Annotated in this window: 43 protein-coding genes, 1 other RNA gene and 5 pseudogenes (2 of these 49 cut by a window edge); 27 read left to right on the forward strand and 22 right to left on the reverse strand. The window is 71.1% G+C overall.

Annotated features, from left to right (window positions below):
- The 5 genes and pseudogenes from gmd to M2266_RS10315 form a co-directional block, all read left to right on the forward strand.
- Positions 1-110: pseudogene (gmd, locus tag M2266_RS10295) on the forward strand (GDP-mannose 4,6-dehydratase); it begins 905 nt to the left of the window's first position.
- Between the two features lie 108 nt (positions 111-218).
- Positions 219-2,429: a LamG-like jellyroll fold domain-containing protein gene (locus M2266_RS10300; RefSeq protein ID WP_277437910.1), complete on the forward strand. Its 2,211-nt coding sequence runs from the start codon at positions 219-221 to the stop codon at positions 2,427-2,429.
- Positions 2,426-3,121, forward strand: coding sequence for a hypothetical protein (locus tag M2266_RS10305; protein WP_277437911.1), 696 nt, complete (start codon positions 2,426-2,428; stop codon positions 3,119-3,121). Before M2266_RS10300 ends, M2266_RS10305 begins: the two co-directional genes overlap by 4 nt.
- Positions 3,122-3,128: 7 nt before the next feature.
- On the forward strand, positions 3,129-4,289 hold the full coding sequence (locus tag M2266_RS10310; protein ID WP_277437912.1) for a glycosyltransferase: 1,161 nt from the start codon (positions 3,129-3,131) through the stop codon (positions 4,287-4,289).
- A gap of 48 nt (positions 4,290-4,337) precedes the next feature.
- Positions 4,338-5,807 carry an O-antigen polymerase gene (locus M2266_RS10315; RefSeq protein ID WP_277441142.1) on the forward strand — a complete coding sequence of 490 codons (1,470 nt, stop codon included), beginning with the start codon at positions 4,338-4,340 and terminating at the stop codon, positions 5,805-5,807.
- Here the strand turns inward: M2266_RS10315 and M2266_RS10320 are convergent.
- The 3 genes from M2266_RS10320 to M2266_RS10330 all read right to left on the reverse strand — a co-directional run bounded on the left by M2266_RS10320 (position 5,712) and on the right by M2266_RS10330 (position 10,055).
- Complete coding sequence (locus M2266_RS10320) at positions 5,712-7,016, reverse strand: hypothetical protein (RefSeq protein ID WP_277437913.1); 1,305 nt, start codon at positions 7,014-7,016, stop codon at positions 5,712-5,714. The genes M2266_RS10315 and M2266_RS10320 overlap by 96 nt on opposite strands.
- Positions 7,017-7,049: 33 nt before the next feature.
- Positions 7,050-8,717: a lipopolysaccharide biosynthesis protein gene (locus M2266_RS10325; protein WP_277437914.1), complete on the reverse strand. Its 1,668-nt coding sequence runs from the start codon at positions 8,715-8,717 to the stop codon at positions 7,050-7,052.
- 66 nt (positions 8,718-8,783) lie between these two features.
- Positions 8,784-10,055 (reverse strand): glycosyltransferase family 4 protein, encoded by a 1,272-nt coding sequence (locus tag M2266_RS10330; protein WP_277437915.1) that lies wholly within the window; start codon positions 10,053-10,055, stop codon positions 8,784-8,786.
- A gap of 230 nt (positions 10,056-10,285) precedes the next feature.
- Between M2266_RS10330 and M2266_RS10335 the strand changes: the two genes are divergently transcribed.
- On the forward strand, positions 10,286-10,741 hold the full coding sequence (locus M2266_RS10335; protein ID WP_277437916.1) for an adenylyltransferase/cytidyltransferase family protein: 456 nt from the start codon (positions 10,286-10,288) through the stop codon (positions 10,739-10,741).
- A gap of 105 nt (positions 10,742-10,846) precedes the next feature.
- Here M2266_RS10335 and M2266_RS10340 read toward each other — a convergent pair whose 3' ends face one another.
- The gene (locus M2266_RS10340; protein WP_277441143.1) at positions 10,847-11,536 is read right to left on the reverse strand and encodes a CDP-alcohol phosphatidyltransferase family protein; all 690 of its coding nucleotides are present in this window, start codon (positions 11,534-11,536) and stop codon (positions 10,847-10,849) included.
- 198 nt (positions 11,537-11,734) lie between these two features.
- Here M2266_RS10340 and M2266_RS10345 point away from each other — a divergent pair, with 198 nt between their 5' ends.
- Both M2266_RS10345 and M2266_RS10350 read left to right on the forward strand, forming a co-directional pair.
- The gene (locus tag M2266_RS10345) at positions 11,735-12,520 is read left to right on the forward strand and encodes a polysaccharide deacetylase family protein (protein ID WP_277437917.1); all 786 of its coding nucleotides are present in this window, start codon (positions 11,735-11,737) and stop codon (positions 12,518-12,520) included.
- Positions 12,520-13,713 carry a YncE family protein gene (locus M2266_RS10350; protein ID WP_277437918.1) on the forward strand — a complete coding sequence of 398 codons (1,194 nt, stop codon included), beginning with the start codon at positions 12,520-12,522 and terminating at the stop codon, positions 13,711-13,713. Before M2266_RS10345 ends, M2266_RS10350 begins: the two co-directional genes overlap by 1 nt.
- 234 nt (positions 13,714-13,947) lie before the next feature.
- On the opposite strand, the pseudogene M2266_RS10355 reads toward M2266_RS10350, so the two are convergent.
- The 3 genes and pseudogenes from M2266_RS10355 to M2266_RS10365 all read right to left on the reverse strand — a co-directional run.
- A pseudogene (locus M2266_RS10355) lies at positions 13,948-15,018 on the reverse strand (serine hydrolase domain-containing protein); the annotation flags it as partial.
- Positions 14,984-15,181, reverse strand: a complete 198-nt coding sequence (locus tag M2266_RS10360; protein WP_277437919.1) for a hypothetical protein — start codon at positions 15,179-15,181, stop codon at positions 14,984-14,986. The pseudogene M2266_RS10355 and the gene M2266_RS10360, both read right to left, overlap by 35 nt.
- Positions 15,182-15,197: 16 nt before the next feature.
- Positions 15,198-16,466 carry a multidrug effflux MFS transporter gene (locus tag M2266_RS10365; protein ID WP_277437920.1) on the reverse strand — a complete coding sequence of 423 codons (1,269 nt, stop codon included), beginning with the start codon at positions 16,464-16,466 and terminating at the stop codon, positions 15,198-15,200.
- Between the two features lie 52 nt (positions 16,467-16,518).
- Here M2266_RS10365 and M2266_RS10370 point away from each other — a divergent pair, with 52 nt between their 5' ends.
- Both M2266_RS10370 and M2266_RS10375 read left to right on the forward strand, forming a co-directional pair.
- Positions 16,519-17,625: a Gfo/Idh/MocA family oxidoreductase gene (locus M2266_RS10370; protein WP_277437921.1), complete on the forward strand. Its 1,107-nt coding sequence runs from the start codon at positions 16,519-16,521 to the stop codon at positions 17,623-17,625.
- A 154-nt stretch (positions 17,626-17,779) separates the two neighbouring features.
- On the forward strand, positions 17,780-18,703 hold the full coding sequence (locus M2266_RS10375) for a DUF4429 domain-containing protein (protein WP_277437922.1): 924 nt from the start codon (positions 17,780-17,782) through the stop codon (positions 18,701-18,703).
- A 9-nt stretch (positions 18,704-18,712) separates the two neighbouring features.
- Here M2266_RS10375 and M2266_RS10380 read toward each other — a convergent pair whose 3' ends face one another.
- Positions 18,713-19,024 carry a 4a-hydroxytetrahydrobiopterin dehydratase gene (locus M2266_RS10380; RefSeq protein ID WP_277437923.1) on the reverse strand — a complete coding sequence of 104 codons (312 nt, stop codon included), beginning with the start codon at positions 19,022-19,024 and terminating at the stop codon, positions 18,713-18,715.
- 95 nt (positions 19,025-19,119) lie between these two features.
- On the opposite strand from M2266_RS10380, the gene M2266_RS10385 reads away from it, so the two are divergent.
- Both M2266_RS10385 and M2266_RS10390 read left to right on the forward strand, forming a co-directional pair.
- Positions 19,120-19,869: an SDR family oxidoreductase gene (locus M2266_RS10385; protein WP_277437924.1), complete on the forward strand. Its 750-nt coding sequence runs from the start codon at positions 19,120-19,122 to the stop codon at positions 19,867-19,869.
- Between the two features lie 33 nt (positions 19,870-19,902).
- A complete protein-coding gene (locus M2266_RS10390; protein WP_277437925.1) occupies positions 19,903-20,793 on the forward strand; it encodes a PhzF family phenazine biosynthesis isomerase in 891 nt (296 codons plus the stop codon).
- A 2-nt stretch (positions 20,794-20,795) separates the two neighbouring features.
- Here the strand turns inward: M2266_RS10390 and M2266_RS10395 are convergent, their stop codons facing one another.
- The 3 genes from M2266_RS10395 to M2266_RS10405 all read right to left on the reverse strand — a co-directional run bounded on the left by M2266_RS10395 (position 20,796) and on the right by M2266_RS10405 (position 29,537).
- The gene (locus M2266_RS10395; RefSeq protein WP_277437926.1) at positions 20,796-21,899 is read right to left on the reverse strand and encodes a hypothetical protein; all 1,104 of its coding nucleotides are present in this window, start codon (positions 21,897-21,899) and stop codon (positions 20,796-20,798) included.
- Between the two features lie 998 nt (positions 21,900-22,897).
- Complete coding sequence (locus tag M2266_RS10400) at positions 22,898-25,462, reverse strand: RHS repeat-associated core domain-containing protein (RefSeq protein WP_277441144.1); 2,565 nt, start codon at positions 25,460-25,462, stop codon at positions 22,898-22,900.
- Entirely contained in the window at positions 25,392-29,537 is a 4,146-nt protein-coding gene (locus M2266_RS10405) for a hypothetical protein (protein WP_277437927.1), read from the reverse strand. The genes M2266_RS10400 and M2266_RS10405 overlap by 71 nt, the downstream gene beginning before the upstream one ends.
- 254 nt (positions 29,538-29,791) lie before the next feature.
- On the opposite strand from M2266_RS10405, the gene M2266_RS10410 reads away from it, so the two are divergent.
- From M2266_RS10410 to M2266_RS10420, 3 genes and pseudogenes are all read left to right on the forward strand, one after another.
- On the forward strand, positions 29,792-33,712 hold the full coding sequence (locus M2266_RS10410; protein WP_277437928.1) for a LamG domain-containing protein: 3,921 nt from the start codon (positions 29,792-29,794) through the stop codon (positions 33,710-33,712).
- A 57-nt stretch (positions 33,713-33,769) separates the two neighbouring features.
- Positions 33,770-34,146: pseudogene (locus M2266_RS10415) on the forward strand (transposase family protein); the annotation flags it as partial.
- A 198-nt stretch (positions 34,147-34,344) separates the two neighbouring features.
- Positions 34,345-34,584, forward strand: a pseudogene (locus M2266_RS10420) (transposase family protein); the annotation flags it as partial.
- 152 nt (positions 34,585-34,736) lie between these two features.
- Here the strand turns inward: M2266_RS10420 and rnpB are convergent.
- Both rnpB and M2266_RS10430 read right to left on the reverse strand, forming a co-directional pair.
- An RNA gene (gene rnpB, locus M2266_RS10425) (RNase P RNA component class A) lies at positions 34,737-35,142 on the reverse strand.
- A gap of 30 nt (positions 35,143-35,172) precedes the next feature.
- Positions 35,173-36,631: pseudogene (locus M2266_RS10430) on the reverse strand (RNB domain-containing ribonuclease).
- 67 nt (positions 36,632-36,698) lie between these two features.
- Between M2266_RS10430 and yaaA the strand changes: the two are divergent.
- Positions 36,699-37,487 (forward strand): peroxide stress protein YaaA, encoded by a 789-nt coding sequence (yaaA, locus tag M2266_RS10435; RefSeq protein ID WP_277437929.1) that lies wholly within the window; start codon positions 36,699-36,701, stop codon positions 37,485-37,487.
- 70 nt (positions 37,488-37,557) lie between these two features.
- On the forward strand, positions 37,558-38,184 hold the full coding sequence (eda, locus tag M2266_RS10440) for a bifunctional 4-hydroxy-2-oxoglutarate aldolase/2-dehydro-3-deoxy-phosphogluconate aldolase (RefSeq protein WP_277437930.1): 627 nt from the start codon (positions 37,558-37,560) through the stop codon (positions 38,182-38,184).
- A 19-nt stretch (positions 38,185-38,203) separates the two neighbouring features.
- Here eda and M2266_RS10445 read toward each other — a convergent pair whose 3' ends face one another.
- From M2266_RS10445 to M2266_RS10455, 3 genes are read right to left on the reverse strand one after another with little or no spacing between them, the layout of a single operon-like run.
- Complete coding sequence (locus tag M2266_RS10445) at positions 38,204-39,409, reverse strand: bifunctional RNase H/acid phosphatase (protein ID WP_277437931.1); 1,206 nt, start codon at positions 39,407-39,409, stop codon at positions 38,204-38,206.
- Positions 39,409-40,152 carry a C4-type zinc ribbon domain-containing protein gene (locus M2266_RS10450; RefSeq protein WP_277441145.1) on the reverse strand — a complete coding sequence of 248 codons (744 nt, stop codon included), beginning with the start codon at positions 40,150-40,152 and terminating at the stop codon, positions 39,409-39,411. Before M2266_RS10450 ends, M2266_RS10445 begins: the two co-directional genes overlap by 1 nt.
- Positions 40,149-41,096: a Nif3-like dinuclear metal center hexameric protein gene (locus tag M2266_RS10455; RefSeq protein ID WP_277437932.1), complete on the reverse strand. Its 948-nt coding sequence runs from the start codon at positions 41,094-41,096 to the stop codon at positions 40,149-40,151. Before M2266_RS10455 ends, M2266_RS10450 begins: the two co-directional genes overlap by 4 nt.
- 256 nt (positions 41,097-41,352) lie before the next feature.
- Here M2266_RS10455 and M2266_RS10460 point away from each other — a divergent pair, with 256 nt between their 5' ends.
- On the forward strand, positions 41,353-42,510 hold the full coding sequence (locus M2266_RS10460; protein ID WP_277437933.1) for a hypothetical protein: 1,158 nt from the start codon (positions 41,353-41,355) through the stop codon (positions 42,508-42,510).
- 164 nt (positions 42,511-42,674) lie between these two features.
- Positions 42,675-42,809, forward strand: a complete 135-nt coding sequence (locus tag M2266_RS10465; RefSeq protein WP_277437934.1) for a hypothetical protein — start codon at positions 42,675-42,677, stop codon at positions 42,807-42,809.
- 100 nt (positions 42,810-42,909) lie between these two features.
- Here the strand turns inward: M2266_RS10465 and M2266_RS10470 are convergent, their stop codons facing one another.
- The 3 genes from M2266_RS10470 to M2266_RS10480 form a co-directional block, all read right to left on the reverse strand.
- Positions 42,910-43,857: a 3-oxoacyl-ACP reductase gene (locus M2266_RS10470; RefSeq protein ID WP_277437935.1), complete on the reverse strand. Its 948-nt coding sequence runs from the start codon at positions 43,855-43,857 to the stop codon at positions 42,910-42,912.
- Positions 43,858-43,944: 87 nt separating this feature from the next.
- Positions 43,945-45,021, reverse strand: coding sequence for a Zn-dependent alcohol dehydrogenase (locus M2266_RS10475; RefSeq protein ID WP_277437936.1), 1,077 nt, complete (start codon positions 45,019-45,021; stop codon positions 43,945-43,947).
- A gap of 98 nt (positions 45,022-45,119) precedes the next feature.
- A complete protein-coding gene (locus M2266_RS10480) occupies positions 45,120-45,974 on the reverse strand; it encodes a MaoC/PaaZ C-terminal domain-containing protein (protein WP_277437937.1) in 855 nt (284 codons plus the stop codon).
- Between the two features lie 314 nt (positions 45,975-46,288).
- Between M2266_RS10480 and M2266_RS10485 the strand changes: the two genes are divergently transcribed.
- From M2266_RS10485 to M2266_RS10500, 4 genes are all read left to right on the forward strand, one after another.
- Positions 46,289-47,269, forward strand: a complete 981-nt coding sequence (locus M2266_RS10485; protein WP_277441146.1) for an ABC transporter ATP-binding protein — start codon at positions 46,289-46,291, stop codon at positions 47,267-47,269.
- Between the two features lie 8 nt (positions 47,270-47,277).
- The gene (locus M2266_RS10490) at positions 47,278-48,003 is read left to right on the forward strand and encodes an ABC transporter permease (protein WP_277441147.1); all 726 of its coding nucleotides are present in this window, start codon (positions 47,278-47,280) and stop codon (positions 48,001-48,003) included.
- A 137-nt stretch (positions 48,004-48,140) separates the two neighbouring features.
- Positions 48,141-49,256 (forward strand): sensor histidine kinase, encoded by a 1,116-nt coding sequence (locus M2266_RS10495; RefSeq protein WP_277441148.1) that lies wholly within the window; start codon positions 48,141-48,143, stop codon positions 49,254-49,256.
- Positions 49,253-49,867, forward strand: coding sequence for a response regulator transcription factor (locus M2266_RS10500; protein ID WP_277437938.1), 615 nt, complete (start codon positions 49,253-49,255; stop codon positions 49,865-49,867). Before M2266_RS10495 ends, M2266_RS10500 begins: the two co-directional genes overlap by 4 nt.
- Positions 49,868-49,919: 52 nt before the next feature.
- Here M2266_RS10500 and M2266_RS10505 read toward each other — a convergent pair whose 3' ends face one another.
- From M2266_RS10505 to M2266_RS10515, 3 genes are all read right to left on the reverse strand, one after another.
- On the reverse strand, positions 49,920-50,867 hold the full coding sequence (locus M2266_RS10505; protein ID WP_277437939.1) for a hydrolase: 948 nt from the start codon (positions 50,865-50,867) through the stop codon (positions 49,920-49,922).
- Positions 50,868-51,103: 236 nt separating this feature from the next.
- Positions 51,104-52,306 carry a lipid-transfer protein gene (locus M2266_RS10510; RefSeq protein ID WP_277437940.1) on the reverse strand — a complete coding sequence of 401 codons (1,203 nt, stop codon included), beginning with the start codon at positions 52,304-52,306 and terminating at the stop codon, positions 51,104-51,106.
- A gap of 58 nt (positions 52,307-52,364) precedes the next feature.
- Complete coding sequence (locus tag M2266_RS10515) at positions 52,365-54,491, reverse strand: acyl-CoA dehydrogenase (protein ID WP_277437941.1); 2,127 nt, start codon at positions 54,489-54,491, stop codon at positions 52,365-52,367.
- 161 nt (positions 54,492-54,652) lie between these two features.
- On the opposite strand from M2266_RS10515, the gene M2266_RS10520 reads away from it, so the two are divergent.
- The 4 genes from M2266_RS10520 to M2266_RS10535 all read left to right on the forward strand — a co-directional run.
- On the forward strand, positions 54,653-55,300 hold the full coding sequence (locus M2266_RS10520; RefSeq protein ID WP_277437942.1) for a class I SAM-dependent methyltransferase: 648 nt from the start codon (positions 54,653-54,655) through the stop codon (positions 55,298-55,300).
- Between the two features lie 56 nt (positions 55,301-55,356).
- Entirely contained in the window at positions 55,357-56,340 is a 984-nt protein-coding gene (locus M2266_RS10525) for an N-acetylmuramoyl-L-alanine amidase (RefSeq protein ID WP_277441149.1), read from the forward strand.
- A 174-nt stretch (positions 56,341-56,514) separates the two neighbouring features.
- Positions 56,515-57,423 carry a hypothetical protein gene (locus tag M2266_RS10530; protein WP_277437943.1) on the forward strand — a complete coding sequence of 303 codons (909 nt, stop codon included), beginning with the start codon at positions 56,515-56,517 and terminating at the stop codon, positions 57,421-57,423.
- Between the two features lie 136 nt (positions 57,424-57,559).
- Positions 57,560-57,671 carry the 5' end (the start) of an LLM class F420-dependent oxidoreductase gene (locus tag M2266_RS10535; RefSeq protein WP_277437944.1) on the forward strand. 899 nt of this gene lie beyond the right edge of the window, so only the first 112 of its 1,011 coding nucleotides appear in the window; the start codon lies at positions 57,560-57,562; its stop codon lies off the right edge, out of view.

A 57,671-nucleotide genomic window follows, 5' to 3' on the forward strand; every position in this document is an offset into this window, starting at 1 on the left:
GCTGGGAAGCATCGGTCAAGGTGGAAGAACTGGCTCGAATCATGGTGGATGCCGACATTCAGCACGTTTCCGATCAGTTGGCAGGCGCAACTGTGCGCATAGATCGATAAATCTCGTCCAAAAATGCAGACTGGGGCCCTCCGGGCGCCCTACTCTGCCCTGCACCGGTGACTCGTTCGAGCCATAGGTGAACAGCAAGGGCCTTGGGGGGCTACAACATGCGTAAATTGGGGGTGTTCTCGGTTGCCACCGCGTTGGCGGCCGCGACACTGGGAGTGCTGACGACGCACTCCGCGACGGCGCTGACGCCGCCGGTCGCCATCACGGCGGACGACCTCTCGACCTGGCAGACCAACGGAATCGTCTGGGCCTTCGCCCAGGCGGACGGAGTGGTCTTCGCCGGGGGTACGTTCTCGGCCATCCGGCCACCCGGCTCAGCCGCCGGGGTGAACGAGCAGCCCGCGGTGAACTTCGCCGCGTTCGACACCACGACGGGCGCGCCCACCGGGTGCAACCTGTCCTTCACCGGCGGCACGGAGACGGTCCGCGCGCTGACCGTCTCGCCGGACCACAAGACGCTGTACGCGGGCGGTTCGTTCGGATCCGTCAACGGCGTCGGGGTGAGCAACCTGGCGGCGATCGACATCGCCACCTGCACCCCGCGCAACGACTTCCACGTCAACGTGCCCGCCACCGTGCGCGCGCTGACGGCGACCGCGGACACCGTCTACCTCGGCGGGGACTTCCAGTCCGTCGAGGGCCAGACCCGCGGCCACCTGGCCGCGGTCACCACCGCGGGCGCCCTGAAGCCGTGGACGGCCGACACCGACGAGACGGCGCGCGCCGTCGAGGTGGCTGCCGACGGCACCCACGTGATCGTCGGCGGTGACTTCTACACCGTGAACGGCGCGAACTCGCACGCGCTCGCGGTGGTCGACGCGACCACCGGGGCCGTCACCAAGAACTACCCGAACGGCTTCTTCGACAACACGTCGGTCGTCAAGGACATCGTCACCGACGCCACCGGCTTCTACGTCGCCAACGAGGGCACCGGCGGCGGGGTCTTCGACGGCCGTACCGCCTTCAACTACAGCGACTGGAACCAGCGCTGGCGGGACACCTGCCTGGGCGCCACCCAGAACCTGGCGCTCTACCAGTCGGTCCTGTACAGCGGCTCGCACGCGCACGACTGCTCGACCATGGGCGAATACCCGGACGGCACCCGCAAGCACCTGCTGGCGGAGTCGGTCGACAGCCCGAAGCTGCTGCCCTGGTTCCCCGACACCAACGACGGTCTCGGCGAGCTGGTCGGCCCGCGCGTCCTGATCGTCGCCTCCGGCGGCGGTAAGGACTACCTCTGGGCCGGCGGCGGTTTCACCACCACCAACCTCAAGGGCCAGCAGGGCCTGACGCGCTTCTCGAACGGACCCGACACCGGGGCGCCCAGCATCCCGCAGGTCGTGGCGTCGAGCGTGGAGCCCGGCAAGGTCCAGGTCCGCTGGCAGACCAGCCTCGACCTGGACGACGGTGACCTGACCTACAACGTGTACCGGAACAACGGTGCCACCCCGGTCTACACCGTCAGCGCCTCCTCCCTCCCGTGGGTGCGGCCGCAGCTCACCTTCACCGACACCAACGTGGTGGCGGGCACGTCGTACACCTACCGGGTGTCGGCGAGCGACGGCACCAACGTCAGCGCCAAGTCGGCCAACGCGACGACCGTCGCCGCGGCCACCGCCGAGTCGTACCCCGCGAAGGTCATCGCCGACGGCGCGAGCCTGTACTGGCGCTACGACGAGACGGCCGGCTACCTCGCGGACGCCTCGGGCAACCAGGCCGCCGGTGACAACGTCGGCTACTCGACCCGCCGGGTCGTCCCCGCCGCGGTCCAGGGCAGCAGCACGGCCGTCACGTACAACGGCACCAGCCAGTACTCGTACAGCGACCGCTCCTACTCGCGCCCGGACTCGTACAGCGTCGAGACCTGGTTCAAGACCACCTCCACGCAGGGCGGGAAGCTCGTCGGCTTCGGCAGCAACACCAACGGCCGGCTCAGCTCCAACTACGACAAGCACATCTACATGACCAACAACGGTCAGCTGATCTTCGGCGCCTACGTCAACGGCACCCGCACCATCGCCAGCGGCACCGGCCTGAACGACGGCCAGTGGCACCACGTGGTCGGCACCCAGGGCTCCAACGGCATGCGGCTGTACGTCGACGGGAACCTGGTCTCCTCCAACATCTTCAACACCACCAGCCAGGACTACACCGGCTACTGGCACGTCGGCGGCGACCAGCTCAACGGCTGGCCGAGCCAGCCCACGAGCAACTACTTCGCGGGCTCCATCGACGAGACCGCGATCTACCCGAGCGTTCTGACCCCCGCGCAGATCGCCCAGCACCACACCCTGGGGCTCACCGGATGATCCACCCGATCCGGGTCACCGCCGCCGCCGTCATCTCGACGGCGGCGGCGGTGGTGCTCCTGACCGGCTGCTCGAGCAGCGGCCACGACGACACCAAGGCCGCCCCGCCCGCGGCGACCGGCCCGACCGCCTCGGCCCCCGCCTCCGGGGGTCTCGACCAGAACCCCACCGCCACGGCCGCTCCGACGACTCCGGGACCCACCGTCCCGGCGGCGGAGCTGAAACCGAAGACGGGCTCCTTCACCAGGCAGCAGAAGCAGTACCTGACCGGCCGGGTGCCCAAGGGATCAGACCCCGCGGCCGTGCTCGAGGTCGGCCAGGAGTCCTGCGACAAGATCACGTTCATCGCCAAGCGGGACCCCGACGCGGCGGCGAGCGGCATCCTGCTCGGCCAGATCACGGGCGCGCACGACGCCGTCCCCGCGCTGTGCCCCGAGCAGAAGCCGGTCCTCGCGGCGGCGGAGCACGGCTTCGTCGACGGCACGTTCACCGTCGGGAGCAAGCCGAAGGCCGGCAGCGTCATCATCGCCGGCACCTATCACGCGCCGACCCCGACCAAGACCTGCTCCTGGAAGCTCACCGGCGCCGACGGCAAGGCCGTCTCCGGCGGCAAGGCCCAGGTCACCGTCCCGGCGGGCGCGCGCGGCTTCTCCAGCACGGGTTGCGCCGTGTGGCTCCCGAAGGGGAAGTGATCGGCGGATGCGGGTCCTGCACGTCGTCACCCTCCACACGCCCAGCCACGCCTTCGGCGGACCGACACGGGTGGCGCTCAGCCTCTCGCGCGGGCTGCGCGAGCGCGGGGTGGACGCCCGGCTGGTCACCCTCGGCGACGAGTTCGACGGGCCCCTGCCGGACGAGGTCGAAGGGGTGCCGGCCCACCTGTTCCAGGCCCGGCACCTCATCCGGCGGTTCGGCGTCGCGGGGATCACCTCCCCGTCGCTGCTGGCAGGGGCCCGCCGGCTGGTGAAGTCGGCGGACGTCGTGCACGTGCACCTCATGCGGGACCTCGTCACCCTGCCGATCGCCCTCGCCGCCCTGCAGTGCGGCCGGCCGCTGGTCCTGCAGACGCACGGGATGATCGACCCGACCGAGCGGCTCCCCGCCAAGATCTCCGACGCGTTCGGCGTCCGGCGGGTGCTGCGGCGGGCCCAGGCGGTGCTCTGCCTGACCGAGACCGAGCGCCGCAACGTCAACGCCGTGGTGGAACCGGTCGAGCTGACCAACACCGTCCGGCTGCCCAACGGGGTGCAGCCGCAGGGCGAGTACCTGCCGGAACTGCGGGCCTCCGCGCACGGCGGCCCGCCCACTGTGCTGTACCTGGCCCGGGTGCACCCCGCCAAGCGGCCCGAGGACTTCGTCGAGGCCGTCCCCGGCGTCCTCGCCAGGTTTCCGCAGGCGCGCTTCGTGCTCGCGGGACCCGACACGGGTGGCCTCGAGGCGACCCTGGCCCGAGCCCGCGCGCTGGGGGTCGAGGGGTCCGTGGAGTACGTCGGCGCCCTCGACAGGACCGAGGTGTACGCGCACCTGCGGCGGGCGGACGTCTACGTCATCCCGTCCATCCAGGAGTCGTTCTCGCTGTCCGCGGCCGAGGCGATGTCGGTCGGCACGCCCGTGGTCGTCACCAGGACCTGCGGACTGGCCCCCGACATCGAGGCGGCCGGCGCGGGCCGGCTCGTCGACAGCCGCGAGGAGACCGGGCCGGAGAACGGCGCCCGGATCGCCGGTGCGATCCTGGAACTGCTCGACCCGGCGGTGCACGCGGCGGCCTCCGTCGCCGCCCGGCGGCTGATCCAGGAGTCCTTCACCATCGACGCGATCGTGGACCACCTGCAAAAGGTGTACGCGGACGTGCGACGCTGAACGGGTCGCGGGGAATGGGGGGCTGCAGCCATGGCGGTTGACGTACGGATGGCCGGGACGCGCACGGGGCGGCGGCCCGAGGTGCCCGCGGTGTCGCCGCGCGCCGTGCTGTCCCGCGCGCTGGCCGTGCCGCTGGTGCTCGGCCTGGTCGTGTTCCTGCCCGCCACCGTGGCCCTCCAGCCGGGCGCGGGCGTCCGCGACGAGGCGTACTGGCTGCAGATCGCGCTGACCTGCTACGCCGGGGCGCGGCTCGCGTCGATGATCCTCACCACCCGCCGCCGGCGGCTCATCCAGGGCTCGTTCTGGCTCTTCGTCTACGCGGCGATGGGCGTCGCCTCGCTCGCCCAGCTCGTCCTGGGGCGCGTCCCGACCCCGCTGGTCGGCCCGCGCAGCGATCTGTCCGCGGCCCTGGCGCTGACTCTCGTCGGCTGCGTGGCCTTCGACGTCGGCGTCCTGCTGGCCCGGCACCGCCCGGTGCGCACCGGCCGCAAGGAGCGTCCGGCGGCCTCGGTGAGCCCGCGCCGGCTGTACCTGCTGGTGGCGCTGGCGTTCGTGGCCAGCGGCTACTACGTCATGAAACTCGGCGGCCCCGCGGTGCTGTTCAGCAGCCGCCAGGAGATCAGCGACACCCTGGCCGAGACCGGGGTGGCCACCGCCGGTTCGCACGCGGGCTCCGCCACGCTGCGCGGCTTCGGGACGGTGCCCGCGCTGCTGGCTCTGCTCTTCCTCACCCGCTGGCTGGTGACCTCGCGCATCGCGCGCCGGCGGCCGCTGCCGATCCTGCTGTGGATCGCCACCGCCGGGCTGAACCTCGTCGTCAACAACCCGATCTCCAACGCCCGGTTCTGGTTCCTGACGGTGCTGTTCTCCATCCTGTTCACCGCCTTCCCGCGCAGCCCCGTGATGTACCGCTCCGCGCTGGCGCTGGGCGTCGTGGCGGCCCTGCTGGTCTTCCCGTTCATGGACCGGTTCCGCTACGACGCCGCCGACTACAAGCCCATGGAGACCAACTCGGTCCTCGAACCCCTGGCGCGCAAGGACTACGACCAGACGGTGATGTTCGCCAACGCGATCACCGAGGTGCACTCCGGGGCCGGCCACACCTACGGCCACCAGCTCGCCGGCGCGGTCTTCTTCTACGTGCCCCGCTCCGCGTGGCCCGACAAGGCGCTGGACACCGGCATCATGCTCGGCGAGTGGATGGGCAACAAGAACACCAACCTGTCCTCACCGCTGTGGTCCGAACTGTGGCTGGACTTCGGGCCGCTCGGCATGACCGGCGGCTTCCTGGGGATCGGCTACCTGGCGGCGCGCGGTGACCGGCGGTACGCGCTGCGCACCGCGGACGGCGGGCGGCCGGGCGACATGACGGCCATCATCGTGCCGCTGATCGCCGGCTACTCCTTCATCCTGCTGCGCGGTTCACTTCTCCAGGCCTCCGGCCGGATCGGGATCGCCGTGCTGTGCCTGGCGCTGGTCACGTCCTTCCGCACCGACCCGCGCAAGCTGCTGCGCTGACGCCGCCGAGGCGCTGACGGAGCCGATCCGCAGCCAGGTGGCGACCGCCTTCGCGACGGAGCCGAGGCACAGGCCCCAGGCCGCGCCGAGGACGCCGCCGCCCAGCGCGTAGCCGGCGAGCATGAACACCACCGCCGCCAGGGAGAAGACCACCTGGATCGGCAGGGTGGTGCGCGGGCGCAGCACCCGCAGGGTCAGCAGGCCGCAGGTGCCGACCGCCATCGCGGTGTACTGGCTGCCGCTGGCCGGCAGCAGGTGGGCCGCGTTCGGCCAGGTCTCCCCGAGGAGTTGTCTGCCGATCCGGTCCGGCAGCAGATAGAGGACGGTGGCCCAGCTCGCGGCGACGGTGGCCAGCACGGCGGCGAGCACGGCGGTGGCGCGGACCTGGCCGCGGACGCTCTCCGTCCGGTGCAGCAGCGGCGGCCCGAAGGCCGAGGAGGCGTTGAACAGCACGTTCAGCGGTCCGAAAAGGGTGGTCGCGCCGCGCAGCGCGCCGACTGCCAGCGGGGTGGCGAACAGCCCGAGGCCGAGGATGGCCAGCTGGCTGGATCCGTTGCCGACGCCGAACTCGACGACGAAGCGCTGCCCGAGGTGGCCGCGGCGCACGTACGTGCGCAGGTCGGTGGGGAGGCCGCGCAGCAGCGGGGCGAGCAGGGCGATGGCGGTGAGCAGCGCGGGCAGTGCCGACAGGCCCCAGACGGCCACCAGCCGGGCCGGGCCCGCCCCGTGCGGCTGCACGGCCAGCGCGGGCAGTGCGAAGGCGAGCCGGACGAGGTCGGCGGTGAGCGCGTAGTGCGGCAGCCGCAGCGCCGAGAAGCAGTACCGGATGCCGTCCTGGGTCAGCGCGATGGGCAGGATGAGCCCGAGCACGGCGAGCGCGGCGGCGGTGTCGCCGGGCACGAAGGCCAGCACGGCCGCGGCGGTGAACCCGATGGCGGTGGACGCGACGGCGGTGAAGACCGCGGCGGACCGGCAGGCGGCACGGATCACCCGGTCCTCACCGCGCACCAGCACCAGGGCCTGGCCGACGTAGCTGACGCCGACGCCGAGCAGGATGGTGAAGACCATGTAGACCATGGAGAAGACGGCGAATCCGGCGGCGCTGGACAACCGTGCGGCGACCACCAGCACCAGGATGTTGGTGAGCGCCGAGACCCCCTGGTCGGCGACGGAACAGGCTATGGCGGCTTTCGCCCCCGGGACTCGCACCCGTTCACTCCCCCGGTCCCGCTGCGGCGGTGCTCATGAGACGGTCGACCGTTCGGGCTCCGGGACGATGGCTTCCAGCAGCTCCGCTCCGGCGCCGCGCGCGGGGGCGGCCTCGGCGTCTACGACCGAGAGCGGTGCCGTACGGTCCTCCGCGCGTCGCCACGGCAGCGTGAGACCGCTCTTGACCGTCGTGTGCAGGACCGCGCCGAGCACGGTGCCGCCGGCGCCGCTGATGAGTTCGCGGACCCGCTCCAGGTCGGCCCGGTGCACCTCACGCGGGTCGCAGACCACCAGGACGCCGTCCACCCGGTCGACGAGTGCCAGGGCGTCGGCGTAGGCCAGCACGGCGGGCGCGTGGACGATGACCGCGGATTTCGGGGCGTCGGCCTCGGAGATGAGCCGGGTGGCCGGGACCGAGGTCAGGGCGCGGGCGACGTTGCGGACCCGGCGGCCCGGGACCAGGTCGAAGGAGCCCGACTCACCGGCGTCGACGGTGATCTGGTGGCCGGCCGGCCAGCCGCCCTCGCCCACCGCGGGCGTGCGCGCCCAGGCGGGACGGGAGCCGTCGCCGGAGCGCAGCCGCTCGGCCAGCGTCGGGGTGCGCAGGTCGGCCTCGATGAGCAGCACCTCCATGCCGGTCTCGGCGAAGGAGGCGGCCAGGTTGACCGAGACGGCGGTGGCGGTCTCACTGGAGCCGCGCGGCGCGACCACCAGCAGCCGTCGGCGGTCGGCGAACCGCTGGTCGTAGGCGAGCCGGAAGGCCACCGAGCGGTACGCCTCGGCGATCCGGCTCTCGGTGTTGCCCAGGACGAGCAGCGGACCCGGCTCCCGGCCGTCGCGGACCCGCGGCAGCGTCCCCAGGACGGGGGCGCGCAGGGCGCGCACCACGTCGCTGTCGGAGCGCGCCGCCGGGTCGAAGACCAGCCGCACCCAGGCGGCGAGCAGGCCGATGGCGATACCGACGGCCAGGCCGAGGCCGAGGGCCAGCGGCAGGCCGAGCCCGGCGGGCGAGGTCGGCGGGACGGCCGTGCGGATCACGTTGCCCGAGGTCGTGTCGAGGGCCTTCAGCTCGCTGACCTTGCCATTGAGCTCGGAGATCCGGCTCAGCAGGTTGGTCTGCGCGTTGGTGTTGGTGGCGACGCTGGACGCGTCCTTCTGCCGCTCGATCAGTTTGCGCAGGTTCTCCGACTGCTTCACCAGCGGTTCCAGCTGGGTCTTGTAGCCGTTGACCATGATCTCGATGCTGGACGCGGTCTGCTGCTGCCGGTTGTCCAGGTAGGCCTGGGTCAGGGCGTTGGCCCGCGCCGCCGCTTCCCGCGGGCTGCGGCCGGTGTAGGCGAAGTCCAGGGCCGTGGTCTGCGGGGGGTTGGTCACCTGCAGGTTGGCCAGCAGCTCGGTGGCCGCCTCCGGCTGCCCGAGCGCCTTGGCCGCGCGTTCCGCGACGACGCCGCTGGCCGCGGTCTGCCGCTCCGAGCCCATGTTCAGGACCTTGTCGGGGGTGGCACCGGTGGCGAACGGGTTCACGGACGCGGCCCGGACGGTGATCTCACTCGTCGCGACGTACTTGTCCGCTCCGGACAGCGCCAGGGCGGCGCCGCCGAGCAGCCCGATCAGCACACCGACCACGATCAGGGTCCGGTAGCGGATCAGCTGGCGGAACTGGTCACGCAACAGGTCCGGTTCGTCATGCTGCTCGATCACGTGCGTGAAACCCCCTCAGGCGCGCGCTCCCCATGCGCTCGCTCATTATGCGCGTTCGTCATCTGATCAGGTGTCCGAATGCGCGGGCTCCGCGACCGGCGCCGTTTCGGCGAATCGTACTGGTGGCGCCGACGGGGCCGGCGAGGAGGTGTCGAGTACCTCGGCGACGAGGGCGTCGATGCGGTTCAGGCCGGCGGCGCGGCTGAGGTGCGCGTCGGCGTAGCGCGGTCCGTTGGACCCCAGCTCGTCCGCCGACTCCGGGTCCTCGGCGAGTGCCAGCACCGCCTTCAGCAGCGCGTGCGGGTCCTCGGGCGCCACCAGGACGCCCGCGCCGGAGCGCAGCACCTCCTCGGCCGTGCCGCCCTCGGCGGCCACCGAGGCGACCACGGGCCGCCCGGTGGCGAAGTACGAGGTGAGCTTCGAGGGGATGCTCATGTCCAGGACGGACGCCCGCTGGGTGACGGCGAGGACGTCGGCTGCGGCGAGGACGTCGGGGAAGTCCGCGTCGTCGACCGGCGCCATGAACTCCAGGTTGGGCATCCCGCCGGCCAGCGCGCGCAGCTGCTCGCGCTGGTTGCCGTCCCCCATCAGGACGACGCGGACGGCCGGGTCCAGCCTGGCGGTCTCGACCAGCACCTCCAGGCCCTGCTTGAGCCCCATGTTGCCGGAGTGCAGGACCACGGTCTGGCCCTCCCGCCAGCCCAGCCGGGCGCGCATCTCGGTCCGGGCCCGGGAGGGCCGCGCCACGTGCGACCAGTTGGGAACCACGCGGATGCGTTCCGGCGGTACGCCGAGCGCGGCCACCTTGTCGGTGAAGCTCTCGTGGATGACGCCGACCAGCGTGGCGCGCTTGAGCACGTACGCCTCGACGGCGCTCGCGGCGGCCGCCGCCCGGTCCCCGCCGCTGATGCCGCTCTGCTGGGCGGCGGCGCCCATCAGGTCCTGCACGATGGGGATGAAGGGGACGCCGTACCGCCGGGCGGTACGCGCCCCGATGACGCCGCCGGCCAGGCTGGGAAGCTGCGCGACGACCACGTCGGGCCGGACGCGCGGGGGTGCGAGCAGGCCGTGGGCGAGCACCGACGCCTCGAACAGGGCGCGGCGCACGGCGGTCTGCCGGGGTGGCACGGTGTGCCGGCGACGGTGCACCGCCACCCCGCCGCGCTCCTCCTCGGTGCGCCAGACCCCCCGGTACGCGGGGTCGGTCTCCCAGGCGGGGTAATGCGGCATGCCGGCGAGCACCGCCACTTCGGCTCCGCCCGCAGCCCAGTGTTCGGCGATCTGCGTGGCGTACGGTCCGATACCGGTGTGTTCTGGCGCGTAATTGGTTGAAACCAAGAACAGCCGTTTGTGGCGAAAGGTGTCAAGAGCTGACACAACACGCCCCCTTCCCCCCAGAAGTAGCCAAGCGTCCACCCTAACTGTTCACCGCTACTACATGTTGACGATTCCAGCCGGTCTTTGTTTCGCAAATCGTCGCTTAGTATCTGCGACGTCCGACTATCGTCGGAGACTCACTACCGCCGGGGGCAGCACCGGGCGGGGCAGTACGGCTGGGGGGTCGTTTCGTGGCACACCGTGTCGGCTACGCGCCAGGGGTCTACGACCTCTTCCACGTGGGGCATCTCAACATCCTCAGGCACGCCCGAAGCCAGTGCGACTACCTCGTCGCGGGGGTCGTCTCCGACGAGATGGCCGAACTGGCCAAGGGCCGCAGGCCCATGGTCCCGCTGATCGAACGGCTGGAGATCGTCCGAAGTGTGCGCTTCGTGGACGCCGCCTTCGTCGAGACCGTCCCCGACAAGGTGGAGACCTGGCAGCAGGTGCGCTTCGACGTCATCTTCAAGGGCGACGACTGGCGCGGCACCGAGAAGGGCGCCCGCCTGGAGCGCGACTTCGCCGCGGTCGGCGTCGAGGTCGTGTACTTCCCGTACACCGTGCACACGTCCAGCACCCAGCTGCGCCGGGCACTGGACGTGCTGACCGAACCCGCCGCGCCGGAGGGCGTCGAGCTGCGCGGCTAGGCCGTGTCTGACACATCCCGCCTGGCCCGGGACGCCTGGCGCCCCGGGCCCCGCCCTCCGGGCGGACGCCGGTATGTGCCAGACACGGCCTAATGCTCTCGCCGGTCAGGCCGGCGCGCCCACGGCCTTCAGCTCGCGGAACCACTTCACCAGGAACGCGACCAGGAACAGCGCGTACACCGCGCCCAGGGCGGCGTAGGCGTACAGGAAAGCGCGCCCGCCGCCCAGCACCAGGAAGACCACGCAGAAGACCCCGTAGTCGACGGGCAGCAGGCCGACGGCCCGGATCCGCGACGGGGCGGCGGGCACGGATCCGGGCGCGGCCTTCGGCTTGAGTTTCTCGGTCAGCAGCCCGCCGACATAGATGAGCACCGCGGCGAACTGGAAGCCGAGCGGCAGCAGCAGCCAGCGCTCACTGGGCAGGTCGAAGAAACGGTAGAAGGAGATCAGCACCGCGACGTGTACGCCGGTGATCTTCCCGCAGTCCACCACGTGGTCCAGCCACTCCCCCGCCGGGCTGCCGCGGCGCAGCAGCCGCGCCAGCTGGCCGTCGGCCGAGTCGAAGGCGAAGCCGATCACCAGCGCGAGGTAGACCGCGACCGACAGCGTCCAGGACGGGCGCACCAGCGCCACCGCCGCGATGGCACCGTAGGTGAAGGCCGCGCTGACCAGTGTCACCTGATTGGGTGTCAATCCGACCCGGTAGGCCGCCGCCGCGAGCACCCGCCCGAAGGGCCGGTTGACGTAGCGCGAGTACAGCGACACCCCCTTCGCCGACTTCTGCGCGGTGCGCAGTTCTCGCAGCGCGGCGCCGAAACCGGCCTCCCGCACTGCCGTCGTGTCCAGCACGTAGCCCCCCACGTCGTTCATCCCCATGACATGTCTCTGTCGCCCGCGGACCGCGGGACCACATCATGTCAGCCGAGTCCAGCACGCGCCGCGCCGCCCCAATAACATCAAAAGATCGGGCATTGCACCCTAAAGTGGTCCTCAATGTCCATGACCCGCCGTACCGTGCTGCAGGTCGCCGCCACCGGAGCCCTGCTCACCGGATGCGCGGACGGCCGGCCCCCCACCGCCGGGGCCTCTCCCGGCCCCGCGGCCAGCAAGGCGCCGCCCGCGCACCCGCCCGTCTCCACCCGTCCCGTGCCGCCGGCACTGCCGCCGCTACCCCCCGGGCTGCCCGCGCAGATCGAGCACGGGCCCAGAGACCGTCCCCAGGTCGCCCTCACCTTCCACGGCCGGGGCGAACCGGCCATCGCCACCGCCCTGCTGACCGAGGCGGAGCGGGCCGGGGCGCGGCTGACGGTGCTGGCCGTCGGCGGGTGGCTGGACGAGTACCCGCACATCGCCCGCCGGGTGCTCGACGGCGGCCACGAGCTGGGCAACCACACCCAGACGCACGGCGACATCTGCGCGATGGGCGCCGCCGCCGCGACCGCCGAGATCACCGGCTGCGCGGACCGGCTGCGCAAGCTGACCGGCTCGCCCGGCCGCTGGTTCCGGCCCTCCCAGGCCCGGCTCGCCACCCCGCTCGTCGAACGCCTCGCCCGGCAGGCGGGATACGAGCACGTCCTCGCGTACGACGTCGACTCCCTCGACTTCACCCAACCCGGAACCGGGGCCGTCCGGGCCAAGGTGGCCAAGGACGTCGGCCCCGGATCCGTGGTGAGCCTGCACTTCGGGTACGCCGGCACGATCGCCGCACTGCCCGGGATCCTCGACGACCTGAAACGGCGCGGGCTGCGCGCCGTGACCACGACGGAGCTACTGACCTGATGCGTCCTGTGTACCGCGCGCGCCGCGCCGCCCTGTTCGCCGCCGCCATCGCCCTGGTGACCGCCATCGCCGGCTGCGGGGAGGGCGGCACCGAACAGCACGCGCCCTCCCCCGCGGCCAGCAAGGCCGCCGCCGGCACGGTGCCGTCCAAGGTCGTGCCCCAGAGCCTGCCGGGCATGCCACCGGTGCTCGACCCGAAGGACGTCTACGCGGCGGACCGCCCCAACGCGCTCTCGCCCGTCGTGCGGAACTTCCCGTCCCGGGTGTACGTGCCGAACAGCAACGACAACACGGTGTCGGTGATCGACCCGAAGACGTACAAGGTCATCAGGACGTTCCCGGTCGACGAGCAGCCGCAGCACGTCGTCCCGTCCTGGGACCTCAAGACGCTGTGGGTCAACAACAACCGGGGCCACACGCTCACCCCGATCAACCCGGCCAACGGCCAGGTCGGCAAGACGGTCGACGTGCACGACCCCTACAACCTGTACTTCACCCCGGACGGCAAGTACGCGGTGGTGATGGCCTCGCTCGACCGCGAGCTGGTCTTCCGCGACGCGCACACCATGGCCGTCAGGAAGACCGTCCCGGTCTCCTGCTACGGCGTCAACCACGCGGACTTCTCGCCCGACGGCCGGTACTTCATCGTCTCCTGCGAGTTCTCCGGCGAGCTGCTCAAGGTCGACACGGAGAAGATGGAGGTGATCGGCCAGCAGAAGCTGCCGTTCGAGGGCGCGATGCCGCAGGACGTGAAGATGTCCCCCGACGGCAGCGCCTGGTACGTCGCCGACATGATGGCCGACGGCATGTGGGTGCTGAACGGCGACACGTTCTCCAAGCCGCGGCTGATGCCCACCGGCAAGGGCACCCACGGCCTCTACGTCAGCCGCGACTCGAAGTCGATGTACATCTCCAACCGCGGCGAGGGCTCGGTGTCGGTGCTGGACTTCGCCACCGGCAAACTCGCCCGCAAGTGGCAGATCCCGGGCGGCGGCAGCCCTGACATGGGCGGCGTCTCGGCGGACGGCAAGGTGTTGTGGCTGTCGGGGCGCTACAACTCCGAGGTCTACGCGATCGACACCACCGACGGCCACACGATCGCCAAGATCCCGGTCGGCTCGGGCCCCCACGGCCTGGCCGTCTACCCGCAGCCGGGCCGCTACTCCCTGGGCCACACCGGCATCTTCCGCTAGGCCGTGTCTGACACATCCCGCCTGGCCCGGGACGCCTGGCACGCGCGCTCTCCCCCAGCTACCGCTGGGAGGAGCCCCCAGTTGTCGGGCCCGCCCCAGTACGTCCAGTACAGGGCCGACCCTCCGCCGTGCGATCGCACGCACCAGACGCCCCGGGCCCCGCCCTCCGGGCGGACGCCGGTATGTGTCAGACACGGCCTAGGCCTCGGGTCAGGCCTTGGGCCCTTCCGGAAGCACGCTCCGGGCCAGGCGCGTCGCCGCCGCGGCCCGGGGCGCGCCGCCCTCCCGCCAGGTCCGGCTGGGGTGCACCGAGTTGGAAAGCAGCACCAGGAACGTGTCGGTGGCGGGGTCGATCACCAGGCTCGTACCGGTGAAACCGCCGTGCCCGACGGCGCCGTGGCCGGCCAGCTCGCCCATCAGGCCCGGCTGGTCGGTCTCGAACCCGGGGTAGGGGCCGCCGGCGTCGAGCAGCGCCCGGCAGAACAGGGCCAGGTCCCACGCGGTGGAGAAGAGGCCCGCGTGCCCACTGACACCGCCGGCCGCGTAGGCGTTCTCGTCATGGACGGCGCCGTGCACCATGCCGCGGTCCAGCTTGCCCCAGGGCCGCCGCTGGTCCTCGGTCGCGGCGATCCGGGGCAGCAGGGCGGCGGGCGGACCGTACCCCGTGTCGGTCATGTCGAGCGGCCCGGTGATCCCGTCCGCGACCAGGACGTCCAGCGGCTGTCCCGTGGCCCGCTCCAATACCTGCTGGACGGTGATCAGATTCAGGTCGGAGTAGACCCGGACGGTGCCCGGCGGGTGCAGCGGCTCCTCGTCCCACAGCCGCCGCAGCCGGGCCGGCGCGGTGGGAAGGTCGTAGAACGGCAGTTCGGGCCGGAAGCCGGAGGTGTGGTCGAGCAGCTGCCGCACGGTGATGTCCGCCTTGCCCGCGGCGGCGAACTCCGGCACGTACGAGGCCGCCGGCCGATCAAGGTCCAGGAGCCGGGCGGCGAGGACGGCCGTGAAGAGCTTGCTGACGGACGCCAGGTCGAAGATCGTGTCGGGCCGCGTCGGCACCCACCGCTCCCGGGGCAGCTCCACACCCCGGTCGGCGGCCGCGTCGTAGGCCGCGTACCGCACCGCCCAGCCGATCGCCTCGTGCAGCGCGACGACCCGGCCCCGCCCGGCGAGCACGACCGCGCCCGCGCACCACGGGTGGACGGGCGATGGTTCCAGGGCCGTTCTCAGACCGGGGACGATCCGCCGCAGTTCTCGGGCGTCGAGGCCCGCCTCAGGGCAGGTACCTTTCGACAGCGGCGGCGCCATGCTCCTCCAGGTCCTTGCGGGCCCTCTCGATCCGGGCGGGAGTGGGTTCGCGGCCGGAGAGCATCACCAGGTCCTCGGGATCGACCATTCTCTCGGAGCCCGTGTGCAGCATGCTGTCAGCGGTCTTGTACGCCCAGCGGTTCTCATCGATCGGCTCGGACATCCCTGCCTCCTGACGATTACGGTGCATCCACCCTACGACTCCACGGGCGGCACAGCCCGGCGAAGCATCCGACGGCGATCAGCGCACAGGCCAGCTGCACCACCGCCATCGGCACGGCCGTGTGCTCCCCCGCGATCCCGACCAGCGGCGATACGACCGCGCCGATGAGGAACGAGACCGTACCGAGGAGGGCGGACGCGGAGCCGGCCGCGTGCTTGGTGCGCATCAGGGCCAGCGCGTTCGTGTTGGGCAGCGCCAGGCCCATCGCCGACATCAGGACGAACAGGCCCGCCGCCATCGGAAGGAGCCCCACCCGGCCGAACACCCCGGACGCCATGACCAGCAGCGCGACGGCCGCCAGGGTGATCACCGCGAGGCCCGTGCCGAGCGCCTTGTCGAGGCTGAAGCGGCCGATCAGCACCTTCCCGTTGAGCTGGCCGACCGCGACCAGCCCGACCGAGTTCACGCCGAAGAGCAGGCTGAAGGTCTGCGGGGACGCGCCGTAGATGTCCTGCACGACGAAGGCCGAGGCGGAGATGTACGCGAAGAGCGCCGCGAAGGCGAAGCCACCCGCGAGCATGTAGCCGGCGAAGACCCGGTCCGCGAGCAGCCCGCGCATCGTGGAGAGCGTCTGGCGCAGGCCGCCGCTGTGCCGGTCCTCCGGCGCCAGCGTCTCGTCCAGCTGCCGCCAGACCAGCAGGGTGAGCAGCGATCCGATCACGGTCAGGACGCCGAAAACGCCGCGCCAGTCGGTGAGCCGCAGCACCTGGCCGCCGATGACGGGCGCGATGACCGGGGCGACGCCTGAGACCAGCATGAGGGTGGAGAAGAACCGGGCCATCTCGACGCCGTCGTACAGGTCGCGGACGACCGCACGGGCGATGACGATGCCCGCGGCGCCCGCCAGGCCCTGGAACAGCCGGAAGGCGATCAGCAGCTCGGCGCTGGGCGCGAAGGCGCAGACGGCGGTGGCGATGACGTAGACGACCATGCCGGCCAGGAGCGGCCGGCGGCGTCCCCACTTGTCGCTCATCGGCCCGACGACCAGCTGCCCGAGCGCCATGCCCGCCAGGCAGGCGGTGAGGGTGAGCTGGATGGTCGCGGCGGGGCTGTGGAGTGCGTCGGTGACCTTCGGCAGGGCCGGCAGGTACATGTCCATGGAGAGCGGGGCCAGCGCGGTCAGGCCGCCCAGCACCAGTGTGACGAGCCACCCGGTACGGCGCTGGGCGGTGAGCTGTCGCGCGTCGGATATGCGCGCGTCGGCGGTCGGGCCGGCTTCCTGCATGGGGTCCCCCCGGTAATCGTCGAACCGTTGCCTATCCTTTCAGGATTCGAACGTGGTCGAGACCTGGTGGGGCGGACGCATGGTGCATGGCGGACACGACGAGCATGGCGCAGACGGCGGGCACGGCATAGCGGGCGCTTCCGGCTCGGAGGGCGTGGACCGGGAGCGGCCGATCCGGTGGGGGATCCTGGCGACCGGCGGCATCGCCGCCACCTTCACCGAGGCACTGCTGACCCTGCCGGACGCCGAGGTCGCCGCGGTCGGCTCCCGCAGCATCGGCTCGGCCAAGACGTTCGCCGACCGCTACGGCATCGAGCGCGCCTACGGCAGCTGGGCCGAGTTGGCACAGGACGACAGCCTCGACGTCGTCTACGTCGCCACCCCGCACTCCGCGCACCGCGCCGCCGCCGGGCTCTGCCTGGAGGCGGGCCGCGCCGTGCTCTGCGAGAAGGCGTTCACGATCAACGCCCGCGAGGCCGCGGAGCTCACCACGCTGGCCGCCGAGCGCGGCAGCTTCCTCATGGAAGCGATGTGGATGTACTGCAACCCGTTGATCCTGCGCATGCGCGAGCTCGTACGGGACGGCGTCATCGGCGAGATCCGCTCCATCCAGGCGGACTTCGGGATCGCCGGGCCGTTCGGCGCCGACCACCGGCTCCGCGACCCCGCCCAGGCCGGCGGCGCGCTGCTCGACCTCGGTGTCTACCCCGTCTCCTTCGCGCAGCTGCTGCTCGGCGAGCCCGACACCATCCTGGCCACCGCCCACCTCACCCCCGAGGGCGTCGACGACAACACCGGCATCATCCTGGGCTGGGACAGCGGCGCCCTCGCGCTCCTCAGCTGCTCGATCACCGCCGACACCCCGGTCACGGCCTCGGTGACCGGCACCACTGGACGCATCGAGATCCCGCACGGCTACTTCCACCCCGAGAGCTTCACCCTGCACCGCGACGGCCACGAGCCCCGCGAGTACCTGCTCTCCGAGGTCACCGACGTGCCGCGGCGCGACGGCATGCGCCACGAGGCCGCCGAGGTCATGCGGTGCCTGCGGGCCGGCGAGACCCAGTCGGCGCTCGTGCCGCTGTCGGGCACGCTCGCCATCATGCGCACCCTGGACACCGTCCGTGAGCAGATCGGGGTGCGGTACCCGGGCGAGTGACGCTCTCAGCCGGGCTCCCCGGCTCCCCGTGCTCCTCGCGGAACTCGCGGAACTCGCGGACCTCGCGGACCTCGCGGACCTCGCGGACCTCGCGGACCTCGCGGTCTTTCGGAGACCACCGGGAGCCCGGCACCCGGCGAATTAGGATCGTCCCATGGCTGAACTGCTGACGCACGACGGGACCTGGACGTTCGACGACGAGGTGATCCGTATCGTCCCGGGCCGTGACCGGGGGGTGCACAAGCTCCGGCAGACGCTGGGCGAGGTCGCCGTGCCGCTCGAAGCGGTGGCCGGCATCGCCTACGAGCCGGGCCGCAAGGGCGGCCGGCTGCGCCTGCGGCTGCGGGAGGGCGCGGACCCGCTCCTGTACGCCACGGGCGGCGGCCTTCCGGACGCGGCCGACCCGTACCAGGTGAGCGTCGACGCGGACCGCACGGGCGTCGCCGAGTACTTCGCCGACGAGGTGCGCCACGCGCTGTTGCTGAACCAGGTGCCGACCGGCCCGACCGGCTCCTACCTCCTCCCCGGCCCCAAGGTGCCGCTGTCGGCGGGCGGCGGCGACGGCGCCCTGACCTTCGACGGGGAGCGGGTGACCATCAGCTGGAACTGGACGGCGGAGGAGGGCAAGAAGTCGGCGGGCGCCCGGGAGCTGGCCCTCCGCGACCTGGCCGCAGTGGAGTGGCGCCCCAACGTCGGCCTGGAGAACGGGCACCTGCGCTTTCGCGTCAAGGGCGCCCAGTTCACCGCCCAGCCGCCCAAGCACGACCCCAACTGCGTCGTCCTGTGGGGCATGAAGAAGGAGCTCGGGCACACCGCCCTCCTCGCCGCGGCCGTCGCCGCACGGCTGCCGCACCCTTCGGACCCCGCTCAGGGCCATCAGGGCGAACGGCGTCCCGAACTGCTCGCCAAGCAGTCGGAGCCGCAGGACGGGCTCCCCCAGCGGGTGGCCGACCACGCCGAGGACCCGGACGCACTGCTGCGGCGGTTGCGCGAGCTGGGCGAACTCAAGCGCGACGGGATCCTCACCGACGAGGAGTTCACCACCGCCAAGTCCGCGCTGCTGCGCCGCTTCGGCTGAGCCTTCCGTCTACTCGGCTCCGTGAGCCGGCGCGATGGCGGCGATCCGACCGGCCAGGCCGAAGTCCTTCTCCGTCAGCCGGCTGCCGGCCGAATGCGTGGTGATCGACACGCCGAGCGTGTCATAGCCGAGGGTGAGATCCGAGTGGTGGTCCAGCTCGGCCTGCACCTGCGCGATGTGCACCGCGAGGATCGCGGCGGGCAGGTGCGCCAGCCGGTACGTGCGGACGAGAGCGGTCCCGTCCGCCGCGAGTTCCCAGCCCGGCAGTTCCGCGAGGCGGTCGGCGATCTCCTTGTCGGACAGCGGGTCGACGACGGGCATATGGCCTCCTGCGGGACGGTCGTCACTTCGGGGCGGCGCCGGATCCTTCGGGGTGGCGCTGATCCTCATCATCCCACCGCATACCCTGCGGTGCCATGAGCGAGATCCAGAAGGTGGCAGTGGTGACGGGCGCCGGATCCGGCGTGGGACGCGCGGTGGCGCTGGCGCTGACCGGGGCCGACTGGTCGGTGGCCCTCGCGGGCCGCAGGACGGAGGCGCTGGAGGAGACGGCCCGGCTGGCGGGCGGCGGCACCCTCGTCGTACCGGCGGACGTGACCCGGCCGGAGGACGTCGACCGGCTGTTCACGGCGGTGCGGACGGAGTTCGGCCCCCTCGGCCTGCTGTTCAACAACGCCGGGATGTTCGGGCCGCCGGTGCCGCTGGAGGACCTCACGTACGAGCAGTGGCGCTCGGTCGTCGACGTCAACCTCACCGGCGCGTTCCTGTGCGCGCAGGCGGCGTTCCGGGCGATGAAGGCGCAGGACCCCCAGGGCGGCCGGATCATCAACAACGGCTCGATCTCGGCGCACGTGCCGCGTCCGAACAGCGTCGCTTACACGTCCACCAAGCACGCGATGACCGGCCTGACGAAGTCCCTGTCCCTGGACGGCCGCGGGTACCGGATCGCCTGCGGCCAGATCGACATCGGCAACGCGGCGACCGAGATGACCGCCCGGATGACGACCGGAATCCAGCAGGCCAACGGTACGACGGCGGTGGAACCGGTGATGGACGTGGCCGACGTGGCGCGCACGGTGCTGCACATGGCCGAGCTGCCGCTGGAGGCGAACGTGCAGTTCGCGACCGTGATGGCGACGACCATGCCGTACATCGGACGCGGCTGACGGCGGGGAACACCGGGGCGCCGGCCGTCGTTGATGCAGCTCATGACGACCATTCACGGCACCGAGGTGCTCCGCTACACCGCCTTCTCCGACGACCCGGCCGGTGGCAACCCGGCCGGCGTCGTGCTGGACGCCTCCGGTCTCGCCGAGACGGAGATGCTCGCGGTCGCCGCCGAGGTCGGCTACTCGGAAACCGCCTTCATCACCGCCACGGAAGGGCGCTCCCTCACCGTCCGCTACTTCAGTCCGAAGGCCGAAGTACCGTTCTGCGGGCACGCCACGGTCGCCACGGCGGTCGCACTCGCCGAACGCATCGGCTCCGGTGACCTGCTCTTCTCGACGGCCGCGGGCGAGATCCCGGTCTCGGTCGCCGCGGAGGCCTCCGGCGCGCTGCGCGCCACCCTCACCAGTGTCGAGCCGCGGATCGAGGAGATCCCGGACGCGGTGGTCACCGAGGCGCTCGAAGCCCTCGGCTGGCCCGCCGCCGACCTCGATCCGGCCTTCGCACCCCGGATCGCCTACGCCGGCGCCCGCCACCTGGTGCTCGGCGCGGCCACCCGCGAGCGGCTGGCCGCGCTCGACTACGACTTCGACCGGCTGGCCGCCTTCATGCTCAGCCTCGACCTGACCACGATCCAACTGGTCTGGCGCGCCTCGGACACCGTCTTCCACGTCCGCGACCCGTTCCCGGTCGGCGGCGTCGTCGAGGACCCGGCCACCGGCGCGGCCGCCCTCGCGCTGGGCGCGTACCTCCGCGACCAGCACCTGGTCACCGCGCCCGCCACCCTCACCCTCCACCAGGGCGACGACCTCGGCCGCCCCGGCGTCCTCACCGTCGAACTGCGCGAGAACGACCCCCGCGTCCGCGTCAGCGGAACAGGGGCCGTTATCCCGGACGGCACACCGCTTCCGCTGCCGCGCTGAGCTCAGCGGTCGTCCGACCCCCCGCGCCGGGATCGACAGGCCCACCGGGGCCGCCGGTCCCGGCGCAGACCGGCCGGGTGCGTGCCGCGTAGGAGCGGGCGGCCACGATCAGGCCGAAGCCGAGCCCGCTGAAGGCCAGACCACCGAACAGCACCATCCAGGTGATGCCGGCCCCGGGAGGTGAACGGCGCACTGGGCTCGACGGGCGGTGCGATACCCAGCGCGCTCAGCGGCGCGTAGCCGACCAGCACGGAGCCGTAGAGCGACAGGCCCGCCGCGATCACCCAGGCGGGCAGCAGCGGCAGCATGCGCGGCACCCGCCGCCCGGCCAGGGGCAGCGCCCAGCGCGGGAAGATCTGGCCCCACGGGTACAGCAGGCCGAGCAGCAGGAAGATCCCGAACGCCGCGGCGAGCACGGTGACGTCGATACCCACCGAGGACAGCGCGCGAGCCACGGCGGAGTCGCCCGTGTTCACCTTCCGCCAGCCCTCGGCGGTGACGCCCAGCGCGCCGCCGCCGAGTGTCCAGATCGTCTTGACGCCGGCCCAGGGCAGGAGGCCGCACATCAGGAGGTACACCGTCGTACGCGCGCGGCGGGAGGCGACGGTGGCGTCCGGGTGGACCAGCGGGCCGAACCGGTCCCCCGCGTGCCGCTGGCCGCACCGGGGGCACCGGCCGGCCAGCCGCCGCCGGTGGGACAGGGCGACCATCACCAGCAGGCCGGTACCCGCGGCGTTGAGCAGCACCCAGGTCAGCCCGGTGACGCTCTCCACTCCCGACAGGGACGCCAGCGTGACGAAGTACTCCGGCACACTGGCCATCCCCACGACGAACACCGGAACCACCGCGATGAGCGTCACGGCGACGGCCCGCCGTCCTGAGCGGGAGAGCGTACGGGTGGTGGCCAGCCCGGCCGTGCCGCCCAGCACGGCGAGCGCGCCGAACAGCAGCAGCACCGGCGTGCCGATCGCCTCGTGCGGTTTCCAGGGCACGGTGGTGCCGGTCGCCGACCAGACGACCTCGACCAGGGCGTACACCCCGCTCCACACACCGGCCGCGAACGGAGCCCACAGCGGCCACCGCCGCGTCCAACTCGGCGTATTCACGTCTCTCAGCCTTCCGGAGCACCACCCTCCCGACATCAGACCAACGGATCAACTCGTATACGCCGCAAGGCGGATGGCAACGCCCGGTGGCTGATGTCCGCCCGCACGGCACCGGCCGGATCCTCCGGAGCCCGACGTCGTAGGATCGACCTCATCACGACTGATCGTTTCGGGACGCCGTTGCCCCGCTGACGTGGGCACAGCCATGCGGAGGCCCGCGACGCACACGTGAACGCCGTGCATCCCGAAGGAACGGTCATCGTCCGTCGCGCCACTGAGGACGTCCGCTGGTGGACCTGGGCCGGTCACCGCGCCAACGTCACCTTGGCTGCCTCACTGCCTTCCGCCGTCTCACCACACCGTCGAGCCAACGCCCACTGGATCCGACTGCGGGACGACCTCACCCCGGAAAGCTGGGCGAGCTCCTTGGCAGATGCGAAGGACGGCCCGAGCCTGCCCGAGGTCGATGGGAACGCTCTGCGGGGCCTCAAGTTCAGCGAAACTCTCCCCCCAGGCTGGCCGAGGCCACACGTGCCGCGCGCGCCGCGGACGAGGAGGGCGCCCGCCGCACACTCGCTGAACCAGTACGGTTCACCACGCTGCCGAACGGACACTGACAAACGCCGGGTCCTGTGCCGCTCGAAAACTCATCGCAGCTGGTCACGTTGGTCGGGCCGTGCGTCAGGCAGCCTGGCCCGCATGCCCCGCCCTGGGCGCATCAGATCACATTGCGGGACCTAAGAGCTATTCTCGATGTAATGATACAGAACCCATGCGAATGCCGACCCGACAATCACAAAAAATACTGCAAGCACTAGATGGGGGATTATTTTCTCACCAAGAGATTTGCTGCTATTTCGCGTCCTGAAGACATGGAAGACCCAGGCAACAATGCCAAATGCCAGGACTCCCCCAGTAAACCAGACATCGGAAATCCCCACATCGGCGGCCTTGATTGCCCTACCCGCGTATTGCAGCACCGCAGACCCCTTTTGAGATCACCTGTTGCCAATAAGGTCAAAGGTCCGAGTATTCCCAACGTTGAATGTTACACCATAACCCAGCGCGACACCCGCGTAGAAGTTTCCGCCATCTTGTGCCGGAGATCCGCCGATGCATCCGCCGTACACATCAGCAATACAACCCCCCATCGATGAATTGTTCTGGTTGGTTGGCGTCGCGGAGTTCAATCCCGTGCTCAGCGAAAGGCCAAATCCTCGCTGCTTGACCATCCCTACACCCTGCCTGAACATTTTACCTGCTGTCATTCCTGAATCTTTGGCCGCGCTCTCGGGACTCAGATGCGGCAAATTCAAGCCACCACCGACCATAGCGTAGCCGTCCTGGAATGTACCACTCAGACATATCACCACCAGGCAAAAGCTCGCCTGGACGTAAACATGCTTCTTCAGCCATCCCATGGGGCCGCCGCTAGATCCTCCGCCCTCGGAAGGCGGAAAGGAGGCGATGTAGAGCTCCAACTGGAGACCCATGCATTCTTCGTTGCATGCTTTGACGATCTCGCGACAAGCGTCATCACAGGATGACGGCATTTCCTTTCCTGTCACAACATTTCGATCTTTCCAGGGAGCGGGGGCATCCCTGAGCTTCCGCTCGATACCGAGATACCTGATGGCTTTGTAGTAGGTCGAATGATAATAGGTTCGCCACGAGTCGTTATAGTTCCCCAGGAGGGTGTTGTATTTTTGAGTCGCCTTCCCGTCCTTGCCCGTATATCCCTCGCTTTCATACCAATCCTTCATTACCTTTTGGTTGCCGAACCCGAGGCCGGTGACATCATCCTTAATCATCTTGCCATCGGGGTCAGCAGCATTGATTGGCGTGTTGTTGGCGTAGGCATAGCCATTCCATTGTTGCGGGTTGGCTGCGTCGAGGAGCGGGTCTGGATTGAGGAATCGGCCGGTCGCGGGTTGGTATTCGCGGGCGCCGAGGTTGGTGAGGCCGGTAGCGGGGTCTTGGGTGCCTCCGACGAAGCCCTTGTCGCCGGTCCAGGCGGTGGGCTGCGTACCGCGTGCGTTACCGAAGGGGTCGAGCGGGCGGCGTGTCTCCGCGAGGGTGGTCGCGTCCAGGGCAAGTGTGGCAGTGCCATGCGGGTCGGTGCACTGGATGGTGCGGGTGCTGCCCTGGCGAACAATGGTCAGGCCGTTGGGTTGTGCGTAGTACCGAGCATTGATCGTCGTCTTGGTAGCCGTGGTGTAGGTGAGTTCGTCACTTCCCAGGTTGAAGGTGGTAATGCCGCCTGGGTTACGGCGGATGAGCTGGTTCCCATCGGCGTCGTAGAGATACGTAGTGGTACCCGCACTGTTGACGACGGTGGAAAGTTTGTCTTCACCGGTCCAAGCAAGTGTTGTAGCAGCGTTGGCCGTGGTGATCTTGGTGGTGTTGCCCGTGGCGTCGTACTGGTATGACGTGGCACCGGGGTTGTTGGGGCCAGTGCTGGTCGTGGAGGCCAGGGCATGGGGGCCACCGGTGCCGCCCCCGGTGCCAACCGCAGTGGTTGGCTGATTGGCCTGGCCGGCCGGGGCAAATCCCTGTGTCGTACTGATGTCCTTAGTGGTGTCTCCTGCTGTGTTGTGCTGGGTGAGGCTGGTGCGGTTGCCAGTTTTGTCGTAGCCGTAGCTCGTCCAGTACGGCGCGGGGCCGCCAATGGTGGCACTTCCGGTTGACGTCGGGCTGGTGTGGGTGCAGCCGCCCATGCCGGGAACGGACGGCTGGGGCTGGGTGGTGGTCCCGCCGGTGTCGGTCCAGGCGGTGCTGAGGCGACCGAGATAGTCGTACGTAAAGCACTGCAGGTCGGTCTGGGAGGTTGTGTTGTCCTCGATGTCGCTGACCGAGGTGGTCTGACCAGCTGCGTTGTAGGTGTAGCTGTGCTGGTCGACAGCGCCGTTGGTAGACGTCTGCTTATCGACGAATTCCGACATCACGCGACCGGTGGCTTGATCAAAGTTGGTGGTGGCCACCACCTGGGAGCCCCACGGGTTGAGGGTGGTACGGATCGCCCGCCCGAAGGGGTCGTAATTGGTCTGCAGGTCGTATGTGACCTGACCGGCGGTGTAGATGAGCGGGCCGTTGACGTCGTAGGTGTTGGCGAGTGTCTCAGCCGATGAACCGCCGACGGCGGGGAGATCGGTAGCGCTGAGCGTGCCGGTATTCGGGTTGTAATGCCGGTGGGTGGTGTACGTGAAGGGGGTGGTCTGCCCGATCTCACTGCCGGGGATGGTGAGCGTGGCTCCCGTCGGATGGTACGAGGCGTCGTATCCGAGAGTCGTCGTCGTGGTGTAGGCCACGCCGTCGACGTATCGCGTGGATCCCGCTGGCTGGCCCTTCCCGCCTGAGGCGGTGTCGTACTTCCAGGCCGCAAGTTGATTGGCTGGGGTGGTGCTGCCGGTGTACAGGCCGGTCTTGCGGCCGATCAAGTCATAGCTGTAAACGAGGGTCTGCTTGCGCGCGTCCGTCACGCTGGCGAGGCGGCTATCGGCGTCGTAGCTCTGGGTGGTGGTCCCGGTGTCCGGATCGGTGGCGGTGACTTGACGGCCGCGCAGGTCGTAGCCATAGGTCCAAGTGTTCTTGCCCGTGGCGTCCGTACGGGTCGCGGGCTTGCCCGCGGTGGTGTACGCGTAGGTCGTGATGTCGGCGTCCTCGGGGTGACCCGTGGCCGTGGATGTGCGGTACTGCCACACCTGACTGGTCTGGTCGCGTGCATCGGTAATCGTAGTCATGGGTGTTCCGCCGTTGGGCGGGGTGACGTCGGTCTCGTCGCTGCCCGGGTAGTCGGTGGTCGTGCGCCACTGCTCCACGCCCATAGCGGAGAGCACTGAGGCAATGGGACGGCCTTGGCCGTCCAAAGACGGTGCTGGTCTCCGAGGGGACATCGCCGGGAACAGGTAGATACAAGGTGCCGGTAGGAGAGGTGTTCTTGTCGTAGTACGGGGCACGGGTGGCGAGTGTCCGGCCGTGGGAGTCGTAAAGGGTGTCTGCCAGGAGCCGTCCCGGGATTCCCGACAGAGCCGGCGACGTCTGGGTCTGCCGGACCCTGCCGAATCCGTCGAGGATCTGCACTGACTGGGTATAGGTGGTGTCGTCGTCCTTGAGCGTGTTCGTCGTGGTGGCCGACGGACCGGCTGAGCCGTTGACTGCGTAGAAGAACGTCAGATTGGGTTTGTTGCCCGTGGCCCAGCCCGGTCGCCACATCTGTGTCAACCGCCCCAACGCATCGTATGTTTCGGTGGTCTTCTGTCCGTTCGCGTCGACAGTGACCAGTGGCAAGCCGCGGGCTGTGTCCTGGGTGGTGGTGGTAGTCCAGCCGGACAGGCTTCCTGGGGCCGGCGTGGTGACCGCAACGCTGTTCGGCAACTCACCGGTCTGCGCAACGCCATAGACCGTGCGTGTCACCGCTCCAGCCTGGTTTTGGGCGTCAGTGATGTTGGGATCTGTGGTGGCGACAACCCGGCCGTAGCTATCAAAGCCGGTAACGTTATCGGTGACGAACACCGGATGGCCGGAGGCGTCGTAGTGGTCCAAACTTTGTGTGGAGGTGTCGTCCCCGAGAGCTCCGGCAAGGCCGAAGGCCTTACTGTCATAAAGCGTTCTGGTGTCTGCGACGGTGTTTGCCGCCCCGGGTACAGCCGTGCATGATCCGCTGCCAGAGACCGTCAGCGTCTCGTCGACCAAATCCGTCATCTGTGCGGTGGAACCAGCGGCATAGCTGGTGCGCACACATCGGTCCGGCAATCCGTCAGCAGTCGTGAGCAGCGTCAGCGCATGGTTCCCGTTCTCGGGGTCGGTGGTGCTGGTGGACTTTGTAGTGCGCCAAGCGTTGTCGGCCTTCAAGCTCTTCTTCGTCTCCACCGTACCGGTGGAGATATACCGTGCGACCAGGTTGAATCCGGTCAAGCCGGCTCGCTTGTGGGTGGCAGTGGGATACGGGCCCGTGGCCCGGTGCACGGTGTAGGCGGTGATCTTGTTTCCGTCGCCGGCCTTGTCGTAGCTGTCGGTTTCCAGGGCCTGGCCGGCCAACCAGTCGGAGTCGGTGACGTGTTCGCCGAGTGCGTCGTCGACGGTGGCGGTTTTGGTTCCGCCAGCGGCGAGGGCGTCGCCGGCCATGCCCTGCAGGTACTTGGTGACGGACTGGGTGATGGGGCCGTCCTGCCCGCTGCCGGTGGTGGTGGTCACGGTCGCATAGCCGCGGAACTGGTCCCAGGTGCGGTCACTGCTCTCGGTCATTTCCGAGTCATTGCGGTGCCAGCCCGCATCGCCGTAGCCGTAGTGGGTGATTTTCGCGGGGGACTGGGCGACGAGATCGTTCTCGGTGATCTGATCGACGGTGTAACGGTTGAACCAGTCCGAGGCGGGAGTCGCCCCGTAGACGGTGCCCGGCGGGTACCACTTGACGTTGTAGCACTTCATCTTGTTGTCGTCCGCGGACGCGGGCATCACATGGTCCACCCGGGAGCAAGCCGGCAGGCTGTAGTCGATGACGATGTTCTCGCCGGTCTCGGTCGTGATGCTCTTGATCCGGGGCCGGTTGAAGATGGCCGGTGCGGGGACCAGGTCCATGCCGTCGACGCGATTGGGTTTCATCGTCCAGGTGAAGATGACAGGTGGCAGCGGCGGGGTGCCGGGTCCGTCCAATCCGGTGCGCTGAATCTGCTGCAGCCACAGGCCTTTGCTGGTGCCGTCGTTCGGGTCGGGGAAGGACTGGGTCAGCGCATAGGAGTCGACAGGCTTGGACGTGCCGTTGGACATCACCTGGGTGGTGATGGAGGCCAGGCGCTGGTTGGACCAGAAGCTGGGGCCGTAATTGGTGCAGGGGTTGGCGTCGCAGTGCTGGTCGTAGGGCACGTCCGGCCAGTGCGTGGCGTTGGTCTTCGACAAGGTGGCGCCTGTGCAGGTGAAGCCGCCGGTGGTGTCGCAGCGGCCCTCGGGCGCCGGATTGAAGGAGATCGTGGCGGCGGGTTTGGCCGCGCCCTTGGCAGCGACCTGCCCGGCCAGCGTCTGCCCGTAGTTGATGGAGCGCAGCGCGCCGCCGCGGGTGTAGGGAGTGAGGGTGCCGGTACCGTTGTTCTGCCCCCCGCCGCGCGCGTAATTGTCGCCCTCGGCGGTGTAGGTGTAGGTGGTGAGGTTGCCGTGGACGTCGACGGAGTAGTCGAGGTTCCAGCGCCAGGCCATCTGGCACCACGAGCCCTTGCCCTTGGCCGCGTCATAGCAAGGGTCGCCGCTGTTGGGCGAGTACACCGGCACCGCCCACGCGGAGTGGCTGGCCGGGTCGCTCTTGTCGCCGCCGGGCAGGTGGTTCAGTCCGAAGTAGTAGACCGTGCCGGCCGTGGTGGTGACGCGGACGTACTCGCCGCGCGAATCGTCGTTGCTCGCTCCGGTGAGGAAGTCGACCTTGGATCCGTTGTCGTCCTTGAGCCGCCAGGCGCCGCTGTCGTCGTCGCGCACCAGTTCGCTGGAGTGCCCGCCCAGGGACAGGGTGGCGTTGTAGCCGCCCCAGCACTCGTCGCCCGAGTGCTGCAGACCGTCCTTGTCGCAGGACTTGTAGGAGCGCTCGATGAAGCCCGGGTGGTAGTCCCAGCCGTCGCCGATCCAGGACGCTTGCGCGTTCGTCGACGAGGTCCGCCCGTCGACCGACGAGGAGTCGTAGGACAGTGACACCTGCGGCGCGGCCCCACCCAACGCCGGGGGGACCTGGATCGGGTAGGAGTAGGAGAAGCCACCACTCGAGGAGCCAGCCGTCCACTTCGCGCTGGGGGCGAGGTCGGTCGCCGCGTAGGTGCCGGCCGAGCCGGCCGGATCACCCATGGGTGCAAGCACGATCTGCTGTGCGGTGGCAGCATCGAGCGCAGTGGTCGCCTTCGGTGCGGTGGCCGAGGCCGGGTTCCGCGGGCCGGGTGCGGCGGCGGGCAGGGCAACGTCGGCGACCAGGCGGTGGGTGCTCGGATCGTAGTGGGAGGGCACCGGAGTCTGTTTGCGGCACGCCGGCACCGTAGGAGTGGTCAGCGCACAGGCCGGCAGACCGACCAGCCGGACGCGCTGTGCAAAGCCGCCGCCCCAGGTGACGTCCAGGGAGCTGATGTCGATGCCGACCTGAACCCGCCCCGTGGGGGCGGTGTCGGTGCGGGCGAGCGTGACCGCCAGGCCGGGAAGACCCGCTCCCGTGATCGCCTTCTGGTCGGCCACCGAGACGCGAACCGACGCCTCCGCGGCGGTGGCGCTCTGTCGCGTAGTGCCGGATGAAGCTATCCAGACGGGGAGTTGCCCGGCGCGGACCGTTGCTGACGTGGCCTTGGTGGTGGAGGCGTTCGGGAGGGTGACGGTGGCTTGGCCGCCGAATGGCACGGGCGCCGCGGTGCGGGGTGCCCCGGTGGCACTGGCGGTGGAGGGAAGCTTCGCCGGGGCAGGTGCGGGGTGCCCGGGAACCGAGGGGGTCTGCGGGAGCGGAGTGTTGGGCGGAGACCAGATCTGATCCGGATCGGGCGCCTGCGCCGCCGCGATGGCCTCGGCTGACAGCGGCGCCAGGAGGGCGGCGAAGACCGCCAGCACGCTGGCTGAACCCAGCAGCGCGTGCCTGCCGCTCAGCTTCCATCTGATGCGCGCACCGGTGCTCGAACCCTGCACAACTCCCCCTCGGGTCTTGCCCGTTCGCACAGAGTTGCGCGCGAATGACACGGACCGTAGGACCTTCTGTGACGCAAGTGACGGGTACTTGACCCACCGTTTACCCAGTGACCCATGTCACAGGGGCATCAGACCGGGACATCGCTGGAGGAGTGTTCGGCTCCAGTTGGGGACGGCCTTGACCGGTGTGACGAGCGTGGCCCATCGTGCGCACGGTCATTGCGCCACCGGTACGACCCGGAACGGGGATCTTCATGCCTTCTGTCCCTCCTGGCCCTCCCATCCCCTGGCGCCGCGGCAGACCCCGCCGCCGCACTGGGGCCGCTGTACTCGCGCTCGCTCTCTCGGCCGGCCTGCTCTCCCTCGCCCCCGCTGCCCACGCCGACACCCCCACCGACCCGGCCGAGGCCCAGCACGCCGCAATCGTCCCGCCCGACACGGTGGCCGCGGCCGCCGCGCAGGCGAAGGCCGCAGCGACCGGCCACCCGGTCGTCATCGACGCGCTGACCAGCGAGTTCGAGCAGACATCCGTCAACCCGGACGGCACCTACTCCACCAGCACCAGCGTGCAACCCGCACGGGCCAAGGTCGCCGGCGCTTGGGCGCCGGTGGACGCCACTCTGCACACCAACGCCGACGGCACCCTGTCCCCCAAAGCCGCCATAACCCCCATACGCCTGTCGCATGGCGGCAGCGGCCCGTTGGCCACCCTGACCAATAGCGCCGGCAAAACGCTCTCACTCAGCGTGCCGTTCACCCTGCCCGCCCCCACCGTCTCGGGCGACAGCGCGCTGTATGCCGACATCCTGCCGGACGTGGACCTGAAGGTGACCGTCACCGCACGGGGCAGCGTCAAGCACATCGTCATCGTCAAGACCGCCACCGCCGCGGCCAATCCCGCACTCAAGACCCTGGACCTGGCCACCACCGGCACCGGGATCAGCGTCACCGCCGACAGCGCAGGAAACCTCACCGCCAGGGACACCGCCAGCGGCGCCAAGGAGTTCACCGCCTCCGCACCGCAGATGTGGGACTCCAGCACCCTCACGAGTACCCCCGCCGGCGCAAAGACCACCACGGCCGCCGCCCCGCAGAGCACCGACAGCGACACCCCGGCTGAGGCAAGTACCGCGGACGGCCCCGGACCGGGCGCGCAGACCGCCACGATGCCCACCACCGCCGATGGCGACACTGTCACGATCACCCCGGTACCCGGCGTGCTGGGTGGACCCGGTACTCACTTCCCGGTCTACATCGACCCGGAATGGTTCACATTCGGCGGCACCAACCCCGACTGGACCTGGATCCAATCCGCCCACTCCGGAACTCACAACACGGGAAGCTCTCCCGCCCTGGGCCTTTGCGGCACGTACTCAGGCGGCGGCAGCTGCAGTCCTCACGACACCGAGCGCCCCTACTACCAGTTCAACAACCTCGGTGCCATCGCCAACTCCACGATCCACTACGCCACGCTGACCTTCACCCAGACCTCAAGCGCCTCGTGGTCCTGCACCGACACCTACCCGGTGTCGCTCTACGCCACCGGCCCCATCGCTGAATACACCTGGGCGAACCACAACAGCGGTGACACCCCCTTCGGCCTGACCGACCAAGTCGGCGGAACCGGCAACTCCGGCTGCTCCGGCGACGTGCCTTTCGGCTACGTGATCACTGCCCACGTGCAGAAATACGTCAACAACGGCGCCCTCGCCTTCGGCCTCCATGGCGACGAATCCAACGCGAACGGCTTCAAACACCTGACCCACAACCCCACCCTGTACATCCAGTACGACAAAGCCCCCAACCCGCCCTCCAACCTGAAGAGCAGTCCGGTCCCGCAATACCTCGCCCCGGCCTCGCAGGAGAACTGCCAGCTCGCCGCCGAACCCACCACCCACGCCTTCATCGGCAACCCCGGCGCCCAAGGCCTGAAACTGACCGCGACCGTCACCAGCCCCGTCGGCCTTGCCATGCACGGCTACTTCAGCCTTTGGGACGACTCCGTCGCCGGCGACCCCCTCACCGCTCAAGGCAGCAGCGGCGACAGCGCATCCGGGCAGACCGTCACCTACACCGTCCCCACCACCGCCCTCAAAGACGGCCACGCTTACGGCTGGAACGTCTCCGCCAGCGATGGCCTCCTACCCTCCACCACCGCAGGCGGCTGCCGCTTCCGTGCCGACCTGCAACCACCCACCATCACGTTCAACCCGGTGACCGACCTCGCCCACCAGTTCCCGCCCTCCGGCAACGGGCAGACCACCACCCTGCACGTCGGCGACTCGGGACAGATCCCCTTCACCGCCACCGACCCCACCCCGGCCGAAGGCGTCAACTCCGCACTGGCCTGCATGCGCTGGAGCCTGGACCCCACGCTCTCCGACGCCGCCTGGCAGTGCGGCAGCGCCCTCCCGAAGATTTCCGTCCCGGTGCACCCCACGCACTGGGGCACCAACATCGCCTACCTCCAAGCCGAGGACAACGCCGGAAACACCTCCCTGATCACGGCGTACCCCTTCTACATGCCCTGGTCGCCCACCCCGTTGGCCTACGGCGACGTCACCAATGACGGCCACCCCGACGTCCTCGCCGCCGACCCCACCACCGGCGCTCTGCTCAACTACAGCCAGGCCCTGAACTTCAACTCCACCCCTGCCATCCAAGCCGCCACCGCCGCCCAGGCACCCGACGGCACCAGCTGGAAGAACTTCCGCATCACCCACCGCGGCACTCAGACCGCCGGCACTCCGGTCGACGACCTCTTCGTCCACCAGGACGCCGACCCCACCAAGGCGGACTCCGACCCCACCAAGACCGGCAGCGGGCAGCTGTTCTACTACTCCAATGACACGCAGAATTATGGGGCGTTCGGTACCGCCAAGGCGCAACTGCCTCGTCCGGACTGCGTTGGTACCGCGACTGAATGTCCCGGTCTGACTGTCGGCTCCACCTGGGCGCCTGGCGCCACTTGGGCCTACACCAACCAGATCACCCCGATCGGTGCGGCAGGCACCACCCTCACTCCCGATCTGAAGACCACCGACGCCACCGGTGTCCTCGCCGTCGAAGCCGGAAGTCTCTGGTTCTACCCCAAGACCAGCGCAGGTGCCTACGACGCCAATGGCAAACGTTCCCCCTTCGGTGCTCCGACGCTGGTGGCCAAGGGCGGATGGGACAATTACGACCTCATGATCCCTGGCGACGCCCTCGCAACTGGCAAACCCGCCTTGTGGGCCCGGGTCCGCACCACCGCAGGCGGCCACACCGCAGGCGACATCCTCCAGTACGCCCTGACCACCGCCGCCGCGACCGACGACAATGGCACCGCGTACACCACGGTCACGGGCGTCGCTGCTTCCCCCGCCACCGCGATCGGCGGTGGCATCACCACCGCCGCGTTCCCGCTAGTCGGCTCGGACGGCGATCTCAACGGCGACAACATCCCAGACCTGTGGGCCTCATCCGGCAACGGAAAGATCGTCACCTGGGACGGCGTCACTCCGGACGGCACCGCCAAGACCGCCATCGCGTACTTCACCGGCCGCAGCAACCAATGGCTCCTGAACGGCACCCCCAACGACGCCTCCGGCGGCAACAACGCCGCACCCGTCGGCACCGTCACCTGGGCCGCCAACCACGCCGGCACCACCCCCGGCGCAGCCGCCTTCACCGGCACCTCAGCCCTGGTCTCCAAGGTCGCCGCCGTCGAGACAGCGGGAAGCTACACCGTCTCGGTCTGGGTCAAACTCAACACTCTCACCGGCCACCAGTACTTCGTCGCCCAGGGCGGCACCACCCGCCAAGCCTTCGACCTCGGCTACCGCCCCGATACCAAAACCTGGACCTTCATGACCCCCACCGGCGACACCATGGCCAACACCGCACCCGCCGCCGACGCCCCCGCAGGCGCCGCCACCACCGGCACCTGGACCCACCTCACCGGCGTCTACGACTCCACCACCCACAGCTCAACGCTCTACGTCAACGGCCACTACGCCGGGGCAGCCACCAACCCCACCCCCTGGCACGCACCCGGCCACCTCAGCGTCGGCGCCATCCAACTCACCAGCAGCGCCACCCTCTACAACCCCGCCAACGCCACCATCAGCGACGCCCGCATCTACCCCTACGCCTTCACCACCGAGCAAGCGGGCAACCTGTACAGCACCTCCTGACCCACCAGTCGCATCGTCCGCTGGGCCCGCAACGCATGCTGCGGGCCCAGCAACACCTTGGTGCAGCTGCGCCGGCACGACACCCTCACGCAGCTCACCGCAGGCTTCGGCATCTCAGTCGGCACCGCCCACGCCTACGCCACAGCCGTCATCAACCTGCTCGCCGACCGCGCGCCCGACCTGCTACGCGCCCTACGCGAAGCCGACTACGTCCTGATCGATGGCACCCTCTCGAAGTGCACCAGCGTCGGCGACAGCCGGGCCGACTGCTCCCACAAGCACCGCCGCCCTGGGGTGAATGTGCAGGTGGTGACCGACCCGGTCGGTCGGCTGCTGTGGATTTCGCCCGCGCTGCCCGGCCGTGCCCACCATCTGACGGCAGCCGCACCCACCGGATCATCCGAGTCTACGAACGCCAGGGCATCCCGCTACTAGGCCGTGTCTGACACATACCGGCGTCCGCCCGGAGGGCGGGCCCGGGGCGTCTGGTGCGTGCGATCGCACGGCGGAGGGTCGCCCCTGTACTGGACGTACCGGGGCGGGCCCGACAACTGGGGGCCCCTCCCAGCGGTAGCTGGGGGAGAGCGCGCGTGCCAGGCGTCCCGGGCCAGGCGGGATGTGTCCGACACGGCCTAGCCGACCGCGGCTACCTGGGCGCCGGCCCATGGGTGACGACCCCGGTCAGGCGCCCTCCAGGCGGCGACTTGTCGCCGACCCACCGCACCGTCAACCGTGCGCTCTCCGCCGCGCGGACGCCAGTGGAGCGGGGCATGGCCCGACTGAAGTTCCGGCGGGTGTTCCGAAGAGCCCGCTGTAACCCGAATCGAATGTCGCCAATCGCCGCAGCCGTCCTCACCCTCGAGCGGCAACGCAGAAGGGCTCATCGATCGCGCGGTCATCATCATCCCCGCGCACGCTCTGGTTGCGCGTAAGCCCTTAGCAAACTGCCTCACCGCCGTCGCCAGATCCTTGCGCCCAACCCCGAACCGAAGAAACACGCTCTGACCCGCGGTTTTACAGGCGGCGGACGAGTCGGCCTGTACGCCGGGTTCTGTCTCCCTTGGTCCTTGCGGGCCAGGGGGAGGCGGTCATCCATCTGGGACCGACGTTGCCGCCGGCCTCGTGCGGTCTACCCGCGGACTCGGGCGGGCAGCCCTCAGTCATCCGCGCAGAGCCGCCTTGCGGCGGCCCATTCTTGACCTTGCTCCAGGTGTGGTTTACCTAGCCGTCCAGGTCACCCTGGACGCTGGTGGTCTCTTACACCACCGTTTCACCCTTACCGGGTGCCTTGCGGCTCCCGGCGGTCTGTTTTCTGTGGCACTGGCACGCGGGTCACCCCGGGTGGGCGTTACCCACCACCTTGCCCTGTGGAGCCCGGACGTTCCTCGGAAGGATCTCAAGGATCCCGCCGCGACCGCCCGGCCGGCTCGTCCGCCGTGCCGCCCATCCTAGTCGACGGCTCAGGGGTGGTCGGCCGGGGCGAAGAGGACCGTCGTCGTGGCCATGTCGGCTTGGGTGAGGCGAACGTGGACACGGCTGCCCAAGGGGAGGGGCCGGCGCCGCGGGTGGGGACTCCACGCGGGCCACGACGGCGGGGTCGTCCAGGTGGATGGTGCCGCTCGTCGGGTCGTGGTCGTCCAGGTCGATGACGAAGGCGTCGAAGACCTCACCGACACGGCCCTTGAGCAGGGCGGCCTCGATCAGGTTGACGCATGCGCGCTCTGCCTGGTTGGCGTGCGCGGTGCCCGCCGACATCTCCCGGGGGAGGTCCGGGAGCGCGGTGCGGACCCAGTCCGGGGGCTGCTCCCCCGCGACGGCGGAGAGGCAGAGCTCGCCGGCGTAGCGATCGACCAGGCGGCGCAGCGGGGCCGTGCAGTGGGCGTAGGGGGCGGCGACGGCGGCGTGTTCCGCGTGCTCGGGGGCGGCGCCGTCGAAGACGGTGTAGCCGGCGCCGCGCAGCAGCGAGGTGCACTCCTGGAGGAAGGCGGCGTGGTCGGGGCGGTGGGGGTCGAGGGAGCGGATCAGCTCCGGGTACGGGACGCCGGCCGGCCAGTCGATGCGGAGGGCCGCCGCGACACGGCGGAGCCGGTCGGACGCGGCCGCGGGGGCGGCGGGGAGCGTGCGGAGGATGCCGGCGCCGGAGCGGATCATGAGGTCGGCGGCGGCCATGCCGGTGAGCAGGGAGATCTGGGCGTTCCAGCCCTCGGCGGCCAGCGGGGCGCGGTACTCGAGTACGTAGCCGTCGCCGTCGGGGCGCTGCTCGATCTCCTGCTCGGGGACGTTGAGGGAGATGCCGCCGCGCTCCCGTTCGAGCCCCTCACGGAGCAGGCCGATCCTCTGCAGGAGGGCGACGGGCTCCTCCGCGGTGCCGGCGTCGAGGGAGCGCTGGACCGTCGCGTAGTCGAGCTTGGCGCGGCTGCGGACGCGGGCGCGGCGGACGTCGGCGGCGGTGACCGAGCCGGTGGAGTCCAGGTCGATCCGCCACAGCAGGGCGGGACGGTCCTGGCCGGGGAGCAGGCTGGCGGCGTTCTCGCTGAGGACCTGCGGGTGGAGGGGGACGCGCTCGTCGGGGAAGTACAGGGTGGTGACCCGGCGGTGCGCCTCGGCGTCGAGGGCGCCGCCCGGCGTGACGAACGCCGCGACGTCCGCGATGGCGTAGTGCACCCGGTAGCCGTCGGCGCGGGCGGCGAGGTGCATGGCCTGGTCGAGGTCGGTGGAGGCGGGCGGGTCGATGGTGAAGAGCGGTATGTCGGTGGCGTCGAGCTCCGGCATCCGCGGGTTCTCGGCGGCCTGCCGGGCCTCGGCCAGCACGGCGGGCGGGAAGTCCTCCGGGACGGCGAGCCGGACGCGCAGCTGACGCAGCGCGTCACGCAGCAGGGTTCCGTCGGTGGCCGGGGCGTGCAGGTGGCGGCGGGGCATGGGGTGAGCGTATGACGGCCGTAGGCTGCATGCGGTTCGTGTTGGATCCATCCGAGGGAGAACTGCCGTGCTCGTCCTGCTTCCGCCGTCCGAGGGCAAGGCCGCCGTGGGCGCCGGTCCGGCCGTCGACCTGGCGTCGCTCTCGCTCCCCGGGCTGACGGGGACGCGGTCGACGGTGCTGGGCGAACTGGTGGAGCTGTGCTCGGGCGACGAGGAGAAGGCCGCGGAGGTCCTGGGGCTGAGCCCGGGGCTGCGCGGCGAGGTCGCCAAGGACGCGGGCCTGCTCACCGCTCCGACGCTGCCGGCCGGTGAGCTGTACACCGGCGTGCTCTACGACGCCCTGGGGCTCGCGACGCTGAGCACCGCCGCCCGGCGGCGCGCGAAGGACTCCCTGCTGGTCTTCTCCGGCCTGTGGGGCGCGGTGCGCATCACGGACCGGATCCCGTCGTACCGCTGCTCGATGGGGGTGAAGCTGCCCGCGCTGGGCGCGCTCGGCGCGTACTGGCGGGAGCCGATGGCCGAGGTCGTCCCGGAGGCGGCGGGCGGGGGCCTGGTGCTGGACCTGCGCTCGTCGGCGTACGCGAGCGCGTGGAAGCCCAAGCCGCGCGGCGAGTTCGCGGCGCGGACGGCCACGGTGCGGGTGCTGCAGGTGACGGTGGTCGACGGCGTCGAGAAACGGTCCGTGGTGAGCCACTTCAACAAGGCCACCAAGGGGCGGCTGGTGCGCGCGCTGTTGGAGTCGGGCGCGAAGCCCAAGACGCCGGCCAAGCTCACGCAGACGCTGCGGGAGCTGGGCTTCGTGGTCGAGGTGCAGGCGCCGGGGAAGCTCGACGTGCTGGTGACCGAGATCCACTGAAGCCACGGATCAGGGGCCGCGTTGCATCCCGCGCAACGCTCGTTGCGCAGGATGCTGGGGCGCGGGCAGGATGACGGGCATGACTTCCGTGCTCGACCTCGCCCCCGTCGTCCCCGTCGTCGTCCTGGAGGACGCCGCCGACGCCGTACCGCTGGCCCGCGCCCTCGTCGCGGGCGGGCTGCCGGCGATCGAGGTCACCCTGCGGACGGACGCCGCGCTGGACGCCATCGCCGCCATCGCCCGCGAGGTCCCGGACGCGGTGGTGGGCGCGGGGACCGTGCTGACGCCCGAGCACGTCGGCGCCGCCGTCGCCGCGGGCGCCCGCTTCCTGGTCAGCCCGGGGTGGACCGACCGGCTGCTGGAGGCGATGCGCGCCTCGGGGCTGCCCTTCCTGCCCGGGGTCTCGACCACGTCGGAGGTGGTCGCGCTGCTGGAACGCGGCATAACGGAGATGAAGTTCTTCCCGGCCGAGGCCGCCGGCGGCACCGCGTATCTGACGTCGCTCGCCGCACCGCTGCCGCGCGCGCGGTTCTGCCCCACGGGAGGCATCGACGCGGCCGCCGCGCCGCGCTACCTGGCGCTGCCCAACGTCGGCTGCGTCGGCGGCACCTGGATGCTGCCCGCCGACGCGCTCCGCGCCAAGGACTGGGACCGCGTCGAGGCCCTCGCGCGCGAAGCCGCCGTCCTGCGCGGCTGAACCGGAGAACGGCGCCGCTCTACCGGACGTGCGAGGTGTCGTTCAGCAGCCTCAGCGACGCGTTGCCGTCCGCGTAGTACGCAACCGTCGAGACGGACGCGGCCGCCAACTCCATACGGAACATCGACTCGGGCGGCGCACCCAGCGCCAGCCGGACCAGCGTCTTGACGGGCGTCACGTGCGTGACGAGCAGCACCGTCTTCCCCGCGTAGCGCGCCAGGAGCTTGTCGCGGGACAGCGCCACCCGGCGGGCGACCGCCGCGAAGCTCTCGCCGCCGGGCGGGGCGGTGTCGGCCGAGGCCAGCCAGGCGTCCAGTTCGGCTGGGAAACGCTCCCGCACCTCGGCGAAGGTGAGCCCCTCGAAGCTGCCGAAGTCGGTCTCGCGCAGGCCCTCGTCAATGCGCACGTCAAGGCCGAGGCGGGTCGCGACGGCTTCGGCGGTCTGCCGGCAGCGGGCCAGCGGGGAGCTGACGATCGCCTGCACGGCGCCCGTACCCCTGCCCGACGCCGCGAACGCGGTCGCGGCCTGCTGCGCCTGCCAACGGCCCTTCTCCGACAGGTCGGGATCACCACCGCCGCTGCCCGAGAACCGCTTCTCGGGCGTCAGGGCGGTCTCGCCGTGCCGGAGCAGGACGAACGTGGTGGGCGTCCCGAGGTCGGCGGGCGCCGACCAGCCCGCCGTCGGTGCCGCCTCGGGAAGGGTGTCCCGCACCGCGTCGGCCGCCGAACCCTCGGCGGGAACCGCGACGTCGATGCCACCGCCCAGCCCCAGTTCGCTGCGCACGACGGGAGCCTGCGGCTCCCACTGCCGCCCCCGCTTGCCCGCGTCCATCGCCTCGTTCGCGAGCCGGTCCGCGTGCTTGTTCTTCTCGCGCGGGATCCACTCGTACGTCACCTGGCCGACCGGCAGCACGGCCTTGGCCTCGGCCGCGAGCGGCCGCATGTCCGGGTGCTTGATCTTCCAGCGCCCCGACATCTGCTCGACGACGAGCTTGGAGTCCATCCGGACCCTGACCACCGCCTCGGGATCGAGGGCCTTGGCGGCCCGCAGTCCCGCGATCAGACCCCGGTACTCGGCGACGTTGTTCGTGGCGTGCCCGATGTACTCGGCGACCTCGGCGAGGGTCTCGCCGCCGGCCGGGTCGAGGACCACGGCGCCGTAGCCCGCCGGGCCCGGGTTGCCCCGGGACCCGCCGTCGGCCTCGACGACGAGACCACGAGCCATCAGAGGCCGGAGTCCGAGGTGCGGACCAGGATGCGCATGCAGTTCTCGCAGCGGACGACGGCGTCGGCCGGAGCGCCCCGCACCTCGCCCAGTTCGGTGATGTTGAGCTCCAGCCGGCAGCCTTCGCAGCGCTTCTGGTAGAGCCGGGCGGCGCCGACGCCGCCCTGCTGCGAGCGCAGCTTGTCGTAGAGCTTCAGGAGGTCGGCCGGAACGGATCCGGCGACGATCTCGCGCTCCTTGACGGACTTGGAGGCCTCGGCGTCGATCTCGGCCAGCGCGGCGGACCTGCGGGCCTCGGCCTCGGCGGCCTTGGCCTGCACGGACTCCACCCGACGGGTGAGCTCCTGGACCCGCTCCTGCATGGCCTCGCGACGCTCCATGACCTCCAGGACGACGTCCTCGAGGTCGCTCTGCCGCTTGGCGAGCGAGATGATCTCGCGCTGCAGGTTCTCCAGGTCGCGCGGGGAGGCCGCCGCACCAGAGTCGAGCCGCTGCTGGTCGCGGGCGGCGCGCTGGCGCACCTGGTCCACGTCCTGTTCGGACTTGGTCTGCTCGCGGGCGGTGTCGCTCTCCTCGGTCTGCGCGGCGACGAGCAGGTCGCGAAGCTGCGTGAGGTCGGCGTTCAGGCGGTCGAGCTCGGCGTGCTCGGGAAGGTGGTGCCGCTTGTGGTCCAGCTGCTGGATACGCGAGTCGAGCGCCTGGACTTCGAGGAGGCGGATCTGGTCGGCGGGGGCGGCGTTCAGCGGGGGGCTCCTGGGTGAGACTGCGGGCGCGAGGCGCTCGTTGGAAGGGTGGCTTCGGGCGACTTGCGGGAAGAAAGGGAGGAGGACGTGCCGGACACGGCCTCCGGTGCGGGCTCGTGGGCCGTCCACGGGTCGGTGACCTGGTGCGACACATACGTCCGCAGGGCCCAGCCGTGCCGGTCGGAGATCTCGTCGAGCTGGCCCGCGGCCTGCTCGCACCACGGCCACTCGGTTGCCCAGTGTGCGGCATCCACCAGTGCGGGCCTACCGTCGGAGGCGAGTCCCCACTGCTGGGCCTCGGAGGCCGGGTGGTGGCGGAGGTCCGCGGTGAGGTAGGCGTCGACGCCCGCCGCGCGGACGTCGTCGAAGAGCCCGTCGCCCGAGCCGCCGCAGACGGCGACGGTCCGGACCAGCTGCTCGGGGTCCCCCGCGACACGTAGCCCGGTCGCCGTGCGCGGCAGGCCGCGGGCGGCCCGGGCGGCGAACGCGGCCAGCGTGAGCGGGGCGTCCAGCTCGCCGATGCGGCCGAGGCCGCGGCGGCCCGACGGATCGGTCCCGTCCGGCACGAGGGGGCCGGTGATGCGCAGCCCGACGGCGCCGGCGAGGGCGTCGGAGACTCCCGGGTCGGCGCGGTCGGCGTTGGTGTGCGCGACGTGCAGGGCGACATCGTTCTTGATCAGCGTGTGCACCACCCGGCCCTTGAAGCCGGTGGCGGCGACCGTCGACGTACCGCGCAGGTACAGCGGATGGTGGGTGACCAGCAGGTCGGCACCGATCCGCACCGCCTCGTCGGCGACCTCCTGGACGGGGTCGACGGCGAACAGCACCCGCGTGACCTCCGCCTCCGGATCGCCGCAGACCAGGCCGACGGCGTCCCAGTCCTCTGCCTGATGAGGGGGCCAGAGGGTTTCGAGCGCGGCGATGACGTCGGACAGTGAGGGCACGGGAGGAAGGTTACCGCCCTCCCCCGCGCCGACCGTATTCGCGGGCGGCCGGACGACGGTTACCGGACTACTTGACGCGCTCCGCCCGGTGTCCCCCGCCCAGTCCGGAAGCTCTGGTTCCGGTCATGGATCACACCTAACGCCCGCTCCTCGGGTAAACGGAGGAAGCGCCACCCTTACGTGTGAACTGCACCGACTCGCCGTGATCGTCCGGAAGCGCGAAAACTAGCGTCGTACTCCGGAGGTGGACCAACACATGACGGCTTGTGCCATCGAAAAGGCCACGGTGCTGCGGGCAGGGTTCACGATCGCGTCCGACGGCTCGTACGCGGCCTGCCTCACCGAGTCGGGTGAGGGCGGCTGGTACCCCGAGCGCTGGACGCTGGCCGGCCCCGAGCCGTACACCGTCCCGCTGCCCGGCAACCAGCCGGAGGAACCCGGCACCGAAGTGCTGCCGCTGCCCGACGGGCGGGTGCTCATCCGCCGCCGCGTCGCCGACCGCTTCGACCTCGCGCTGCTCTACCCGACCGGGCCCGGCACCGGCGAGCTGCCGCTCGGCTCCCTGTGGTCCCTGGAGGGCGAGGAGGTGCGGCTGCTGCCGCCGGTCGCCGGAGCGGCCTTCGCCCTCGCCCACACGGAAGCCGCCACCCAGGTGTGGCTCGTCTGCGGCAGCGGCGGCGGCAACCACAACGGCGGGCCGCAGCTGCTCGCCACCGTGCCCGGCCGCTGCACCGGCGGGGTCTGGCTGGACCGCGCCGGCCGGCTGCTCGCCCTCAACCGCGTCGGTCCGGACGGCGGCCGCACCAAGGCGGTCTCCGTCGACCTGCGGGAGGGCGAGGTGACCCCGCTGCTGCAGATCGCCGAGGACAGCGACGACCGGGTGCTGCTCGCCGAGCCCGACAGCGGTCTGCTCCTGCTCCGCAGCAACGCGCCCGGCACCGACCGGCTCGGCTGGGGCGTGCTGGACAGCCGGCGGCCGGTGCGCTTCCCGGAGGCGCTGCGCAGGGACGACACGGTCCTCACGCCGTTCGCCGCGCAGTCCGGCCAGATACTGATGCCGGAGGCGTCGGCGGTGGCGCTGCGCGCCGAGGGTCCCGACGGGGCCGCCCCCGTGGTCTGGCGGCCGGGCGAACGGACGGTGACCTGGCTCACCGCGCCCGAGGGCTGGCTGGCGGGCACCGGGCTGTGGTCGGCGCGCGGCTCGCTGCGGCTGCCGTACGCGTGCGCGCGCTGGCCGTTCGGGCTGACCGAGTACGAGGCACCGGCCGCGGCTCCCGCACCGGCCGTCACGGGCGTCGCACGGGCGGCGGTCGGGGGCGCCGCGCCGGACGAGCGGGCGGGCGGTGACGAGCCGCGGACGATGTCCGTGCTCCCCCTCCAGCAGGCCCCGCTCGACACCGCGCGGGCACGGTGACCCCGATGATCTCCGGACGCGTCCGCCGACTACACTCGCCGGGGGCTACGCATCCGGACCCCTCGGGCACCGAGGGTGACCAACGGGCTTACCCGCAGGCCGAATTGGGGATATTCGGCCGCTTCAAGCGCACACCGGCAGGCCATTCACGGGGGAGACGCTCCATGTCCGACAACACATCCGACTCCGGCGAGGGTCACGACAACGCCGGGGGTCGCCACCGCGGTACCGCGTCGCCACACGACAGCGCCGGCGACGCGCACGGACGCCACCGGCGCCCCTCGAGCAACCAGGACTGACCTGGCGGTCGGCCGGCGGCCCCGGGCCCGCCCGGCGCTCGGGGGTGGGGGCCGCGGGGCCTGGGCCGCGCTTCGCGGCCTTGGTGACTCGCCGGGAGGGCTACTCGTGTTTCAGGGCCAGGACTTCCGTGGCCGCGAACGTCTGGTTCGGGTCGCGGTCCGCGTAGTACGGGGTCAGCAGGCCGTCGAGTTCGTCGAAGCCGAAGACGTCCTTGGCCGTGTCGAACCTGGCGGCCACGCGGGGGCGGTCGATGACCGCGACCATGCCGCCATGCACGACGAAGAGCTGGCCGTTGGCGCGCGCGGCCGCGGGTGAGGCGAGGTAGCCGACGAGCGGGGAGACATGCTCGGGGGCGAGCGGGTCGAGACCCTCCTCCACGTCCAGATAGCCCGCGAAGACGTCCTCCGTCATCCGGGTGCGGGCGCGCGGGCAGATCGCGTTGGCCGTGACGCCGTACTTGCCGAGTGCGAGCGCCGTGGAGGTGGTGAGCCCGACGATGCCGCCCTTGGCGGCGGCGTAGTTGGGCTGCCCGGCCGAGCCGGCGAGGAACGCCTCGGAGGAGGTGTTGACGATGCGGCCGTAGACCGGCCCGGCCGCCGCCTTGGAGCGTTCCCGCCAGTGGACGGCAGCGAAGTGGGTCGTGTTGAAGTGGCCCTTGAGATGGACGTGGATCACCGCGTCCCACTCCGCCTCCGACATCGAGAAGATCATCCGGTCGCGGAGGATGCCCGCGTTGTTGACCAGGATGTCGAGCTTTCCGTAGGTGTCGACGGCGAGCCGGACCAGCCCGCGGGCCTGCTCGAAGTCGGCCACGTCGCCGTGGTGCGCGACCGCCTGCCCGCCCGCCGCGACGATCTCCGCCGCGACCTCCTCCGCCGGGGTGGCGGACGCCGCGCCCGAGCCGTCCCGGCCCGGCTGGCCGAAGTCGTTGACGACGACGCTCGCGCCGAGCCGTCCCAACTCCAGGGCCTCGGCCCGTCCGAGGCCGCGCCCGGCCCCGGTGACGATCGCGGCAAGACCCGACAGTTGCTGCCCGTGCACAGACATCCTGGTCCTCTCAGCTGCAGGTGCGGGTTCCAACGGTTCCGACCGTTCCAACGGTTCGACGGTTCGACGGCTCGACGGCTCGACGGCTCAGATGGTGATGCAGGTGCGCAGCGCCTCGCCGGTCCGCATCTGGTCGATCGCGTCGTTGATCTCGTCGAGCCGCACCCGGTGGGTGATCAGGTTCTCCAGGTCGATGCGGCCGGCACGCCAGAGCTTGATGACGCGCTCGTAGGAGCGCAGCACGTCGCCGCCGCCGTAGAGCGAGGGCAGGATGCGCTTCTCGTCGAAGAACAGCTCGAACATGTTGATCTGCAGGTTGTCGTCCATGGCACCGGCGCCGACGATGCACAGGGTGCCGCCGCGGCGGGTGGTCTCGTACGCGGTGCGGGCGGTGGCGGACTTGCCGACGACCTCGAAGACGTAGTCGAAGCCCTCGCCCGCGGTGACGCGGTTCTTGGCGTCGGCCAGGCCGTCGGGGGCGACGCCCTCGGTCGCGCCGAACCGCAGGGCCGCCTCGCGCCGGCTCTCGACCGGGTCGATGGCGACGATCTCTGCGGCGCCCAGCGCCCGCGCGCCCTGGATGACGCTGATGCCGACCCCGCCGCACCCGATGACGGCGACCGACGAACCGGCCTCCACCTTCGCGGTGTTGATGGCGGCGCCGATGCCGGTGGTGACTCCGCAGCCGATCAGCGCGGCGATCTCGTACGGCACGTCGTCCGGGATCGGGACGGCGCACAGCGAGTCGACGACGACCTCCTCGGCGAAGGTGCCGGTGCCGGCGAAGCCGAAGACGTCACCGCCGGGGCGCTTGTAGTTGGGGGTGCCGGCGTTGAGGAATCCGGCGATGCAGAGCTGGGTCTGGCCGCGCTTGCAGGACGCGCAGGCGCCGCAGGCCGGCAGCCAGCAGACCAGCACGCGGTCACCCGCCTTGACGTGGGTGACGCCCTCACCGACCTCGACGATCTCGCCGGCGCCCTCGTGACCGGGCACGAACGGCGCGGGCTGCGGCAGGACGCCGCTCATCGCCGACAGGTCGGAGTGACACAGTCCGGTCGCCCGGATGCGGATCCGCACCTTGCCGGGCCCGAATCCCACCGCCTCGACGTCATCGAAGACCTCGAGTTTGTCCTGGCCTATCTCCTGCTGGATTGCTGCGCGCACGGGTGCGGCTCCCTTCGCGAGGTGCGGAATGGTGCGGGGTCGGGCGGGGTCGGGCGGGGTCGTACGGATGGCGCTGTTCCCGCTGCCGGCGGGGAGGGTTACGCGTGTTCCACGACGGTGTCCGCGAGGACCGGCGCGTCGTCCCGGTCGACCGAGGTCGCCGACACCTGGATGCGGCCGTCCGCCCGCCACATCCGCACGCGCAGCGTCTCGCCGGGGAAGCAGATCCCGGCGAAGCGGGTGGAGTAGGCGCGGACCCGCGCGACATCGCCGTCGAGCATCGTGTCGACGACGGCCTTGAGGACGATGCCGTACGAGCACAGACCGTGCAGGATCGGCTTGTCGAAACCGGCGACCTTGGCGAACTCGGGGTCCGCGTGCAGTGGGTTCCAGTCGCCGGACAGCCGGTAGAGCAGCGCCTGGTCCTCACGGGTGGCGACCTCGACCGTGCGGTCCGGGTCGCGCTCCGGGGCCTCGGTGCGGACGGAGGGACCGCGGTCGCCGCCGAAGCCGCCCTCGCCGCGGACGAAGATCTGCGTGTCGGCCGCCCACAGCGGCCCCTCGTCGTCGGCGACTTCCGAGCGCAGCACGATGACGGCCGCCTTGCCCTTGTCGTGGACGGCGGCGATCCGGCTGGTCTGCACGGCCTTCCCGGTGGCCGGGATCGGTCGGTGCAGCTCGATGCGCTGACCGCCGTGCAGCACGGCGGCGAGGTTCACGTCGATCCCGGGCGCGCTCAGCCCGCCCGCGGCGGCCAGGCTGCCGCCCGCGACGGTGACGAAGCTGGGCAGCACCTGCAGCCTGCTCTCCAGCGTGTAGCGCAGCTCGTCGGGATCCGTGGCCGGCCGGCCGGCGCCCACGCCCAGGTGGTAGAGCAGGACGTCCTTGTGGTCCCAGGCGAGGTCGGTGGTGCGGGGTTCGGCCGCGGTGGCCTTCGCGACGTCGATGGGCATGGTCCGGCTTGCTCCTTCGCCGTGGGACTGGAACGTGCGGATACCTCACGGAACCGACGGCGGGGCCGCGTGTCGTGGAGGACCCCGGCGCGGCTGTCCGCACCGTCGGCCGCGCCGGGGTCGATCAGGGCTGCCGGAACGTGTTTAGAACGTGTTCTAGCAATGCTCATGTATAACGCATCGCCCCGAGCCTGTGAATAGCTGACGCACCATCAGATCGCGCCACCCGTGACATTTGTCCCGGCCGACCCCGTACATTCACCTCTGCCGAGGTCAGGGCCGTTCTCCGTACCGTCGACGGCATGACGACGACGATGCGAACCGAACCCGCGGTGCGGTTCTCGGGGGCGGTCAAGGCCTTCGGGAACGTCCGCGCCGTGGACGGGATGGACCTGGAGATCCAGCGGGGCGAGGCCGTGGCGCTGTTGGGCCGCAACGGGGCCGGGAAGTCCACCGCGATCGGCCTGCTGCTGGGGCTGGACACGCCGGACGCGGGCGAGGTGCGGCTCTTCGGGGGGCCGCCGGAGCGGGCCGTGCGCCAGGGCCGGGTCGGCGCGATGCTGCAGGACGGCCGGCCGGTGCCGCGCGTCACCGTGCGCGAACTCGTCACGTTCGTGGCCAGGGCGTACCCCGCGCCGATGCCCGTGGACGAGGCCCTGGAGCTGGCCGGCCTCACCGCTCTCGCCCGCCGCCGGGTCGACCGGATCTCCGGCGGCCAGGCCCAGCGGGTGCGCTTCGCGGTGGCGCTGGCCGGGAACCCGGAGCTGCTGGTGCTCGACGAGCCGACCGCCGCACTCGACGTCGAGGCGCGGCGCGCCTTCTGGGACTCGATGCGCGGGTACGCCCGGCGCGGCAACACCGTGCTGTTCTCCACCCACTACCTGCAGGAGGCGGACGAGAACGCCGACCGGATCGTGGTCGTCGACCGGGGCCGGATCGCCGCCGACGGCAGCGGTGAGCGGATCAAGTCCGCGGCCGGCGGCAACCTGGTCAGCATCGACCTGGCCGGCGCCGGCTCCGCCGGCCTGCGGCTGCTCCCCGGCGTGACCGCCGTCGAGATCCGCGGCGACCGGGCGCGGCTGCGGACCAGCGACTCCGACGCCACCGTGATGGCCCTCGCCGAGCGCGGCGCCGTCCGCGGGCTCGAAGTGACGGCGGCCAGCCTGGAGGACGCGTTCCTCGCCCTCACCGACACGCACGACTCCCCCACCGGCACACCCGACTCGGCCCCCACGCACGCACCCGAATCCCGCACCGACACGCGCGACTCGGCCCGTACCAAGGAGACGATCTGATGCCCGTCATCGTGGAGTACGTCAAGTTCGAGGTGCGTCGCGCGCTGCGCGATCCCGGGTTCGTGATGTTCGGCGTCGGCATGCCGCTGGTGATGTACCTGCTCTTCACCAACCTGGGCGTCAGCGGCGACGACAAGGACGACTACGCCGCCTACTCGATGATCGGCATGGCCGCGTACGGCGCGCTCGGTGCGGCGATCGGCACCGGGACCGGCGTCGCGGAGGACAAGGGTCTGGGCTGGCTGCGGCAGTTGCGGGTCACCCCGATGAGCCCGCTGCAGGTCGTGGTGGGCCGTGCCCTCACCGGCTCGGTGACCGTGCTCCCGGCGATCGGCGCGGTGCTGCTGGCCGGCGCGCTGATCAACGGGGTGAGCCTGGCGGCCTGGCAATGGGTCGCGGCGGCCGCGCTGCTGTGGCTCGGCACCATCCCCTTCACCCTGCTCGGCCTGGGCAACGGCTACGGCCTGACGGCGCAGACCACCGGACTGGCCAACACGGCCTGCATGATCGCCCTCGCGGTGATCGGCGGCCTGTGGTTCCCGACCTCGCTCTTCCCCGGATGGCTGGCCGCGATCTCGCGCTGGACGCCCACGGCCCGCTTCGGCGACCTCGGGTGGAGCGTCGTCGCCGGACACGCCCCGGGAGCCGGCACGGTGGCGGTGCTCGGCGGATGGCTGCTGCTCTTCGGCGGATACGCCGTCCTCTCTTACCGCCGGGGGGCGCGTACCGCATGATGTGGGCTGATCGTGGCACGGGCGGGACGACGGGGAGCGGAACGGGCATGGTCGACATGTGGGGGTTGCGGGCCTGGGGTCGGCGGGGCGGCTGCGGCGAGGGCGGGCCCCGGGACTTCGGCGAGGAGATCGACCGGATGAAGGGCCCGGACGGCGGGTCGCTCATCCCCTGGCTGCTGATGGCCAGCGGACCCGCCGTCGACGTGGCCAAGGACCAGGTGGCGCACCCCTGGCTGGCCGGCACCGGTCTCGCCGTCTTCTGCGTCCTGTACGTCTGCGCCGTCCGCTCCGGTTTCAGCGACCGCTACAAGGGCGGTCCGGTGCCGGTCCGGCTGCTGATCGCCCAGGCCGCCGTCACCTTGGCCCTCACCCTCGCCTACGGCGGCAACTGGCTGCTGCTCTTCCCGCTGCTGTCGCTGGCGTGCGGCGTCAGCGCCCGCGGCCGCCGGCTGGGCATGGTCCTGATCGGGCTCAGCGTCTCCAGCGGCGTGATCAGCGGGATGGTGCACCACGAGAGCTTCTGGAACACCGCGACCCTCTCCTACGGCACCTTCCTGTCCGGCCTGGTCGTCTCCGTGATCCTCACCCTCTTCGACGCCGTCCACATGCTCAAGGCCACCCGTCAGGAACTGGCGCGCAGCGCGGTGGCGGAGGAGCGGATGCGCTTCTCCCGCGATCTGCACGACCTGCTCGGCCACACGCTCTCCGTCATCGTGGTCAAGTCCGAGGCCGCCCGCCGGCTGGCGCCGCGCGACATGGACGCCGCGCTCACCCAGGTCGCCGACATCGAGGCGGTCGGCCGGCAGGCCCTCACCGAGATCCGCGAGGCCGTCACCGGCTACCGCGAGGGCAGCCTGGCCACCGAACTGGACCGGGCGCGCTCCGCGCTGTCCGCCTCCGACATCGAGGTCGTCGTCCGGGAGTCCGGGCCGCCGCTGCCCCCACAGGCCGAGGCGCTGCTGGGCTGGGTGGTCCGCGAGGGCGTCACCAACGTCGTACGGCACAGCGGCGCTTCCTCGTGCGAGATCGAACTGCGCTCCGCCGGCGGGAAGGCCCGCCTGACGATCACCGACAACGGCTCCGGCGTAAACTCGGCGGCGGCCGCCACCACGGCGCACCGCATCGGCACCGGCCTCAAGGGCCTGTCGGAACGGCTCGCCGCGGCCGGCGGCTCCCTGGACTCGGGCCCGGCGCAGCGCCGCGGCTTCCAGGTGACCGCGGAACTGCCCGTCGAGGAGGAATACGCCGCATGACCGACCCGATCCGGGTACTGCTGGCTGAGGACCAGGGCATGATGCGGGGCGCGCTGGCGCTCCTCCTGGACCTGGAGGACGACATCGAGGTCGTCGCCCAGGTTGCGGCCGGCGACCTGATCGTCGGGGCGGCGCTCGCCGCCCGGCCGGACATCGCGCTGCTCGACATCGAACTCCCCGGCCGCAGCGGGCTGGACGCCGCCGCGGACCTGCGCGAGCAGCTGCCCTCCTGCCGGGTGCTGATACTCACGACGTTCGGACGGCCGGGCTATCTGCGCCGGGCGATGGAGGCGGGCGCCGCCGGCTTCCTCGTCAAGGACGGACCGGTCGAGGACCTGGCGGGCGCCATCCGCCGCGTCCTGGCCGGCGAACGCGTCGTCGACCCGGCCCTCGCGGCGGCCGCCCTGAGCGCCGGGCCCAGCCCCCTCACCGCACGGGAGCGGGACGTGCTCAACGCGGCCGCCGACGGGGCCACCGTCTCCGACATCGCGGGCAAACTCCACCTGTCGGAGTCCACCGTCCGCAACTACCTCTCCGCGGCGATCGGCAAGACCGGCACCCGCAACCGCATGGAGGCGGTCCGCTCGGCCCGCCGGAGCGGCTGGCTGTAGCGCTGACGGCGCCTGCGGACGGGCCGGTTCGGCCCGCCCGGCAGGGGCCGGTTCAGCTCGCCCGGGAGAGCCACGCGGTGGCGTTCAGGGCGAGGGCCGCGTTGGTGGCGGTGGAGTCGTTCCAGCCGTCGTAGAGGGTGTTGCCGGACTGGCCGGTGCCGTCGTCGATCGGGGAGCTGTCGCCCCAGACCGCGACCCGGCCGCTACCGAAGGTGCTGGTGGCGAAGAACGCGCCGGTGGTGCCGGTGGAGCTGTAACCGGTGCGCCAGAGCAGGCCCCTGACGGCGGGGTTGTCGGCCGGCTTGAGGGTGAAGGTGGTGCCGCTGGCGATCAGGCTCTTGGTCACCTTGCCGAAGGTTCCGTTCAGCACCGGGTTGGCGCTGTCGTTGATCGCCGCCGGGTGGTCGGAGCTGATGCTCAGCTTGTCGACGGAGAAGCCGAACGGGTCGGTGCTGTCCACCGTGTTGTTCGTCATCAGATCGTTGATGATCTTCACGGCGTCGGCGCCGTCGTTGTTGCGGTCGGCGCCGGTGTGGTCCGAGATCAGGAAGAGGCCGCCGCCGTGCTGCACGAACGTCATCACGGCGGTCTTCTCCGCGGCGGTGAGCAGGACGTTGGGTTCCGGCAGCACGAAGGTGTCGAAGTTCGCGAGGTCCGTCGTGGCGGACGTCCCGTACGTGATCCGGCCCCCCGCGGGCAGTGTCTTGAGCGAGTATCCGCCGGTCTTCTGCAGCGCCACGCCCCAGGACGAGAGGGCGCCGGTCCAGTCCTTGTCTGACTTGGGTGCCGCGTTCTGGCCCAGCGGGTCGGGCTGGCTGGTGCCGATGATCCAGTCGGCGTTGCCCGCCGTCTCGGCGTGCGCGTTGTCGAACAGGACGCGGTGGGGGGTGGCCGCGTGGGCGCCGTGGGCGGTCGCCGTCTGGACGACGGTGCCCGCGGTGAGGGCGCCGAGGACGGCGAGGGCGCTGGTGAAACGTCGGGACCTGCTGTTGCGGAGCATCGGGCGTACCTCCGTGGGGGGGTGGGAGAGGTCGTGCGGCCGCCCAGTCTGCGCGCGTAGAACGTCGTGTGGGGAACGACCGGGCAACGCACCATTGAACGGTACATGCCACGCTCGCCCCCAACAACGGCCCCTGCGCCCCGGCCGGGGCGGCCGCCCCCACCCGGCGCCCCCAACCGCCGTCCCGGTCAACCGCCGTCCCGGGCGCCCGCCGTCCCGGTCAGCCGCCGTCCCGGTCAGCCGCCGGGCCGCCGCAGCAGGGTGACGACGGCGGCGCCGCCCAGCCCGATGTTGTGCGCGAGACCGACCCCGGCCCCCTCGACCTGCCGCGCTCCCGCCTCGCCCCGCAGCTGCCAGACCAGTTCGGCGGCCTGGGCGAGGCCGGTGGCGCCGAGCGGGTGGCCCTTGGAGATCAGACCGCCCGACGGGTTGACGACCCAGCGGCCGCCGTACGTGGTGGCGCCGTCGCCGATGAGCTTGCCGGACTCCCCTTCCCCGCACATGCCCAGCGCCTCGTACGTCAGCAACTCGTTGATGGAGAAGCAGTCATGGAGCTCGATGACGTCGACGTCCTCGATCCCGAGCCCGGACTGCTCGTAGACCGCGTGCGCCGCCGCCCGCGACATGGGCTTGCCCACCACGTCGATGCACGAGCCCGACGAGAAGCTCTCGCCGGTGTCGGTGGTCATCGCCTGACCGGCGATCTCCACCGCCCGGTCCGCCAGACCGTGCTCGCGTACGAAGCGCTCCGAGACCACCACCGCGGCGGCAGCACCGTCCGAGGTCGGTGAGCACTGCAATTTGGTCAGCGGGGCGTGGATGGTCCTGGCGGCGAGGATCTCCTCGACGGTGTGGACGTCCTGGAACTGGGCGTTGGGGTTGTTCGCCGAGTGACCGTGGTTCTTCGCACCGACCCCCGCCAACTGCTCCGCCGTCGTGCCGTACCGCTCCATGTGCTCCCGTGCGGCGTTGCCGAAGATCTGGGCGGTCGGCGGGGTCATCTCGAAGCCGTGCCCGGCCGCCATCACCCCGTAGTGCCGGGCGACGGGCGAGGTCGCGAAATCTCCGCCGCTCGAACCGGCGCCCAGCGCGCCCTTGGTCATCTTCTCGAAGCCGAGCGCCAGCACGCAGTCGTTGAGGCCGCCCGCCACGAACTGCCGGGCCATCATCAGCGCGGTGGACCCCGTGGCGCAGTTGTTGTTGACGTTGTAGACCGGCACCCCGCTGAGTCCCAGTTCGTAGACCGCCCGCTGGCCGGCCGTCGACGCCTGGTAGCAGTACCCGACCGGCACCTGCTCCACGAGGTCGTAGGGGATCCCGGCGTCGGCCAGGGCCGCGGTGCCCGCTTCCTTCGCCATGTCCCAGTACTGCCAGTCGCGGGTCTCGGGCTTCTCGAACTTCGTCATGCCGACGCCGACGACGAAGACCTTGCTGGTCATACGTACTCCTTCGGTCACAGGTCCGGACGGGGATTCGGTCACGGGGAAGGGCGGGAATTCAGTCACGGGGGAGGCCGAGGATCCGCTCGGCGACGACGTTGAGCTGCACCTGCGTCGTGCCGCCCGCGATGGTCAGGCAGCGCGCCATCAGGAACCCGTGCAGGGCACGTTCGTCCGTGACGCCCTCCGGGCCGAGCAGTTCCAGCGCCAGTTCGGCGATGCGCTGCTGGTGCGGGGTCTGGACGAGCTTGCGCACCGAGGCGCCGGCGCCCGGCTCCAGGCCCGACACCTGCTGCAGCGTGGTCCGCAATCCGATGCACGCGAGCGCGTGCGCCTCCACGAGCAGTCCGCCGAGCCGGTCGCGCACCACCTCGTCCGCGGCGTCGACCCGTCCGATCAGCGCCTCCAGACCGGTGTCGAAGGCCACCTGGTCCGCCATGTGCACCCGCTCGTTGCCGAGCGTGTTCCGGGCCACGCGCCAGCCGCCGTTCACCTCCCCGACGACGGCGTCCGCCGGCAGCACGACGTTGTCGAAGTACACCTCGTTGAAGAGCGAGTCGCCGGTGATCTCCTTCAGCGGCCGGATGTCGATGCCGGGCGTGTTCTTCATGTCGACCACGAAGTACGTCAGCCCTTTGTGCTTGGGCGCCGCCGGATCCGTCCTGGCCAGCAGGATCCCGAAGTCCGACCACTGGGCGGCGGACGTCCACACCTTCTGCCCGTTGACGTTCCACCGGCCGTCCGGCAGCCGCTCCGCCCGGGTCCGCAACGACGCCAGGTCGGAGCCCGCGCCCGGCTCCGAGAACAGCTGGCACCACAGCGCCTCACCGCGGAGCGTGCGCGGCACGTAGCGGTCCCGCTGCTCCTGACTGCCGTGCGCGATCAGGGAGGGCACCACCCACGTGGCGATCCCCAGGTCGCTCACCTTCACCCCGGCCGCCCGCAGTTCCTGCTGCACCACCAGCTGCTGCACGGGCCCGGCGCCCAGACCGTACGGGGCCGGGAGGTACGGCGCGGCGTACCCGGTGGGAGCGAGCACCTTGCGCGCGGCGGCCGGATCGAGCCCGGCGGCTGCCGCCACCACCCCCCGCGCCCGCGTCCGGTGGTCCGCGGCCTCCGGCGGCAGATCGAGCCGCAGTTCCCGGCGGGCCCCCTCCGCCGCCAGCTCGGCCACCCGCAGCCGGAAGGTGTGTCCCGCCCCGAGCAGCTGCCGGACGGCGGTCGCCCGCCGCAGGTACAGGTGTGCGTCGTGCTCCCAGGTGAAGCCGATGCCGCCGAGGATCTGGATGCAGTCCTTGGCGCAGCCGAAGGCGGCCTCGATGGCGGCGGCCGCCGCCATCGCGCCCGTCAGTGGCAGGACGTCACGCGCCGCGTCCCAGGTCAGGGCCCGCGCCTGCTCGACGCGTACGAGCATGTCCGCGCACGCGTGCTTCACCGCCTGGAACTGCCCGATCGGCCGCCCGAACTGCTCACGCACCTTCGCGTACCCGGTCGCCGTACGCAGTGCCCAGCCCGCGATCCCGCACGCCTCGGCGGCGAACAGCACCCGCGCCAGGTCCTCCACCGTCCCCGGCTCGATCCCCAGCACCCGCTCGGGCGGCACGGCCACCCGCCGCGCCACCACCTCGGCGGTGCGCCGCGTCGGGTCGGCCCCGGGCCGCTCGCGCACCTCCAGCGCCTCGGCGTCCACGGCCATCCACACCGCACCGGCCCGCAGCACGATCAGCCCGGCCTGCGCCCCGCCGAGCACGGGCGGGGCGATGCCGTCCAGTACGTACCCACCGCCCCCCGACGGCTCGGCCGTCATCGACCCCGCGCCCAGCGCGACGGCCGCGATCCTGCTGCCGTCCACCAGCCCCGGCAGCAGCGCCTTGCCCTCCGCGGCCCGCGCCAGCACGGCGCCCGCCAGTACGGTCGGCAGGAACGGCCCCGGCAGGCAGGCCGCCCCGAACTCCTCCAGCACGACCGCCAGATCCAGCAGCCCACCGCCGCCCCCGCCGAACTCCTCCGCCAGATGCACCCCCGGCCATCCCTGCGCGGCGACCTCCCCCCACCACGTCGGCGTGCCGGGCTCCCCCGTCGCGTCCAGCGCCGCCCGCACGGCTTCGGGAGGCACGTTCCGGGCGACCCACCCGCGGGTGGCCGCCGCCAACTCCTGGTGCTCTTCGGTGATTCCGATGCCCATGCGGACGGATACTAGAACGTGTTCCATTCTGACGGAAGGTCAGGGATGGGTCCGGCCGCGGCGGGGACCGGGCCGTCCGCCGGACCCCCGCGCCGCAACCGGCACCCCACCTGGCAGGATGCCCGGACGACCACCCCGTCACGACGAAAGAAGGCGGCGCCATGGCCACCCTGGACCCCAGCCACCGAGCCGCGTTCGAGGCCGCCAAGGGATTCATGCCGCTCGACGAGGGGCTCGCCCTGCACGCCGCCGCCGGCGACGCAGCCGCGCGCCTGCCCGGCCTGCCCCTGCTGGAGGTGGGCACGTACTGCGGGCGCTCCACCATCCTGCTGGCCGCCGCGGCCCGGGCGGCCCGGACCGTGGCCGTCACCGTCGACCACCACCGCGGCAGCGAGGAGCAGCAGCCCGGCTGGGAGTACCACGACAAGGAGCTCGTCGACCCCGAGGTCGGCCTGATGGACACCCTGCCGACGTTCCGGCGGACCCTGCACGCGGCAGGCCTCGAGGACGACGTCATCGCCGTCGCCGGCCGCTCCCCCCAGGTCGCCGCGGTCTGGGGCAGGCCGGTCGCCCTCGTCTTCATCGACGGCGGACACACCGACGAACACGCCACCGCGGACTACGAGGGCTGGGCCCCGCACGTGGCGCCGGACGGCCTGCTCGTGGTGCACGACGTGTTCCCGGATCCGGCGGACGGCGGCCAGGCGCCGTACCGGGTGTACCGGCGGGCGCTGGACTCCGGCGCGTTCACGGAGGTCTCCGTGACCCGCTCGCTGCGCGTCCTGCGGCGTACAGGACCCGGGATCTGAGACGGTCGCCGCCGGTGGCCGATAGCATCGGAACCGTGTTCAGCGACGAGTCGAGGATGAGCGGCAGGACCGGCGCGGCGGTCGTCTCCGTGGCCGCGTTGGTGCCCACCTGCTTCGCGGGCTGGCTCGTGTACCAGTCGATGCACGGGCCGAGCGGCGACGGCGGGGCCCAGCGGGTGCTGCCCCTGCCGTCGGTCTCGGCCCCGACCAATCCGGACGACCGGACGAACGGCAAGGCCGCCTCGCCGGTCTCCCCCGGGAGCCCGGACGCGGCGGCGGGCTCGTCCTCGGCGGCGGACCAGGACCGGAAGACGTCCGGTACGTCCCCGGCGGCCGGCACGTCCGCCGCCCCGGCGGCGCTCCCGCTCAGGGGAAGGACCGTCGTCCTCGACCCGGGCCACAACACGAACAACGTCGACCACACCGCGGACATCAACCGGCTCGTCGATATCGGGACCACCCGCAAGGAATGCGACACGACGGGCACTTCCACCAACGGCGGCTACGCCGAAGCGTCGTTCAGCCTCGACGTGTCCCGGCGGGTCCGTGCCCTGCTCGCCGAGCGGGGGGCGAAAGTGCGGCTGACGCAGGACGGCGACCGGTCGTTCGGACCGTGCATCGACGAGCGGGCGCGGATCGGCAACGAGGCGCACGCCGACGCGGCCGTGTCCATCCACGGGGACGGCTCGGCGGCGGGGAACCGCGGATTCCATGTGATCACCCCGGCGTCCGTGCACGCGGGGATCGCCGACACCCGGCCCATCGTGGCCCCGTCCGACCTGCTCGGTGTGGCGCTGAAGTCGCATTTCGCGTCCGCGTCCGGCTCGGCGCCCGCGAACTACCTGGCGGACGGCACGGGGCTGATGGCCCGCAGCGATCTGGGCGGCCTCAACCTCTCCACCGTCCCCAAAGTACTCATCGAATGCGGCAACATGCGGGACGCGCAGGACGCGGCCAAGTTCACCGACCCGAAGTGGCGGCAGCGAGCAGCGGAGGGCATCGCTGACGGCATTACGGCTTTCCTCCAGGAGAAGAGGTGACCAACCGGTAGCCATTCGGCGCCGATTGCGCACCAGTTGTCGCACCCGGCTCACGGCGTGCGAACCACACCCTTACGATGGGGGGCCACTCCCGCGCCTCGCCCTGAACCGGTAGAGAGCGCTGCGCGTTCCGGCGACAGCGACGACGACCCCGAGACCGACAAAGGACCTTACGTGAACATCCGCTCCCTGTCCCGAGGAGACGGCGCGGTGATCGGAGCAGCGGTGCTGCTGCTGATCGCTTCGTTCCTGCCGTTCTTCTCCTTCGACGTTGGTCAAGGTTCCGACAAGACGGTCAGTACGTGGAGCGCGGCACTGTTCCCGCTGCTTCCGACCGTGACCCTCGCCGCGCTGGCGGCGGCGGCCCTGATCGTCCTCGGCCGGGCCATGGTGCCCGCGGGCCGTCAGGTGGCCGGGCTGACCCTGGAGCAGTGGGGCACCGCGCTGGCGGTCTTCGTCGGCTGGGCGGCGCTGTGGTCGGCGTTCTCCACCGTCGTCCCGGACTTCGGTGACGGCTTCGACAACGACAACATCAACAAGGGCGCCGGCGCGTGGCTGACGCTCATCTTCGGCATCGCGTTCGCGGTCCTCGCGGTGCTGTCGTCCCGCCTGCCCGCCCTGCAGGTACCGCTGCTGGGCGCCCCGAAGCAGCCGCAGCCGTACGGTGGCGCGCCCTACGGTGCGCCCCAGCCGGGCCTGGGACAGCCGGGTCAGCCGGGTATGCCGCAGCCGGGCGGCTACGGCTACCCCGGTGCTCCGGCGCCCGACCCGTCCTTCGGCGGCCAGCCGCAGCCGCAGCCGCACAGCTTCGGTGGCCAGGCGCCCTCGCCGGCCCCGCAGTCCCAGCAGCCGGCGCAGGGCCAGCAGCCGCAGTCCGGCTCCCCGGACTTCACCGCGTTCTGGTTCGCCGTGCCGGTGCCGCGTCCGCTGTTCGCGGAGGACGGTTCCTCCCACCAGATCGCCGAGCTGGCGCCGGGTACGTGGTACCTGGCGGTCGAGCAGCGCGGTGCGACGCTGATCGCGCAGACGCAGGACGGTCGTCGCGGCGTGCTGCAGGATTCCAGCGGGATTCAGCGCGGCTGACGTCCGCCGCGGAAGAAAACTCGTTCGGTGAGCCCCCGCCCGGAGTCCGGGCGGGGGCTCACGCCTTTCGCCGTGCCGGACCGTCCCGTACAGTCCCCATCTGACGTATCGTCAGATGCGGTGGAGGGGCGGCGCCATGAGGCTCGGGCTGGCACTCGGTTACTGGGGGCGCGGTCCCCGTCCACAGGATGTGGAACTGGCGCGGCAGGCCGAACGGCTCGGATACCACTCCGTGTGGACCGCCGAGG

Source organism: Streptomyces sp. SPB162, assembly GCF_029504575.1.
Lineage (GTDB): Bacteria > Actinomycetota > Actinomycetes > Streptomycetales > Streptomycetaceae > Actinacidiphila.

Excerpts from the sequence above, each read along its gene's own strand:
- M2266_RS10300 (WP_277437910.1), top strand. The coding sequence starts at position 219 with ATGCGTAAATTGGGGGTGTTCTCGGTTGCCACCGCGTTGGCGGCCGCG.
- M2266_RS10305 (WP_277437911.1), top strand. The coding sequence starts at position 2,426 with ATGATCCACCCGATCCGGGTCACCGCCGCCGCCGTCATCTCGACGGCG.
- M2266_RS10310 (WP_277437912.1), top strand. The coding sequence starts at position 3,129 with ATGCGGGTCCTGCACGTCGTCACCCTCCACACGCCCAGCCACGCCTTC.
- M2266_RS10315 (WP_277441142.1), top strand. The coding sequence starts at position 4,338 with ATGGCCGGGACGCGCACGGGGCGGCGGCCCGAGGTGCCCGCGGTGTCG.
- M2266_RS10345 (WP_277437917.1), top strand. The coding sequence starts at position 11,735 with ATGTCCATGACCCGCCGTACCGTGCTGCAGGTCGCCGCCACCGGAGCC.
- M2266_RS10350 (WP_277437918.1), top strand. The coding sequence starts at position 12,520 with ATGCGTCCTGTGTACCGCGCGCGCCGCGCCGCCCTGTTCGCCGCCGCC.
- M2266_RS10360 (WP_277437919.1), bottom strand. The coding sequence starts at position 15,181 with ATGTCCGAGCCGATCGATGAGAACCGCTGGGCGTACAAGACCGCTGAC.
- M2266_RS10365 (WP_277437920.1), bottom strand. The coding sequence starts at position 16,466 with ATGCAGGAAGCCGGCCCGACCGCCGACGCGCGCATATCCGACGCGCGA.
- M2266_RS10375 (WP_277437922.1), top strand. The coding sequence starts at position 17,780 with ATGGCTGAACTGCTGACGCACGACGGGACCTGGACGTTCGACGACGAG.
- M2266_RS10380 (WP_277437923.1), bottom strand. The coding sequence starts at position 19,024 with ATGCCCGTCGTCGACCCGCTGTCCGACAAGGAGATCGCCGACCGCCTC.
- M2266_RS10385 (WP_277437924.1), top strand. The coding sequence starts at position 19,120 with ATGAGCGAGATCCAGAAGGTGGCAGTGGTGACGGGCGCCGGATCCGGC.
- M2266_RS10390 (WP_277437925.1), top strand. The coding sequence starts at position 19,903 with ATGCAGCTCATGACGACCATTCACGGCACCGAGGTGCTCCGCTACACC.
- M2266_RS10410 (WP_277437928.1), top strand. The coding sequence starts at position 29,792 with ATGCCTTCTGTCCCTCCTGGCCCTCCCATCCCCTGGCGCCGCGGCAGA.
- eda (WP_277437930.1), top strand. The coding sequence starts at position 37,558 with ATGACGGGCATGACTTCCGTGCTCGACCTCGCCCCCGTCGTCCCCGTC.
- M2266_RS10445 (WP_277437931.1), bottom strand. The coding sequence starts at position 39,409 with ATGGCTCGTGGTCTCGTCGTCGAGGCCGACGGCGGGTCCCGGGGCAAC.
- M2266_RS10460 (WP_277437933.1), top strand. The coding sequence starts at position 41,353 with ATGACGGCTTGTGCCATCGAAAAGGCCACGGTGCTGCGGGCAGGGTTC.
- M2266_RS10465 (WP_277437934.1), top strand. The coding sequence starts at position 42,675 with ATGTCCGACAACACATCCGACTCCGGCGAGGGTCACGACAACGCCGGG.
- M2266_RS10470 (WP_277437935.1), bottom strand. The coding sequence starts at position 43,857 with ATGTCTGTGCACGGGCAGCAACTGTCGGGTCTTGCCGCGATCGTCACC.
- M2266_RS10480 (WP_277437937.1), bottom strand. The coding sequence starts at position 45,974 with ATGCCCATCGACGTCGCGAAGGCCACCGCGGCCGAACCCCGCACCACC.
- M2266_RS10485 (WP_277441146.1), top strand. The coding sequence starts at position 46,289 with ATGCGAACCGAACCCGCGGTGCGGTTCTCGGGGGCGGTCAAGGCCTTC.
- M2266_RS10495 (WP_277441148.1), top strand. The coding sequence starts at position 48,141 with ATGAAGGGCCCGGACGGCGGGTCGCTCATCCCCTGGCTGCTGATGGCC.
- M2266_RS10500 (WP_277437938.1), top strand. The coding sequence starts at position 49,253 with ATGACCGACCCGATCCGGGTACTGCTGGCTGAGGACCAGGGCATGATG.
- M2266_RS10505 (WP_277437939.1), bottom strand. The coding sequence starts at position 50,867 with ATGCTCCGCAACAGCAGGTCCCGACGTTTCACCAGCGCCCTCGCCGTC.
- M2266_RS10510 (WP_277437940.1), bottom strand. The coding sequence starts at position 52,306 with ATGACCAGCAAGGTCTTCGTCGTCGGCGTCGGCATGACGAAGTTCGAG.
- M2266_RS10515 (WP_277437941.1), bottom strand. The coding sequence starts at position 54,491 with ATGGGCATCGGAATCACCGAAGAGCACCAGGAGTTGGCGGCGGCCACC.
- M2266_RS10520 (WP_277437942.1), top strand. The coding sequence starts at position 54,653 with ATGGCCACCCTGGACCCCAGCCACCGAGCCGCGTTCGAGGCCGCCAAG.
- M2266_RS10525 (WP_277441149.1), top strand. The coding sequence starts at position 55,357 with ATGAGCGGCAGGACCGGCGCGGCGGTCGTCTCCGTGGCCGCGTTGGTG.